A 57,671-nucleotide genomic window follows, 5' to 3' on the forward strand; every position below is an offset into this window, starting at 1 on the left:
TAACTATGGAACGATAGGTGCTACTTAGGTCCATACAAATGACTTTAACTCTTTCTTTTCCCGGGAGAGAAGACAGATAGCCTTTGAGCGTACTCTCGCTCCTGCCTTTTACAATATCGAATATTTTTCTTTTTTTTAAATCACACAAGGTTGTTGCAAATCCTTGCTTACGACTAAAGAAATGTTCGTCTATCCCAAGGACTGTAGGACATAATGCATTGCTTAGCTCTTTATGTTGCTCTTGGTATTGTTTTTGATACCAACGCTCAATTGTGGCCTTACCTTTTTTGAATTGCTCAGCCAAATCTTTTTGCGAAACACCCCGCGTATGCTCATGAAAGACAGCGGCTTGGAGCCGCCATGTTGAACGTTGATGCTTATTAATTCCAGGGAACTGTTGATTGCCATAACGCTTACAGGTGTGGCAATACAATTTATAAGCCTTAAAACTTAAGATACTTCTTCGATGCCCTATAAGTTCATGATGAACTTTTCTCATATAAGAAGCTTTTTTACGAACTACCTTACTTTTGCAATGACCACAACGAGGAAGTCGATTATAAGAAAGTTCTAACCACAATGGTTGATAACCTTTCACTTTCCTTATAGAAAATCCGGGTAAATTTAGGATAAGATCATACTTCGGCACTTTAATCTCCTTTTGATCGTCAAATCAAGGAGTTAGATTACTCTAACTTAGATTAAAGTGCCCCCTCAGATGAGAAAGAGCCAAAATTAAAGCTTAACCATAAAGACTAGGTTTTCATCCTAATTTCTGGTCTATATTTAGAATAATTCATATAAATGGATTTAATGTGAAGATCTATTTGTATTACTTATTTTCTATATATATCTGTCTCATATCCGCTGGAGAGGCCTCTCAAGTATATCAATGGACTGATAAGAATGGCATTGTTCATTTTTCGGACAATCCAGGCGAAACAAACAATCAAAATGTGAATAAGGACAATATTGATTCAGAAAAATTTAAACAACGTTTGAAAAAGAAATTACCTAACGGATTTTGCGAAATTATTTATAAGAATAATCAAAAAGAATTTCTTTTAATTTTTAATAATATGTCTGTTTGTGTTCAACAAATTACCGAGGTCTATGATGAATGTTTTGATAAAAGCTTGCGAGATAATGGAAATGTAATAAAGCATTCTCAAATTGACAATTTCTCTTCAAAATTATCAAATTGTTTTTATGACAAATATTTAGCGATTAATTTAAAATCGAAAAATATCTATCTTCAAAATGAGCAAGTTAATATAGGCTATTTTTCTTACAAGGTAACAGATTCTGTATGGACAAAAAGCTTAAGTAATAATCAATATTTAAATAAACCCCCTTACGGTATTTATGTTAAAATTAATATTTTAATTAGGAATAATGATAATAAAGCCAGAGAGATACCTGAATTCATTTTGATAGGTGAAGATAAGAAACATTATAGTATTTCAAGCGACTCTCTGTTGATAAATGAGTCTGTAAAACCCTTCGAATCTATAAACCCTGATCTAGTGAAAACCGCAATTCTTATTTTCGATGTACCAAAAAAACAGCAATACTATCTTCTAATTAATGACGTAGATAATCAAAATAAGTTGATCTTAATAGGTGACTTTTAAATTGTATCATTGTAAAAGTTCTTCTAGGTATTCGACATAAACGTAGTTTTGATGGCATTGTTAATAATTAAAAATCAATTGCCTTTCTATAATGAGAGCAGGCTTGATTCTGCCCTCATAATCTATTAGTTCGTTGAAGTAGTCGGCATAATTTCTTGATTAAAGAAATAATAATGGATAATTGGTGTTGAATTATTGTAAGCATTTTCAACAATATAATATTGCTCAACGCTAGCGCCTGTTCCAGAAGGAGAAAGCGGCATGCTAATACATAGGTAATCATTATTATCAAAAGTTATTTTAGACCATGTAGCTACTGGTGCTATGTCAGCACCGGGTGAAATAGAAGGATTAACAGAATGATTTTGTGCCGTCTTTAAATTGATTCTTGAGCCTTTGAGGATTAAATAATTTTCATCATTACAAATAATTGAACCATAGTTCAATGAGTTTTCAGTCGATTCAGCATGATTTAAACACTTAGGCTCATCATCCCCTAATCCCTCAGGTGGATCTATATTAATGAATGTTACTGATGAGTTAACGGGTTTATGTTGTTTACATGAGCCTATCACCTCCGGGGGTAAATCTGCAAAGACTAAATTGGTACAGATAGTTCCTAATATAACGATAGAAAATTTTTTTATCGACATTGCTTTACTCCTCGGGCATTCATAAATTCTTGTGTGGATTTCCAAATTACAGTATGGCCATAGCCCGCTGTGGATTCATAGTGTAAACCACAAATTGCCCCCAAGTTAGTCTCTGATCATATTTAAAAAACACATTATATTGTTATTTAATGTATTAATAATGCCATATGTTGTGTTTTTGTTATTTATATATATAAAGATAATATCAAACTTATATGGCTATTGTGACTGGAGGTATTACGATATGACTAAATGTACAGCGCCAGTACGCGGGCATAGCTCAGCGGCTGCGGCCTCGACCTGCCCTTTATGCCGTTACCGCACTAGCTACCGCTACGGCGGCTACAACAGCCCGTCCTACTCTTCACCAAACAGCAGCAGAGCTAACTATAGCAGCAGTGGTGGCAGATCAAGTAGTTCAAGACCGCGCTGGTCCAGAGCGGGTTCGTCCTTGTCATACACATCTGCCCAAGTACAGTCACTGACACCAATACGCCAAACAGTTGAAACGCGAGCAGCGGAGCAACCTGACCTTCGTGACGTCTTCCTGTGTCACGCCTGGGACGACCGTCATGGTCCAGCCAAAGAGCTGCACGACTTGCTCGTTGAGGCTGGTGTCAAAGTTTGGCTTAGTGAGAAGGATCTTGGCCTTGGGGTGCCGATGATGCGCGCCATCGACAAAGGGTTAGCGAATTCGCGGATCGGACTTGTACTGGTGACCCCTGTGCTGCTGGCCCGTCTCCCCAAAGAGAGCGTTGCCGACAAAGAGCTTTCGGTACTCCTGGCGGGCAACCAGCTCGTTCCTATTGTGCACAATACGACGTATGAAGCTCTCCGCAATGTCAGCCCTTTGCTTGCCTCTTGAACCGGCCTCGACACCACAGAAGATTCAATGGCGGTGGTCGCGGCAAAAATTTCTGAGCTGGTTGCTCTCTAGCCTTATTGCCCACATAGTCGCTTTATCTGGGCTTCAAAGTATAGGGCTTAGTCTACATTTTAAAAAATAATTTTGGAGAAGCATTTTGGTAAACAAAACTCCCGTTTTATTTTATCTATGGTTGTGTAAAATTTGATATGTACGGCAATTTGCCGTATAATGAATATAAATGTGATACTTTAAGGTATTGTTATGCAAACTACACACCAAGACTCTAAAAGTGATCGAATAGAAGCTCGTGTTAGTTCTGAGGATAAGGATCTTTTTAAGAGAGCAGCTGAACTCTCCGGTATGAATAATTTTACTGCTTTCGTAATTAAAGCATTGAAGGATGCTTCTGTTAAAGTGATCAAAGAACATGCATTAATAGAACTATCCTTAAGAGATCAGCAATTATTTATTGATAGTTTATTAAAGGATACTGCTCCTAACCAACGGTTACTCAAAGCGGTAAAAAGACATAAAAAATTGATATAAGAATAAATATCTTGAGTAAATATTGTATAGAGCAATTAAATAAATCACATGTTAAAGAGAGCTTTAATAGTGGTGAAGATTCATTAGATAAATATCTTCAAACACAAGCAACTCAAGACATAAAGCGTAATTTAAGCGCGGTCTATGTGTTGCTCGAAGGACAAGATTCTACGGTATTGGGTTATTATACTTTATGCTCTTCGAGCGTTTTAATAGATAGTATTCCTCGCGAAGTATCCAAGAAATTACCTCGTTATCCATTAATTCCTGTAACATTATTAGGGCGTTTGGCTATTGATATAAAGTTACAAGGGCAAGGCTTAGGTGAGTTATTATTAACAGATGCTTTATTAAGAGCAGGCAGACTAAGTAATGAACTCGGCTCAATGGCGGTAATTGTTGATTCTTTAAGTAGCAGGGCCTCGGATTTTTATGAGAAATTTGGTTTTCAAAAATTCATAGATAATACTAATAAATTGTTTTTACCTATGAGCATCATTAAACAACTATTATCAGAGAGCTAAAATTTTCCAGCTAAGTATTTGGTTCAATCTAGGTAGATTTTAAGTACACAGCTGACTTCGAAATAAACAATTACTTGAAAGACAAATATATTTATCTTCATAAACAGCAAAGTTCGTAAAACCCCCGTTTTATTATCCATCTAAGTAAACCTACTTTGAAAAATGTATTCTTAGTACAATAGATGCATATAAAAAAATCTATAGGCATCCTATGAGAATTAAACCACAGCCCCTGAAACCAGGAGACACCATAGGGGTGCTTTCCCCATCGAGTCCTTTAAGAGACAAACCACTTGATATCGCCATCCATTTTCTTCGGGAGGCTGGATTTAATGTTAAATTCGGGGAGCATTGCAATGATGAAAATAGATTTTTAGCGGGAACAGATGTAAATCGAGCAAAAGATGTAATGGCATTTTTTAAAGACCCAGATATAAGTGCCATCATAGCAAGCAGAGGAGGACAAGGTTCTCAACGCCTTTTGCCTTTGCTGGATTATGATACGATATTGAATAATCCTAAAATTCTTGTTGGATTTAGTGACACTACTGCATTGCAATTAGGTCTTCTAAAAAAGACGGGGTTAATTTCCTATACGGGATATACAATGACTGTCCCTATTAATCCCTTACTCGAGAGAACCCTATTCGCTTGTTTAGCGGATGAGCCCTTTTCAGTGCAGGGTGGGGAGTTTGTCCATCCAGGTAAGATTAAGGGCGAGTTGGTCGGGGGGAATTTGTCGCTTTTAACATCGTTGATGGGAACTCCGTATCAACCTGACTTCAAAGAGCGTATCTTACTCATCGAGGATGTAGGCGTTGAACCTTTTAATGTCGATAGAATGCTTTCCCATCTACATCTTGCTGGGGTCTTTACCCAGGTTTCTGGTGTGATATTGGGTCAATTTGAAAATTGTATTTCAAAGGATCCGAATGAAGGGACTATTGATGAAGTGATTGACGACTGGATTTCATATTTTAAAGTTCCGTGTATTAAAAATTTTCCCTATAGTCATGGCTTGGATAATTGTGTTTTACCCATTGGATCTCAGGTCATACTCGATGCATCGTCGGTGACTTTAATTTATTCATGTTGATAAATCCCTTCGAAACATACACCATAGCGCTAAAATCAGTGGAGTTAATTTTGGAAATAATAAAAGTTGAGATAAAAAATTCATTGAAGAAGGTTGCTTTTTGTCCTACAAAAAATTGAACCCTTTATTTTGAATTAGCTGAGAGATCAGCAATGCTGTGGCTATGGCCATAAATCTTTAGTATGGAGGTTTTCTTGAATAGAAAATTCATTAAAACGGTGGTAGGGATCGTCTTTTGTGTAACATGGGTTAACGCATGGGCTTTACGTTGCCAAACCACGATTATCAGTCCCGGGCTTTCTCTGGATGAAGTGAAATCGTTATGCGGTGAGCCATTTGAAGAATCTGAAAAAAAGGAGCATATAGTCTGTGCTCAAGGTCTCCAATATTCTTGTCAAAAAATATACACTCAAACCTTAATCTACAAAAGACCATCTACTTTTATCATCGAGTTTCAAGACGACAAAGTATTTAGTGTCGCTTTGAGTCCAAAATAGGTTGGGGCACAACATTGCTCCAGGCCAGACAGCGCGCAGAGTCAGTGTGACAATGGTTGCAATCAATAACAGCAAACATCATTTATACAGGAGTAGAGGGTTTGTAATGTAGAAAAAGGCAGATAGGCAGGGTTGGCATTCAAGCCCTGGAATCATTGGAAATACACTTTTTTCTTGGTTACTCCTACTCTGCTGTCAATGGCTTTATCCAGTTAGTCCTATGATTTGCGGAATGCCTTAATAAACACCCATGCGAGCGCTTCTGTGATTACTCAGAAATTACTCGCAGATCACACCATAAAAAATATTCTATACTCACTGTGATGCTCAAAAATGGATGCCTTGGGATGGGTTTTATTGCCGAGGGGAGACGGCGGTATTATCAGGCCGAATCATGACAGAGTATGACATTACTGATTTAGATTTTTATAATTTACTGTTAACGTTGGCATTTTTTGTGGTGATTTCCTCGCTCATCGCGTTGGAATACATTGCCAGATTACACCAGTTGGGCAAAGCCGGCTTTCGACGTCGGCGGCTTCTGAATTGGTCTATCGGATTGATTAATATTTTTTCTGCTTACCCCATAAGCAATTACTTTCTTGCTTATTATTGTGAAATCAATAACATAGGACTACTTAACTATTACAGTGCCCCATTCTGGCTGGTATTTATTGTCTGGTTTATCATATCGGATCTCATTTACTATACCCATCATCGTCTGGGTCATTCAGTTAATTTATTCTGGTATTTTCACCAGATCCATCACAGTGACAAATCACCCAACATTACAACCACATTTCGTTTGCATCCGCTTGATTTTTTAAGCCTCCTGATCACCCGCTCGATTTGTGTGATTATTTTTGGCCCTTGCCTTCTCGCTTTTGCGATCATTAATTTTTCTCATACGATAATTGCTTTCTTTTCCCACAGCAATATTAAAATTAACGACCAATTTGAAAGAATCTTATGTAAATTTATCGTTACACCCAGGTACCATCTGCAACATCATACGAAAGAGCATTGTAATAAGAATTTCGCCACCGTTTTAACGGTTTGGGATAAACTGGGCCGCAAACAGGTTCCGCCCCTTCTGGGTGATGTTGACAGGCATCAACTTAATATTGGTATCGACACCGAAATAGATTTCGAAAAATTTAAAAATCTTATGTTGATTAACGACCTGGTCAATTGGTTGAAGAGCCATTATTCCAGCTACTTTCCCTTCGTTCTTGGTGTTCTGCTTTTTGTATTTTTCTATTGGCTGCTTTGTTTGGTTTTACCGCCATTATCTCAAGGACTAATCGGCTTTAATATCTGGGCTTTCTTTATTGTTCTATTTTTTACTGTGCACTTATCCTTGCTGACGATTTCCATTTACCTGCATCGCGCCGAAACTCATCGGGCCTTAAAATTTCATCCTGTAATCACCCATTTTTTTCGATTTTGGCTCTGGTTGGCAACAGGAACCAATCGCAAGGAATGGGTAGCCATCCATCGCCTGCATCATCAGGATCCGGATGGCAAAAAGGATCCTCACAGCCCAGTCAACCTCAGCATTAAAGCGTTGTTTACATCCGGAATTGAAATTTATAATAGCGCCAAGAATGAGGACGTTGTCAAACAGTTGGGTGTTGTCCGTAATGATGACTTTTTGGAAAAACACCTCTATGGAAAATTTTCCATGGCAGGTCCCTTATTATTGATGTTGCTCTATATCGTCTTTATAGGCATCTGGGGAATTCCGTTGTGGTTTCTGCAAATGATTCTGCAAATTATCCTGCAAGCCAGTGTGATTAACGGCCTTGGTCATTATCACGGCTACCGTAATTTTGACACCCAGGATAATTCCCATAACCTGACCCGCTTTGGTCTGTTCATCGTGGGTGAAGAGTTGCACAATAACCACCATGGAGACTCTTCCAGCTGCAAATTTTCTGTCAAATCAAACGAATGGGATCTCGGATGGTTTTATATTCTGATTCTGCAGTATCTGGGGCTGGCTACATTGAAAAAGCGAACAAAACCCGATAGCAATCACCCGAACTCTGTTTTGCATCCTTGCATGAGTCAGGGGACTCAGGGTACCCGTCGTCAATCCATAAACACCATTGACAGGAAGAGCCAAGTTGATTGATATTCCTTTTGGAATAGGAGTAGAGGCTTAACCCCTTGTGAAACAACGAGAACCAAGCTCCTGCATCAGCTGTATGAATACATTAAATGATTGTAGATCGCGGTTAAGGTAGGGCTTTTTTCTTCGAAAAATAAAACGAAATAACGCAATTTTAGACGCGCAGGCGAATACTTCTTCCTGCACTTCCAGTGTATCCTGTCGTAAATAACTTAAAATGATATCAGCCTGCTCTTGAGGGCTCATGTCGAGCCGCAGAGAAGAGGACAACAGATACAATAACCAATCACGTGCCTGGGCTAAATGGATGGGCATTACTGCACCGGGGTCGTCTTCAAAATCAACAAAAGCAACAGAGCGATCGCCGGCAATCATATTACGAATAAAGGCCTGACTTAAGTAGGCCCCTTTGTGATGGACATCAAGAATCGCGTCCAGCGCTTGTTTCCAATAAAAAACGGCAGACTGCTGGCTGGGATTCTTCAAAAAAAACTCAACGCTAGAGTGCCCCAGACAAGACATAACAAAGTAGTTTTCCCCCACATAAACCACGCTCGGGACTGGGACGCCCGCCGCAGACAATGAAATCAATCGTTGTATTTCAATAGCCTGAGTGAGTTTGCCGCCAGGAACAGGAATACCCCGTAGAGCAGGGATGGAAAGTGCTTTTGTTACCAGGGTTAGAATAGAATATCCAATTTTACTGCGCTTCATGGCTTGCTTTTTAACAACGTAGCAACTCCCTTCAAAATCGAAATGAAATACTCGGTGTTTTGAGATGGCAGCGTGTTCCCCGGTTAAGGCAATGAATTGTTCCCGCCCAGTCAATCCTGTTCGGGCAATAAGGTTACAATTTGATACATTTGACATCAGAAACCCTGGGTTGAATGGTTAGTTAATTTTTTGAAATCGGATGCAAAAACAGAGTAGTGGCTAATCTGCTTTTCAACTGGATAAATAGTAAGCTGTATAAATAAGTCGGTTTTTGCATTATTTATGGATTGAGAGCTGGCAGTGATTCGCCATTCTACAACAACCACCCTGACTATCAAGGTGCAAAAAGGCAAAGGGAATTTGCCTGCGGACAGGATTAGACCAGTCTCGATAGGCTTGCCCTGGGTATAAGCATTGTTAACTCACCCGAGAGATGACGGCCTGCAATGTAGAGGGCTGCTATAGTGTATTTGTCATTGACCGTTTATAATTCGCTTTGCTCATCTTAACGCGTCCCCTTAAACCAACCAGGATAATCATGTCAAACTTGCCTCCATGCCCTCAATGCCACTCAACCTATACTTACGAGGACGGTACCCAATGCATTTGTCCCGAATGTGCGCACGAGTGGATCCCCGCAGTTGAACAACAAAGCACGCCATCCGAATCCGTTATAAAAGATGCCCATGGCAACCTGTTGCAAGATGGTGATACCGTGACTGTCATTAAGGATTTAAAAGTTAAAGGCTCATCTTTAACCTTGAAAGTAGGAACTAAAGTTAAAAACATTCGCCTGGTGTCGGGTGATCATGATATCGATTGCAAAATTGAGGGCATTGGTGCGATGAAACTAAAATCACAGTATGTAAAAAAATCATGACCCTCTTCTGTCTTGCCCCCGCAGGCGGACAAGATTAGGTTGATTACCGGTGAGGTTGCATTGCAAGTTGAATCCGCCGTTCCTATTACTTTTTATTGCGCTTGATAATTGTTCGCACGCTTTTGCCTGTTTAAAATCAATGGTTGATGCGAGCAAGGCACTCGATGCCCTTGATTTTTCAATGGGTGTAAAGGGCATCCGCTGCATTAGCCAGAACATCTTGTTAAATAGCCAGGGTTGTTGAGTACTTCAACGATTAATGATGCGGTGGTTTATTATGGAAGACTCTATCCCATTAACACGAACAGGCTGTCCTCATCATTCACCACTCTCTGCAAAACCCCGGGTCAGTGCACGCAATAATGACTTTTCGCTGGAAAAAGGCAGGTCCTGCTGCAGACTCCAGAATGAAACGCCGCCCAGTCGTACCGTTTCTTTTGCTTTGTCAGTCAAAGGATTATTCCCTTCGACATAATCAATTTTGGCCAGCACGGATTGGGGGCTGTCACAACTGAGAAAGCGGCTTTTCGACGTATTGTCGAGGGGAATCAAACCGTAAAAAGTGACCGCCTGTCTGCCGCTTTTACCCTCATGGATTACCTGGTTAAACAATTGGTCTCCATAACGCTGATAGGCCTCATCATAACTGATCTGACTGCTGATATTGGCATCGAGGACAGGGACATGCAGACCTGGATAGCGTGTATTGTCATTTATCTGCTCATTCTCAACATAATAGGAATGACAGTAAAAAGGCAATCCTAAAATCAGCTGATCAGCCGCCAATCCCTGAGAGTAATAATGCTTGATTGCTTTATTACCGGAAGTACTCGGATAGGGGTAGGTCGTGTCTTCCTGACGATCAGGTTCATAGAGTGCTGCCCCAAGCTCGGTACGTGGGCCGAATGTACCGTAATGATCATAGGCCATTATTGTCGTCCAGTTCACATAGGCTTGCCATTCCCGCGCATTGGGGTAATGACGCCAATACGCGCGGGTGGCGGGAACGGCATTGCTGACGCAGTAGCCGTCATCCTGAAGAGCCTCATGCAACTGTTTAAGCAGGGTTGTTACCCCAGCCATCTCGTTTTTACTGGCCAATAACTCGTTTTCCCAATCGACATCGATTCCATCAAGTTGATAGTGCTCAAGTACTTTTTTTACCGAATTTACAAAAACCCTGATTTGCTCGTCATTTTCTAAAAATCGGAAGCTTTCACGGTCGCCCCACCCGCCGATGGCAATCAGGATGGGTAAATCCGGCCTTAACTGGCGTAACTGTTGAATGGTTTTAATATCTTCGGCATGAAGTCTAACCACTGTATTGCCTGCTTCGTCTTTGGCAAAACGTGCAAAGGCATAATTCACCAGGGTGACTTTATCCAATTGCTCGTTTAATTTGGCGATGTCTTTGTCTTGCAATCCCCAGGACGAATCAGCGCCCAGGTAGGCGATGACCCGCTGATGGGTTTGTTGTTGCACAGCGCAGTAAGGTGTCCATGCCAGTGCAACCGGGGCCGCGAAGCCAAGTATCCATGCAGTCAGGGTCAGCCGGAAAATAGTCATCGGTCATTCTCAATCGTTTACATGGAGCCGATTTTAATTGCCTAGACCATGGAGGCGTTACTGTTATTTTTGACAGGGTTTAAAGCAGCGAGAGCAAATCGAATAGAATAACAGCCAGGTCAACACGCGTTAACCTGGCGTTACAGCGGTTCTTGTTTACCATTCAGGCTCCGTATTCGCCATTACTGGTTAACGGGTGAGTTACCGGGTTGCTTATCTACATTAGATGAAGATGTGGATTTTACTTCATTAAACAAGCCGACTTTGAGCAGAGAGCTTGACGTTTTTGCTTCAAGGGCAAGCACCTGAGTCACTACCTCCTTAAGTCGAAGGGTCATCTTTTGAATATCGCTAAACCCGATGTAGCCGTAATGGGCGGTGACACGGATATTGTTTGGGGGTCTGGTGTCCACTTCAAACCGCCCGAGTGAGCTTTCCTTTTTCAATTCTTCTTCCACAAGACTGACATTTTTAAGTCCCTTAATGCGAAATACAAGAGTAGCCCCGCGTTCCTCGGCTGCTTCAGGAGTAATCAGTTGCATCGTATCCCCCAAATGCTTCTTGAGAAGCGCCAGCAGGTAGAGGGTGAGGCATTCCGATTTGATCATTAATTTATCCCACCCGATGTCGGCCATGATTTCGACGTAGGTTTGAATGGGTGCCAGGGCAACAGGGGAGGCATTGCTTGTCCGAAAAGCCTTTGCCCCCTTCGTTGCCATGATGTCTGGTGTAAAGCCATTAATACAGCCAAACACTTTCCCGGAATCAGCGGCTTTCCAGCCCTGGATTGGGGGATACCTGTTGAGATCGGTGTTTTTGTTAACATAAATGCCAAAAGGACTGCCAGCCGTGCTGCTGCAATGCTTGTAACTGCATCCTACGGCATAAGTGACTACCTCAAGCTTTTTAAGGTCAATGGGACGATTGCCGACAGTGTGGGCCAAATCAAGCCCGACGATAATGTGGTTTTCCTCAATGGTCTTTTTCAGTTCCTGTAAAATAAAAGCAAGATTCAAACGCTGTCCCGTATTAAAGACCAGATCCGATAAGTGCAATACCTGGATCTCATGAGCATGCTGTTTTACAAAGTCAATAATCGCTTGTGAACTGTATAACCCCTTTTCATCGGCTGCCAATTTCAAGGTGAGCAAATCCGGAGTGGGTGCCTGATTATCCTCAAACAATTCAAAATGTTTGGCGGTTTGTAGTTGTCGCTTAATAACGGAATGAACAATCGCCTGATCAGAAAAAAATTCGGTGGCCAGATGGCATATTTTGGTTTTTCCCGTTTTCCAGTCTTTTAAGGTGGGTTTGTAAAACGTATCCAGCAGATTGCCTAAATTGGTGGATAGTCCTGCCTGGGTAAAAACAAACTCGCAGGGATCGTCAAAACCCAACAGCGCTTGCATGGCTAAAACAGATTGCGGGTCTATATCGCAATCAAACCAATTACCCCCAAGGGACGCGGTGTCAGGAAAATGGCCTGAGTGAAGTTGCTCACGTTGCAATTTTAAAATGGTTTCGATGGCATGGATAGCCGGTATAAATACTGGCCCTAAGGAGTGGCCGGCAAAAGGCGTGATTGGGCCTAAATCAAATAACACCTTTAAATTGAGAGGATCCGCCTTATCCAGCGCTGACGCAAATTCAGTGCTCAAGGCGTTTTCTTCCGTTTTAAGCAGGTCTGAAAACTCTTTCGGGTTAGAGGTTAACAATCGCTTTATTTCTTCACTGGATAACATCAACAACTCCCTGGTTAATTAGTCGTCTTTTTTACATTCATCCGTCTCTCCTGTGCTGAACGCCTGATAGGGTCAGGTACGAATCCTTGTTAAAGGGAACAAGCTCATGGGACTGGATTCATCAGCTCCTGATATTCATCATGCAATTCCCTCGTTCGTGTTTTGCCGGATTGAAAAAAAGCAGAGCGTTGCTTATCAATAGAGTCCAGCCCAATCGCCTGAGGATTTTCGCACGTCATGTTACTTAACATTGCATTTAAAATAGTTAGTTTGGCCTTAAGAAGTGACGTGTCCTCATCACCAAAAGTAAACAGGGAAACAAGCCTTAACCAGCTCAGCCGCGACTCTATTTTCGCTTGTAACGCAACCCTTTTTTTGTTGTGCGCTAAGGATTCCTTGCAATGCAGTGGTTTTTCATGGATAGCAGGGGATGAAAAAACCTCAACCAATACCAGGGGTTCCTTGTCTATTCCCTCCTTTTTTCTAAACTGCATGCAGGGGTCTCTGAATCCTCTGTTTACTTTAAAGTCCTCTTCAACCCTTTCAGTTCCGAACAACATCTTGACCGCCAGTCGAATGTCAGAGGCTGCATGAGCGGTTTTTTGATAACAGTGTTCCAGCGCCTTTTGTTTATCAGCAACCGTTGTATCGGAAACAAGGCCTTCCATGGCTTTTACCTGTGCATCAATTAAGTTCATCTTTTTTTCAAGATGATCACTGTCTTCAAACATAAAAAGAGTAAAAGCCAATGCCCATTGCGTGGCTTGATCCTTTGTTGGGTACCTCTTTAATGTTTGATAGATCCAAATGAAGGTTTTTACACTGTCGCTTTTTTCATAAATCGGTTTGATATGATCACTTTCATCGAGAAAAGAGGTTTTAATTAATCCACTAAAACAGCCGATTAATGACTGGGTGTCAATGTTAGAATACGCTGTCTTTAAGCCTGGATTTAAATGAATCGCGCAAAGGACTCGGAATAATTTAAAAATATAAGCGATGGGCACTGGCGAACCAGAGTGAGTAACGTGTTGAGTAAAACCAATAAACAAAGCGTTCCAATTGAACAAGCGTTTGTCATTATCGGTTTTTAATCGTTCATTTATTTTTTGTGCCGTAGCAGCGAGATCATTCGTTATATCCAGTGCGGACAGTATCGGCTTGAAAAAATCGGCTTGGGTACTGATAAACCCCGGTTCAAGCCATGATTCTTTTTTGTCTGTTGTCGGCATAATTCACTTAGGCATTCAAGTTTCGTAAGCGCTTACCTTGAAGGTATTTCGCTTGTAAAAGGGTTTTATTATAGAGTAAATCCTGATTACCAAAAGCCAACCGCACACATAAACCTATTTTTTGCAGGCTTTTTATACAAAAATATAATAAAATAGCTCATAATGACTAATTTTATCTCATAAGTGGGTGGGCAGAAATCACTATGGTCTATGTTTTAATTAAAAATTTACCTGAACTGTTAGCCGGTAATGATCCCCGGCAGGCAATCAATGAAGCCATTGCCAAAGTAAAACCAAAACTGGTTTTTGACAATTTTGAGGGCGCCCGCAACTACATGGATGGCGAATTGAAGTTAATGTCCCCTGATTACAGGGCAAAGTACAGTTATGGGTTTGTCGAATTAAATTTAAAGAACAAGGACGATTTTAAGGAAATACAATCCCAGCCTGAAAACCTTCAGAAAGCCACGATGGCCTTCATTGTTAAAGACAAAAGAATGAATGCTCAGTGGCTTGACATTAAAGAGCATGAAAAACAGCAATTAATGGATATGAAGTACCAGGATCTTAAGTCAGAGGGGTTGTTGCTTAAAGAACCTTACCTGCGTGTCTTATCCAACATGCCGGCTTCCCTGCGTTTCCTTTGTTTTATCGATTATGCACTGTTTCACCATTTTAATGAGACCTGGACGGCTTACCATGACCGGGAACCCGGATCCGTACTGGACTTGTTTAATGCCCAGGCTCAATTATGTCACCGGCTTTTTTTAGACGGCCAATCAGAGCCGCTCACCTTAAAATACATTCAGGCATTGCAATCGGCATTGAGTCAGAGTTTGTTTGCCAAGGAAGTAACGAGCCGAAGCGGCGCTCTGCGTGAAGGGCATAACTCATTTCCAATTCTTCGGGATGCCGTATCGCTCAATGGGTTGATTGAACTGTTAAAAAGAATAAGAAACGATAACAATGAAGATGGTTTTATGATTGGCGAGTTAAAACGTATTGGTGTCATGACCCAGTTTTACGCCGCGCTGTCCAATGCGTTACGTGTATTCTATTTACAAACCAAAACGCCCTTACCGTTTACGGAATACAGCAAAGTCTTTTTGGAATTAAAAGAACGCGCTGTGAAAGACACAGTCAGGGTCATTACTCAACAGCATCCGCACGTCTCTGAATCCATGATAAGCGAAGTGATTTTATCGGAGTTGCAAACCAACCGGATTGAGGACGAATGCCTTAATGAAGAGAAATACAAAAAGCATGGCCTGAGCCTGTTCGATTCCACGTCGTTTAGCCTGTTGCATCTGGCTTCACAGACCAAACTTAGACCGTCTCAGTCTGAGTTAAAAATGGAATTGGCGCTTGCCCGCCAACATTCTCTGGTCAATCCTGGCCGTTTGATGAAAAAATCGGATGAAGAATTAGAGGTTATAGCCAAAACCTTAATGGCTGATTTGAGCAGGCAACCGTTATCCATTTTAACGCCAGACGCTAAAACAGCAGTAACTCTGGCACAAAAAGCCATCGAGCAATATAACAAGGACATCATTCACGTAAAAACACCTGAAGAGGCCATTCGCTGTATAGTATCCCTGGTTCATGAATTGGAGCTGCTTCACCTGTTTCATGATGCCAATTGCCGTACGAATTATTTCTTGCTTAACGAGGCATTGCTCAAACTGGGCCTGAAAGCCACCATGCTTTACAACCCCAATCGTCTCGATTTATACAGTGTTGCAGAGCTTGAAGAACAGGTAAAGCAAGGCATGCATCGTTTTGATTATGTGATTGCTGAGGCCAGTGAATTGGGGAAAATGAATGCCGAATGGTTGGGAAAAAAATCCACTGCTGAATTGTATGAGAACCTGTCAGCCAAACTCAATAAAGTAATCGCTGAGTTTACGCAACGGTATGAAACGCATCTTAAAAAACTGGAAAAAATGCTGGAGCAGTCATCTTCTGATCAACGCCTGTTTTCAATGCATATAAATAACACGCTGCTTATTCAAATAAAGAAATTATTTGAACAATTCAAAGGCGATGGGCATTTACTGCAGTTGACTTCATCGCTTCAGGGAATGGATAAAAAAGAAATAGAACACACCTTGGGGAAAGAATTCTTAAGCGAACTGGACAGCCTGTTGGCTCTTACCCGTTTGGATACTGGTTTCTTCCAAAGATTGACCGCCTATTCTAACACTGACCTGATGGAGGCCTGCCTGCGCGGGCAAGACATCCATGGGCTGTCATAGCTGGCCTCGTCCATTCCCACGCTCTGTCTGCTGGTGAAGGTGGTCATCCCCCGGTTGTCCTGGCTGGCTTTTGCCAACCTCACCCTTACCTGTCTTGCCCGCGCAGGCGGGCAATGATTGGCCCAAAGGGGCTTGATAACGTGGAAATGCAGTCCTTACGCAAGGGCATAGGGATTTAGTGGTTGACCAAAAAAAGAGTAATTTGATCAATATTATTTCTGCATGCTACTGTTTTAATGGTTGGCCATTCAGGAGTAATGCAGGTGAACGAGTACATTGCGCGCTATGAACAGCATAAATACGAAGGCTATTCGACGATTGATTCCCTTCTTTTCACCTTAAGTACCCTAAAGCAGAACCGGGAAGACTGGATTAACCGGAATAAGCTCAAGTACTTTGGCATTGGATTGCGGTTTGATAAAAATCCTTTTTTTCAGCCCAAAGTCACACAAAAAAATATAGCCATTATCGGTACGGTGATTGAAAAATTAAATGCGCTCAAAGTCAGCCCAGATTACCAGCACGAAGGAGAGACAGCCACAACCCGTCTTGAAATGTTCAGGATATTGGGAGAGCAGTTTGGCGAATTATCAAAAAATGGTGAAACTCAGCAATTATTTAATCACGTAATAAAAGAAGAGGGTTCGATTGATTTTTCCATGCGGGAAAGCACGCTTATCACACCCTCTCCCGTGGATATCCTCACGGAGAACGGAGAGCCCTACGTCGATGAGCAAACGTGGGCACTTCCTTCTATTCAAGCGATGATTGAATCCAAAGGGATTCCTGTCAATTTGTTTGACCCTTCTGAAACGGATTTAACACTTGAACATGACCTTCAGGATCATGTGCAATGGGCCTACAGTCGTATTTATCAGTATGCCTATCCCTCCTCGTATGATGACACCCTCATTGCACGGTTCCATCATGGCATTCAGCATGTGACCCGGGCGGCTAACTATGCGCGCGTATTTGCTAATTTGTACCGGAAATACGGTGATGAGGAAGCACAGCATTTAACCGAAAATGACATCAAACTCATTCAAATTGCTCTGTTATTTCATGATTCGGCGCGCGAAGGGGATAACGAGGATTTATGGGATCACGAAAGTGCCATTCTGTTGTATTGGTATCTGACTCGCATTTTGCATGTGGACAGCCAGACGGCAAAATGGGTTGCAGAAGCTACTGCCAATAAGGATCCCAGTCCTGAGAAAGGCTATTTTGAGCTCAACGAAGACGAAGACGGGCAACTCTCCTGGCAGTTTTCCCAATTTGAAGAGGGATTTTTCCCCCCAAAAAACATTTATCAAAAAATAATTCATGATTGCGATTGCCTGGATATTATCAGGGCGAGAAACCAATACGATGCCAACTACCTTGATTTTTATAAGGATATCGCCAGCCAGAATGAGCTGGCTTTGGAAGAAATGGCTGAACTCATTATTGAAGCCAGGGGTCTTATTCATCACCAGGGCGATTCCTACATCACCAAAGACGAGGCACGTAAGCTGGAGTATGAACATGAGGAGGTTCATGCTCGAATCCAGACCGACATGCAATCCGGTGCTTACCCTATCCTCCAGGCTTTGCACGAACGATTATTATCCGTCGAAGAATTACAAACCCTAACCCTGGTTGATCTCACGCCTTTTGATGACACAGCGCCGATGACTGGAAAAAACCTGGCGGCGGCGCTCAGAGAAGGGCGGATTCTGGCTCGCGGCATTACAACGCCGAGCGCTTTGCCTAAACCCAAAGCCAATAAACCGATTCTGCCTGACGAAACCCTGGCTGAAAAAGAAATAAGGAAATCAATGCGAGCTGAGGGAATTAACACAAAAAGCAGAAAAGAGCCTCCAAACCCAAAAGACAAAAACCCCCTGCGCTCCACGTCCATTCTTGGGTACGGGAGCGGTGTTTATCCCGCGGCGGGCCTGTTAATTTTTAACCCCAATTTGAAACAGGTCCGGCGCGTTTCAACCGAAGATTTTGACAGTGGCCGAGGCCAGAAAGCACATTTGGCCCATTTGCAGGAGAAAGAATACAGCGAATCCCGAGAAATGCTGGGGCAGGAATTAACCGATCTTCATCACAAAATGAAATTGGGCTTATTTGGCAAAAAAAACCAGCAAGGTTCAAATTACGTTGAAATTTTATATGACATCGACCGGTATGACGCCATTTTCTATACCAACGATCCAACCATAGGCAATTCCATTGCTTATGACGATTTTAATCCTGCACACCGGTTCTCCCCATTATTGCAGGCTGTTTATTTACAGAAACAATACGAAAGGCAATACGAAGCCACACGGGCGGCCTATCGCGAACGCTACGGTGAAGAAGGTGAGGCATTGTTCCTCCAACGATTTGGCTCTGACCCACGGTTGCCCATTCATGAATATTCCGGCTTAAACAATAGCCTGGTTCCTTGTGATGCGGCGTTATTGACAAAGGAAAACATTGTGCACATGTGGGTGGACATGTGCTCTGATTTCATGAGGGATAGCCTGCTCCATTTGGATGAGGACACGAGCTATTATGTTCATGATTCATTTTTCTATTCGTTAAACGTCGAGGACATCAAGGTGTGCAGTATGTACAAGATCAAGGTAAACACCCTCGCACAAAAAAATCAACCGGCTGATTTAAGTTACGATGAGCCTCTAAGAAAACAGGTGTCGGATGCCATTGAAAAGGCTAGAGAGAACATAGTCGCTGAATACGAACACAGCCTGTTAGAAAAACTGGCGAACAATCAAGAGTCTGCTTTATCCACAACAGGCTTTTTAGTGCTCCAATACAGCCCGCACCTCAGGGAACAGGCTGCCGATAAAATCAAAGCGGATCTGCTTGACTTTGTTCATTCAGGAGAGTTGGATGCCTGCCAACTGGCCAGCATAAGCCTGCCTGATGTACCGATTTCGACCCTGGATATCCCTCACTGCAATGCAAAAGCAAGGAATGCCTTTTGTAAAAGTAAGCTGATAAAAGCCTTTATTTTGTGTCAACAATCAGGATTAGACAATGAAGCTCAACTGATTCGCAATAAACTGGGTGAGTGGGCCAAACAACTTCTGGAGGATAATGATTTAAGCAAATCAGGACTGAATGAACGGCTCAAGTTACGGCAGCTGATGATGTTAATGGACCCTGAAAACCCGTTATTACCGGCGGTAAATGCCAGCGTGAAAGAGATAATTGGCCAATTAACAACCCATTATGCGAGTAACAAATCCTATTTGCAATCCAGTTATCAGCTGATAAAAACCCTGGATGGGGCGGGCTTTCCCAGGTCCCAGTATCAGGACGAGTTTCGTGTTGTTTTTGATAAAATGAGTGAAGCCCTCCCGGCGTTGCGTCCGTCGGACTGGCTTTATTACGCCAAGGTAATCAAGTTATTAAAGGAAGAACCACATCCCGTGATTAACCGCTGGCTCGCCGAGTATGAAGACAAGATTTACAATGCAGAGGACCTGCTGGGCACTTTTAAAAACTTGAATTTCACGTTGAGCGACGAGAACCTGGAGTTGTTCAACCTGCTGGTGCAGAAACTTCATTTCAACGCAGAGCCCAGGCGGTATGTGCAACTTCCCTATTGGTTTAGGGTAATTAAACGATTGGAAGCTTTGACTGAGAATCACCAGTTTTCAGAATCCCAATTAAAAATCTTGAATGACCGATTGGGTGAAATCGCAGCAACACTGATTGAGGAGGGGCAACAGATGTCGCCTTTTTATTCCTACTATTCAAAAGAGCAGAAAGGCTATCTTCAATTAATTTCTTATGCGAAAGAAATAAACACCATTCTTAAAGCCAATTCGTTACCAGTTCCCGATTCCTTGATTAACGAATTCCACGCCGCATGCAATGCGCTCGATCAATTCGATTTAAACCAAATCCAATTCGCTAAAGCCGAAATTTATCTGGTCAAAGCGGTTCACAGCCAATTGCCAGGGCAAGAAGAAAGGGCGCACGTGCTGGAAAAGATGACTGATTTTATGAATACCAAAGCGCAAGCCGAAAAAGAGGCGCCTGGTGCCCGTACAGCGTCAGGTCTTTAGAATACTACCGGCAAGGCACTGGATACAGCGTCTGATTAAGAGGGATGTTAAATTGTACAAAAAATGCCATTTGGTTTAATTATTTGCACTTTTTTGCTACAATTTTAACAGGTTTACTTGCAGTAGAGTATTATGCCTCTGTCAGCGAAAGACATAGCCTCCGGAGTCGATATAACTTCTCATTACCTGGGAAGTGAGGATAAGTCGTTTAAGATTTTTCGTTACGATAAAAACGTTTATGCAGTTCGTTATAAGGACACGGACGCGGTTGATTTTGTTCACCTCTGGGGTAGCCAGAAAGGGGAGACGCACAGTAAAACTAAACTCCTGGGTGCGGGGAATTTTGGTAGGGTATTTAAGAAAACAGACACGAAAGCGTTTAAAGAATTAGAGGATAAACGCTACAACGGGAAGGAAATTCAAAAAAACCTGACTATCCTCGAGCATAAATTTTTGCTGAAGGAACAGGGCATTGAAGAGTATTTTGTCTTAGGCCTCTGGAACATTAAAGACAAAAACCACGTGGTTTTTAATATGCCGCAGCTATTAAGCAAGAATTTACCGAGAGACATCGCACCAGCACAATATGAGAAGTTTGTTGTTCTTGGTCTCAAAAAATTAAACGAGCTGGGTTATCATCATCCTGATTTGGCCGATCACAATTGGCATACCAGCCCGCAAAACCTGTTCTCCACAGCGGAGGGCATTAAGGCCATTGATTTGGATGAAGGATTTCGTCCTAATGATTACAGTGAAGAAAAGAAAGTGTATGGAAGAGATCAATGGTTATATGTTTATAACTATGTTCATAATCATTACTTTCCTTCTGAAAACACAGCATGGCGCCAGGAAGTTGAAAATTGGTACAAAAAACACCAGGGCGAGGCACTGTCTAATCATCCTCAAGCACTGCTAATGCTCCATCATCAGGGAAAGATTGCGCTACCTGACAGCATCGCCCATGAACTTCATCTTAAAAATTCGACCAGGGCAGTAGAGGAATACCGTTCTGGCAGCAGAAAAAACAGGCTCCATTTTTTCCATGAAGTCAGTGTGAACGATGCTTCTCATGATCGCTTTAAAAATCAATACAAGGGTATAAAGGGCGATGCCTTGAAAAGAGCTATTCTTAACGGACTTAAAGATGAACTGGCTGAGGCCGAGACAGAAGAGGCGCTTTTAGACATTATAACCCGCTTCTTAAAATCGCCCGAAATGGCCATTCTGGATAAGGCACAAGGCAAATTGACGCACAGCTTTAACCTTAAAACGGATTCCCATAAAGCCGCGGAGAAACTTTTTGAGGCAGCAAAGAAAAGAATTAATGATGCTGCTTCAGAAAAAGCAGCGGACAGTCCACTGGTGGGTAAACTTTAAAACAGTTCGTCGAGGAGATCATCCGGTTTCAATTGCTGCAACTCAATCACTGGCAATCCCTGGCAGGGACATCCATCTTTGGCAATCGTCCCGTTGCTCCAACCGGTTGCTGCAAAGATACAGATTAAACACCGTATTCCCAACAATTGAGAAAGGTTATTTTAAAGATTGCAGGCTGAATCTTAAGGTTTAGATCAATTTAAATTGACAATGGATAAGACGCTTCTTAAAGTTAAACGCTTAAACGCACGGTTTAAGTCAACCTCAAGCGGAATAGTGTATGACTAATGTATGGACAGGCATAGTCTTCCCGATTACCTACCTTTACCTGGTAAGGATTATGGGAGTGCTTTTGTTTACGCCTATTTTTTCTGCTTCGATTGAACACATTCCCCACGCCACGCCCTTTTTAGTGGGTGTTGCGATAGGAATATTCGGCTTAACACAAGCCCTCCTTCAAATCCCTTTTGGCCTGTGGTCGGATAAATTTGGCAGGAAAAAATTAATCAACATCGGTTTGTGCAGTTACCTGCTGGGGAGTGTGCTGGGTATCATGGCAGGATCCATCTACACGCTGATCCTTGCACGCATAGTTCAGGGGTTGGGAGCGATATCGGCTGTTTTAAGTGCTTTAATGGTGGATTTGACTCCTGAATCCGTGCGATTGAAAGCGTTTGTTTTCATCGGCATCATGATTGCTATCCTTTTCATGGTGTGTATGGTTATCTCCCCAGTCCTTGTGGATTATTTCGGTTTGCCGGTTTTATTTTACATTCTGGCAGGGTTTTCATTGACCGGGTTGATGATTAGTCAGTATGTCATACCCAATCCGGGTAGAAATCTCACGCCGAGTATTGAGCGCACCTCGATAAAGGGCTTGCTTAAAGATAAAAAATTAGTGGTTCTAAACCACAGTATTCTGATTCAGCACTTGCTGGTGTGCTCGACGTTTTATGCAGTTCCTATTGTATTAAAACAATTAGTTCAACGGGGCGAGCTAAGCAGTGCGCTTTATATTTATGCGCCGTCGCTAAGCCTGAGCTTTGTTTTGATCGTACCCCTTATCCGACTTTCTGAAAAATACCGATTGGCTAAACCGCTTTTTCTCTTAAGCATTGCCACTTACAGTGTCATCCAGTTCAGCATGGGCTTTAAGCCGGGTATTTTCACCCTCATTTTTCTGTTTACTTTGTATTTTACAGCCTTTAATTTTATTGAAGGCAATTTATACGCGTTCATTTCGAACCATTGCTCACCCGCCACCCGTGGAACAGTGCTTGGATTATTTACCACCTATCAGTTTTTTGGCTTTTTCCTTGGCGGGGTATGTGCCGGGGTAATTGATCAGTTTTTTTCGCTGCATACTCTCTTCATTGTTAACGGTCTGGTCACGATGGTGTGGTTTTTTTATTCTTTCCGTCTGGTTAAGCAGGAATAAACCGGTGGATTGTAAACCTTTACAGGAGAAACAGTTGAACATTAAAAAGGGGATCGAACTCCTTCTCTGGGTTATTGTCCTTCAAGGCGTCGGGTTTCTTTTTGGTCTGTTAACCAAAGCCAATATCTTCCCCTGGTATGAGCATCTGAATAAGTCCAGTTTAACGCCTCCGCCCTGGGTATTTTCAACAGTCTGGAGCCTGTTGTACCTGCTGCTTGCTTACGTCGGATGGGTCTTGTGGACGAATAGAAAAGAGCCGCGTGTCAGGCCGTTATTTTACCTTTACCTGTTACAACTGGTCATGAATTGGAGTTGGACGCCTTTCTTCTTCCAGCGGCATTGGACAGGGTTTAGTCTGCTGTGGATTATTCTCATTGCCAGTCTGACGGGGATAATGATTTATCGTCTGTATCCTGAAAAAAGAACCCTTGCTGTCTTGTTAATGCCTTATCTGGTCTGGCTCGTGTTTGCCGCTTACCTCAATGGCGTTATCTGGCTGTGGAATTAGCGGAAAAGGCATTTTCAGATAGCCTTGCAGGCGCCGCTGGATTTTAAGCGGCGTCCAACTCATTAAGAAATAACAAATACACGCCATTGGTCCAGCCAAAACCAACTTCATTGCTGGTGTAGCTGTAATGGATTTTTCCGGATGTATGGATGCTTTCATCCAACACGTCGTATTTTTCAAAAACGGCCTGCGTTTTTGCAAATCCCTTGTTCACCGTATTGACAAATCGTTGGGCTAAATCCAGCGCTTCTGAGCGGTACCCATACCGTTTTAATCCCTCCACGGCAAAATAGTGCATGGGAGCCCAGCCAAAGGGAGCATCCCACTGCACTCCCTGTTTATAAGGGCTGGCCAAGAGCCCGCCTTTACCCATTAAAAGAGGCAGGTTTCTTACCACTGCCTTGGCTTGTTCCTTGGTCGCCAGGCCTGCCCACAATGGATAAAGCGTGGTAGCAAACAGGTACGGCCGTAATTGTTTGGTTTTGTGATTGTAATCAAAGTAAAAACCGCGTTGATTATCCCATAAGTATTGATTGATGCGTGCGGCACGTTGGCTCGCCCGTTTCTGCCAGACTGAAGCGGATTTGGAACGGTTCAAAAGGGTATAAATTTCACCCGTTTCTTTTTCCATTTGATAAAGAAAAACATTTAAATCAACGGGGATATAATCAACGATGGCTGCGCCAAAAGGCCCATATTTATTCGAGATATCCAATCCTGACTCCCGTACTGTCCTATCGGCTAGATAAAAGGCCGGCGTTAATGTCCCACGGTTGGCGTCGTAATACAGGGACTTGTCATAATCACGAATGTTATGGGTTTTAAAATAGCGTAACACGTTCTGATAATAGGTCTCCGATTCTTCAGGAGCAGGCCCTTCACCCTGAGCGTAATAACGCGACAACCCGGTTTCGGCATTCAAATGCGGTGGACTTACCCAGAATTGATAAAAGGTATTGATCGCAGGAAGAGTGGTTTCTAACCATTGCTTATCGTGAGTTCGGCGGTAATAAGCCAGGATCATTCCTGTTAATAAAGGGGGTTGGGATCGTTGTAAATAATACGTGCGATTCGCATTGAGGATGGTACCGTAATGATTAATTTCATATATCAGGTTGTCCACCATGCATCTGGCCAATTGTAGTCTGCCGCTTTCAAGTAATCCCAGTTGAATAAAATAGCTGTCCCAGCCATACATTTCATTAAATCGACCGCCGGGTACAACATAAGGGTGGGGTAAATAAAGCAGTCCATGCTCCTGGATATGGCTTACATCTTCAGGCAGAGTCCGAATGATCACAGGCTTCTTCGCCGATTTGGATGTGCCGGCAACACGGTTTTTAATGTGTTGCAGGTTTTCCCGGCGTGAAATATAGAGGATAGTCTGAGTTGAGTTCAATTTGTCATCTGCATGTGACCAGTCCAATTGATTCGTATCCCTGACCAGGACATCCCAGGTCGACTCCACGTAGGCTTTGACCTGTTCAGTCATCCTGTCTTTAACGGCTGCTGCCCTGCTGCTGAACCCGCTGATTAGCAGCAGGATTATCCAATAGCTCATCCATTTCTGCATACTGTGACCCCATGATCTAATCCATGACCATCCAGAGTAGCTTTCTTTTAAGCAGGATAAAAGCGTTATGAATAACCCTCTTCCCGGGAAGAGGGCGGTTCAATGGGTGTGAAGCGGATGCGACTAATCTTTAAAATGGGCATTGTTGTAGTCATTTTCCTCTTTGCTTCGCTGATCTTCTCTCCAATCCCATTTTCCGGAGCCGCCAGAAATTTTTTGAAGATCTTTTTCAGCTATTTTTTTGGTTTTATTTAAGCGGTTTTTGGAGTGTTCGGGTGTCTTTTTCATACTGTTAATCCAAGTTGTCTGACTTATTTAAGCATAGTATAAAAAGATGAAAATTCACTGCCCGCACTTTTCCATTTTTTGCGCCAATACGCTGTGAAGAAGCGGATCAGCCTGCCGAATAAATGGTTCTTGCTCTTCAACTGTGTGGTTAAAGCGATAAAGGTATTGTACTTTAAATTTAGTGTTTACAAACAATGACGCATCAAGCGCCTTGTAATTTCCCTTTTCAAAGAATACTGACAATTTTTTATTGCAGCCGGCTGGAAAGAAAAAACCATTAATAGGGCGTGCGTCGCTGTGTTTTTTTTCACCCTCTGCACAACAGGGGGAATGCGAGAGAAAGATGGTGATGTTAATGATTTTTTGTCCGGGAAACGTGGATTTAAACTGGCTTAACACATCGGGAAAACGGCGAATCAGATTTTCTTCTGCGTGATTGGATTCCGGAAATACGGCTGGTACGTTATCTGCCAGCATGAACTGATAAAGGCGTTGTTTTTTTTCCTTATTCCCATGCTTTGGGGCACTCACCTGCAATTCATTGCTGATGGCTATTTTGGCCTGCGCCTGTTTGAGAGTGGCAATTTCCGGATGCGGATTACTGCGAAAAACAAAATAAGCCTGGCCGTTTAAACTGATGATGGCGATCACTTCTTTGGGTTTGCGTTGCAAAAAGGCCATTATTTCTGAAAGGGAGCGATACAGCTTCATTATTCTTCCTGTGCTATCGGTCCAGTCAACGTCCTATCACTATATTGTTCTCCTGGGGGATGGTCAATAGGAATGCAGTCAGGTTTTTTTGATGCAGATTGGCGAGGGTATGTCCCGGTGTTGACGCCGAGAGCACGCTTTAATTTGCAAAATGCCCGATCTCAACTAAATAATATACCAAGGGAATCCAATTAAGTACCGCATGAAAAAATGGACTGGTTTTCTTATCGTGCTGACGATAATGGTTTTGGGGGCTTATTACGTGATGGGGTGGATGGCCATGCGTACGTTAAGCCAGAATATCGATGCCTTACCTGACAGCCCTGTCTTTAACATTTCACTGGAAAAGTACCATCGCGGCTGGTTTTCATCGCATGCCCTGCTGCACTTTAAGCTCCATGTTCCACCCCAGCCCATCACCGGGGCGGATGGGCAGGCGACCATGGGGCCGCCGGTGACGATTCGGGTTGGATTCCCTTTGCTGATTCAGCATGGACCTGTCATCGCAACCGAGACGGGCCTTCGTTTTGGAACAGCGCAGGTAACGACTCGCCCCGCAACCCATTATGGCGCATTCATCAGTTACCTGAACAAAACCATCATGACCTATACCCTGCCAGCGATGACGTTGTACACGGAAATCAATCCCTCCTTGGGCGGTTTTCAGTTCGATTGGCAAGGGCTTCGTCTCTGGCTGGGTTTGTCGCCGCATTTAAACGGGTTTGAAAGCCATCTTAAGGCGGGTGGTTTAACCATCAGTTCTAAGGATTTTAAATTAAAACTTCAGAAAATCGTCAGTGAGACGGAATCAACACGCTATCAGGAGTGGTTGTGGGTGGGGAAAACCCGGCTTTTCCTGCCTTCCCTGACGTTTACTACACCCGGACAGACGTGGTTTGATCTGACGCGCTTTAATTTGACCGTCACCAATCAGATTGAGGATGACAACCTGCGGTTTGATTGGCAATTGTCCCTGCAGAAGCTGTTTGCGAACAACCAGACCTATGGTCCGGCCACGATGAAATTGAGCATTCGCAGGGTGGATAGGGCCGCTTTTGCGAAAATCAATCAGCAGCTGTGGAATTCCACGGCGCAGAGCAACCCGGACAGGGCAATGATGGCGGTCATGATGGCATTGCCTGACTTGCTCGCCAAAGGACCGGTTATCGAACTCTCGGAATTTGATTTAACCCTGCCTGAGGGCAAGGTGATTGGCCATTTTAAAGTGATTTTCCCTGAGGTTCATCCCAAAGACGATGCAAAATTCATGGAAAAAGTGCACGGTGAAGGGCAATTCCGGGCGCCGGTGAAGGTTGTCAAAGCCTTGTTGATGGAATCACTGAAACGGCATGCGCCACCGTCTGCGCCTGCGGCTTCAAGGGAGCAGGCCCTGACGTTGGAGGCGGCCAACCCGGTCCCTGCCAATCAAAACCCGGATGTCGAACAACAGGCCGATCAACTGCTTAAGGATTACGTCAGCAGGGGTATTTTAAAACGTGAAGGGGAGGATTACGTGGTAAGCTTTAAGTTGGAAAATCAGCAATTGATTGTCAATGGGCAACCATTCAAGCCCTAGCGTGTGGGCGTGAAAATGAGTCACGCCCCAGCGTCATTAAGTCATCAACTGTTGGGTAGCAATGGCACCCAACGCCACCGTGATGTGAGTGATTGTGGCATTGCTCGGCAGGTAGTTTTTAAAAAAACCATAATAACCTGGTTCATTCTCAATGGAACTGGTATGCGATTCGATGAGGTCCTCTTCATCGCTTGTCTCTGATGTTTCCTCCACGAGAAGTTGTCTGGTATCTGCTGTTTCCTCTTGTATCCGCGCAGTTTGAGTCGCCTGTTGAGCCAGCAGTTTGTGGTATTGATCCTTAAGGAGTTGCTTTTCCTCCTGTAAATCGCGCAATTGCTGGAGCAGTGCCTGATTTTTTTGTTCCTGTTGGGTTAATTTAACCTTTTGAAGTCGCTCGTGGGTTTGTTCATAATTTTTCTGTACCTCCTGAAGATGGTATTGCAATTGATGGCGGTATCGTTCCCAATCCTTGGCCGAGGACAATTCCTCGTTTTGGCTGATGGTAATTTGTTTGAGCTCATCGTCATTGATTTCATGATGCAGGGCTTTTTCGGCGCTTTCGTATTGAAGCGCGGTAGTCTGGAGGGATTCGATGAGTTCAACCGAAAAAAAACAGGATTTTATCCAGTAATAGCATTGTGTAAACCAGGACAGTTGTTCCCAGCGGCTTCGGCAGGTGTAATAATTTTGACTGGCTGCATTGAAATGATTTAATTTTTGTTCGAATGAGGCCAGCTTTGCCTTAAGCTCAGAACGCTGGGACGCAAAAACAGTCAGCTTTTTTTCAAGCTTTTTGCAGACTTCAAGTCCTGAGATTTCTTCAGAAGGAATCAATAAGGGCTTGGGCTCAATGGGTTCAATGGGTATTTCTTTTTTTTGTTCCTGCGGGGCGGGCACGGAAGCGAACAGCTTGACCAGCCGGGTAATGTAATCCTTGGGGCTTTCCGTTTCTCCCCGGTCTAACTGATCATGCATGAGAGGAATGCCATTCTCTACGCAATAGGGTTTAATCTGGTCCAGAAGGGCTAAGGCTTGACAGGCAGTCGATTTTTTCTTGTCCTCAACGGATTTAACGACAAAGGACCGAAGCATCCAAATCGTGCCTTCATACTGCACGTTGCGATAATTTTTCAGATGCTGGTAGTAGACTATGGCAAAAATCAAGCTTTCCCGGCTGGTGATCTTCGGTAAATGAAATTCGTAATCCTCTTCTTCTGTTTTGAATGCAACGTTGTTATTAAATTTCACCGCCTCATGATGCAGGTGATTAGCCACTTCCTTAATTTCGGTAATCCCCTGGGTCTCGATCTGCAGCCCGATGCGAATTAAATTTCTGGCGATTTGAATTTGCCGTGCATATTCTGGATTTGTTTTGACCTGAGGAAGTTGGTTGATTAAGTCTTTAAAGCATTGCCAGTAAGCGGTCATCGAAATCATCATAAGTCCTTTAAGATCATCCCTTGTTTTAATGTAAAGGGGTTAGGTAAAAAAATCTACACTTCTTTTCGAAAGGGATGTCTTCATGGTCGCTAATTTATTGAATTTAATAATGTTTTAAGGCGAAAGGCGTCATTGGGGGCGCAACACTTTTCATCATTATCAAAATAACAGAAGACCGGTTTTCCCTCATCGTGCCAGGCGGTGATCTTGCTGGCGTACCGTTTGAGCGTCTCGTCTCCGTAAGAACCCTGATACGCCGAAGGGTTAGGGCCGTGCATGCGAATGTAGATAAAGGAGCCGGTCACCACCTCCGGGGACTGGTAGGTTTTAAAGTCATAAAAACACAGGCTCATGTCATGCTGGTGCAGTAATTCATAAAGTGCATCGCAAAACCAGCTTTGATGACGAAACTCAAAGGTGTACAGGTATTGTTTCGGCAGGCTTTCAACAAACGCCTTGAGTACCAGGATATTGAGAGGCCAATAGGGCGGAAACTGGAAAAGAATAGCGCCCAATTTGTCCTCAAAATGACTGAATGCCTGGAGCAGGTTGACGGTAGTTTCAGTCACGTCACGCAAACGTTTGATGTGGGTGATGTAACGGTTAGCTTTGCAGGAAAAAACAAAATCCGCTGGGGTCATGGCCACCCATTTCCTGACATTTTTTTCTTTGGGAACCTGATAAAAGCTGTTGTTGAGTTCAACGGAAGCAAACGTCTGGGTATAACACGGCAAAACCTGATCGGGCTTGATTTTTTCAGGATAGAAAATCCCTATCCAGCCAGGATAGCTCCAGCCTGACGTACCGATATGGACACCCTTTTTTTCCATGATGAGCCTGCAAAAGTCCTTTTTATAACTATAGACGCTGTCGCGGCCCTGCGGGCGTCTGCGCGATTTTGTTCTGTTAATAATCACATAATAATTTTTAATTACAATTAGATTATGTTTTGATTATTTTGTTGCAAAAATGAAAACAATTGCTATTGTAGGCGGCGGTCCCATCGGTTTGTATCTGGCCATCCGGTTGAGCCAGGTCTTAGGCAGTCAATTGAGTGAATTTAAAATCATCATTATTGAACCGAAACTCAATGATTACAATCGGCCGGGCATTGTTGCAAAGAATGTGCTGGACTTGATTGAACGGCACATCAAACTCGGTAATGAGGTACTGAAAGCCAGTGATGACAGTGACAGTTCCATCTTCATCGGCCGGCTTGAAGCGGCTTTGCTCAAGGAGGCAAAGCATTACCCCATCCAGTTTGTCAAAGCCGCTCTGACCGGCATGAGCCCGCAGGGGGATTTACTGCTTGATAATGGCCAGCGCCTGACGTGTGATTACGCGTTTGATTGCACGGGAGCAAGACGCAAACTGATTTCTGCGGTCAATAGCCAGCTGCCGCCTGGGACCAAATTCACGGTTTCAACGGTGGGTGATAATCCCAGGAAAAATCATTTTGTTGCCTATGTGACCATGGATACCACCAATGCTGCACGAATGATTGAAGACACCCAAAGGGATCCTTTGCAGCGTGCATTGGGGTTGCAGCGTTTGCGCAGTGAATTTAAATGGCCTGAATTTGTTGAGCCGGAACTCAGTCAACGCCGCTACACCACTGACGAGTCGGTGCTTTTTTATCTTTATTATGAAACCCCGCCGCAGTTTAATTCGATTTCCCAATCCAAACAGAAGGAGTGGTTGTCGGCGTTAATCGAATTCAAGACAGGCCATGCGCTTAAGTTCCACGTCGAAGACGATCCTCTGAAATTCAGCGCTTTTGTTGTCGATCCGGACAAGGTGAATGAAGTCTATCTGCAAACCAGTGCCTTGCCCTTCATTGCGTTACCTATGGGTGATGCGCACATCAAACCGGATTTTCGCCTGGGAATAGGAATTCGCAGCGGCGTTTTAAGAGCAGAATCGTTTATTACGGCATTGGTTAAAAGCGGCGGAAATATACCTGGGGCATTAAAACCCTATGAGGTGTTGGTGCAAAATCCCATGGGATGGCATGAGCAGACCCTGCAATCGGAGTACCGCCTGGAGAAAGAAAAAATAAAAAATGCCCTGCCCCAGACGAAAAAAATGTACATGGCGGCTTTATCCCAGGTCGAGACCGATATCGACCGGTTAACGCTTGAGGCTGGCCTGGATGACATCAATACACAACTCGCACTGGAACAGCTGGCTCTGGCCAGAGAGCATTTTGCGATTGCCGCACATGAAAAAAGCGACCAACAGCCTATCCGACGAATTCGTCTATCCAAAACCAGTGTCGTTCTTCAGGAGGAAGCCTTGCGCGATTGCGAGAAAGCCTTATTTAGTGCCCTGGAATTGATGCCAGCCCATAAACAGAACGTTGTTAAAGACGAATTGCTTGATTTGGCGAGGAGTTACAAGGAGGTTGCCGGCCGGCTTTTTCTAAATGACCAGAAAGCGACTGCGAAGATTTATTACAAGGCCGCGGCTAACCTGTTAGACACCTTTTTTTCAGCGGAATACTCCTTGGAGTTAGTGAAAATATATTCCAATTTATTAATCATTGCCAAACAACAACAGCAATATAACTTGGTGGAAAATTACAATAATCTGGCTTTACAATGGTTAAAGCGTCAGGATGAGTCCTTACCTGAGGTTAAAAAACTAAAGGACAAAATCCGGTATAATCATTGTAAGGGCATACTGACGCAAATAGCGAATGAAGCGAAAAAAGAAACGCCGGACAAACAGGTGATGGCCAAACTGGAAGAAGCAGAAATCAATTATAGCCAATTACAGAGTCAGGATCTGTTATCCGAGACGGAAGATAAGAAACTGGCGGCGCTTATGGGCAAAATAAAGGAAAGCAGCTTAAAAAACACCCAGACAATTGATAAAACCACCTAAAGGTTTGGGATAGCCGCTACGGGCCTTAGAGCGAATCCAGCGATTCATTGAAGGCAACAACCTGATTTCTGCCATTGTGTTTGGCGATGTACAAGGCTTTATCCGCGGCATTAATCAAGGGTTGAACGTCCCTGACCGGCGGGCAGCAGGCAATGCCCACGCTGAGCGTGACCACGAAATGGTGATTGTTGGCTTCAAATTGCAACTGGGATACCTGGTGACGAAAATTGTCGCAGATGCGAATGGCATGCGCCTGCTGCACTTCAGGCAGGACGACAGCAAACTCCTCACCGCCATAACGGCCGATGATGTCTGAACGTCGAAAGGAATTCTGCAGCAGAATGGCAATTTTACGGATGACCTGATCGCCGACCGGGTGGCCAAAATTATCGTTGATTAATTTAAAATGATCGATATCCAGCATGGCAAACGACAGGGGCTTTTTATTACGCTGCGCACGCGACACTTCATTTTCAAGACGCTGGATAATGTTGGTGTGGTTATAAAGCCCGGTAAAGCTGTCTTTGACCATGAGTGATCCAAGTACTCGGGCCCGTTTGGCACGGGACGTCAGAACATGAATCAAATCCTGAGGCTCCACGGGTTTTAACAGGAAATCATCACCGCCCAAGTTTAAAGCGGACAATTGTTTGACGCGATCGCCTTCGCTGGAGAGAAAAACAATGGGGATGCCTGTGTATTGCGGTTCCTGACGCAGCAGGACGGCCAGTTCAAGGCCCGTGCATTCCGGCATATAGATATCCATAAGCAGCAAATCCGGTTGAAAATCTTCAATGGATTCAATCAGTGCCAGCGGGTTGGTAATAAAGCGCGCCTCCATGCCGGCTTCTTTTAAAATCAGGGCATAGTATTCTGCAACCGAGATCGAGTCATCAATGATGAGGATGCGGTAAGGCTCCCGCGGCTGGCCGATGGTGATTTGAATTAATTTTTTAGCCAGCAGAAAAGGATCAAGGGGTTTTTGATAAAAATCCGTGCTGCCAAGACGGATGGCTTTAAGCCGGGTTAGGATATCCCCTTGACCCGCTAAGCAAAACAAGGGAATAGACCGTTTAAATTGGCTTAAGAAGTCGGTTAGGAATTCGGTCTCTTTCTCTTTCAGTGAATCCAGATCAATGAGGATGGCTGCGGGGATCTTTTTTTCAATCATGTCTTTGAGCGACGCTGCCTGAGTGATTTTGAGTAATTTTAAATCGGATTCCTCCAGATTTTTTTTTAATTCTTGAGCGAGAGAATCGCTATTGCCTAATAAATACACCAGCAATTCCTGAGGCTTTTTTGCAACCTTCACCGGACCCGGGGAAGGGGCTTCAGCGATACAGTCAGTCAGGATCAATTCCAGGTATTTCAGTAATTGTTCTATCTCGCGTTGTTCGTTCAACGAAAGAGGATCATGGCGCTCCAGCAGAGATTTTAAATACACCTCCAGCGAACGGGCGGCTTTTCCCAATTCGGTGTAGCCATAGGTGCCTGCCGAGCCGCACAGGCTGTGAACATTGCGATGAAAATCAATCAGACGTGCTTTATCCCAGTCTTTCAGCAAAGCGGTCCATTCCTCCCGCAGTTTCTCAATTTTACCGGGCAGGCTCTGGCGATACATTGCAAATAACGCGTTTAACTTATGCTGTACATCCTCTTTCATGCCTGTCTTTCCCACGCCGATTTAATCTTATCGGCCAATGTCATCGGATCAAAGGGTTTGGAGATTACTTCCAGCGCGCCCATGGCCATGTAGTGTTGTATTTCTTCGCTTTGTATTTTTGCGGTCATGAAGATCGCTGGAATTTGCACATAACCTGGCATTTTACGCAGTTCGCTTAAAGCCGTTGGGCCATCCATGCCAGGCATCATCACGTCGAGAAGCAATAAATCAGGCTCGGTCTCTTTGGCCGCTTTAAGGACATCAAAGCCGTTGGTGCAATAAATCACCTCAAAGCCACCTAAATCTTCCAGCGCGATTTGCGCGATTTCCCGGATATCTGACTCGTCCTCGGCATAAAGAATGGTATTAAGAGTTTTGCTGGACATAGTGATCTTCCTTTAAGGGTTCAGGAAACAGATTCTTAATTTTGGTCAACAATTCATTATTGGTGATTTTTGATTTCACCAGCGCATCGATGACATAGCGCGAGAAATCCTTATCCAGTTCGGTCGCCGAGTAGACAATGACTGGTATCTGGCGCTGGGCAAGCAAAGGCAGCAACGAACTGCCATTGCCATCAGGCAGGAGGAGATCAAGAATCACGGCATCCACCTTGGTTTGCAGCAATTGGGCCTTGGCTTTTTTAAGGGTATCCACTGCAATAAGATTGACTGTTTTACTTAAGACCTCGTGAATGATTTTCTGGGTATCGGCATCATCTTCAATGTGTAAAACCACCGGCAGACTGCTTGATTGCGGATGGTGAATGCGCGAAATGGCCTGCGTTAACTTGCCAAAATTGATGGGTTTCTCCAGCCAGTCAATGACGGAGAGAGCATCGCCATTAATGATTGCCTGGCCTGTTTCGGCGATGATGGAGAGGACAATAATGGGTAGATCATGGGTTTTCGGCGAATTGCGCAATTCACGGATAAACGTAATGCCATCCTGGTCTGGCAGGATTAAATCAAGCAGAATGGCCTCATAATTGTGTTTTTCGAGCAGCACTTTGGCCTCACCCACAGAACCGGCGATGTCGCATTGCCAACCGGAAGCCTCCATAAGCAGGCTTAGATACTTCGCCTGATCCAGGTCATCTTCGCAGATTAAAAACCGTTTCTCATCGGTGGCAGGCGTACTGCTTTCTCGCACCGGCACGTAAGCGCTGCTTGGCAAATCGAAGTAGAAGGTCGTGCCCTCACCCGGCTGGCTGCTGAAATTGATGCTGCCCCCAAGCTTCTCAATAATGATTTTACTGATACTCAAACCTAAGCCGGTACCGCTTTTTCCGCGTGTGGAGGAGGAATCAGCCTGAGAAAATTTCTGAAAAATCCGGGGCTGAAATTCAAGTGGAATGCCTGAACCCTGATCGGCCACAGAAACCCGGACCTGCTGATCGTGGGTTGAGAGTGAAATCGAGACTTTACCGCCCTGATTGGAAAATTTGACGGCATTGGAAATTAAATTGGCCAGAACCTGCATGAGGCGGTGCGGGTCGGCCTGGACATAGGTATCAGGCAGGCTGTCTTTCAGTTCGATGTCGATGCCGTATTTTTCCCCATAGGTTTTGTTGGCAATGATGGCTTCGTTGACCAGTTTGTTTAATTCCACGGACTGGATGTCAAACTCCATCTTGCCGCTTTCGATTTTCTCCATGTCGAGGATGTCGTTAATCAGCAACAACAGGCGTTCACAGTTTTTGTTGGCGATGTCCAGCAGTTTTTTGGCCTTATCGGAAAAATCCCCCACGGTGCCGCCCATGATTAAACCCAGTGAGCCTAAAATGGACGTCAGCGGTGTTCTTAATTCATGGCTGACCACGGAGACAAATTCGCTTTTGATTTTTTCAGTCTGTTTCAGTTCGGTGATGTCATGAATGGCGATCACCGCGCCTAAGGTATAGCCGTCTTCGCGGATAATGGGTTGCCCGTCGATAACCACGTTGCGCGAGATGCCGTTTCTGAATCGAAGCAGAAGTTCCTTGCCATGGATGCGTTGGCCTCGCAGGGCCTGATAAAGCGGCGTGTCTTCCACTGCAAGGGGGGTATCCTTGTTCAATTCATACAGTTCAAAATAATCGGTCTGCTCCATCGCCTGCGAGTTGGGTTTCATGTCGCCGACAAATTTGTGCAGGGCCTGGTTAAACACCGTAATTCTGCCCTGAGCGTCGCAGGCGATGATGCCGTCATCCAGGTTATTGAGCATGACATTGAGGAATTCTTTTTCATTTTGTATAACATTGAGCATTTTTCGATAGTAGGTCGACACGGTGAGTGCAAGGACAATAATCAAGCTGGTGACCCCGGCAATAAAGAGGGCCATCCAGGTAGGATGGATGGTGGTGGTGTGCTCCATGTTCATGCCGGCTAAGGGTGTAAACAGCGCCGCGGCCATGCCGGTGTAATGCATGCCGCATATGGCGATACCCATGACCAGGGCGCTGCCTGTTTTAAAGAGCACTTGCTGCTTCCCAGAGCGTTTTGTGCTCTCAATGGTCAACCACAGGGCCGCTTCCGAGGCAAAAAGGGCAATCAGAATGGAAAGAATAAATAAGCCGGGAAGGTATTGAATATTGACATGGGTTTTCATCCCCTCCATGCCCATGTAATGCATGGTGGCAATGGCCAATCCAATGAGAACGCCACCTTTGGCCACCTCGGCAAAGGGGCGTTTCTGATCCTTTAAGATATACAGGGCAAAGGCTGAGGCAGCGATGGCAACCAGCATGGATGAAATAGTCCATATCAGTTCGTAACTCATGGGCATCGCCATGATGAAGGCGAGCATGCCGATAAAATGCATGGACCAGATGCCAGCGCCCATGGCAAAGGCGCCGCCTGTGATCCAGTAAACTTTATATTGCGGCGATTTTTCCGCGCGAAGCCGGCCCACAAAGTCAAGGGCAACATAAGACGCTAAAACGGCAATGACATAGGATAAAACAACGAGTTTCAGATCATAGCGGCCCGTTAATAGATTGTCAGGCAGAGGGCCTGTGTGGAACCAGTTCAAGTCCGTTTTCATAGTCATCTCTACTGTGGCTGGCCTCATCATGAAACCATTCTGCTTTTTTTAGTATAGCTATTTTCCAAGTGGATGAATAATTGCTCGTTATTCTTTCACCTGCCCTTATTGTATGGCTTGAATGAGATAAATAATACCATTGTAGTCATCTGACAAATAAAGTTCCCCTGTTTTGCCTTCCACCACGTGTACCGGCCTGCCCATGACTTTTCCATCCTTTAAAAAACCGGTTATGAAATCTTCTTCAGTCATGTGCCCTCCTTCCAGGGTGAGCATCACCACTTTATAACCGACTTTCACGGAGCTGTTCCAGGAGCCATGCAAGGCCACTAAGGCTTTGCCGTACCAGGGGGATTGCCGGTTTTTAATGAAAGTCAGGCCCAACGGCGCCTGGTGTGCGCCAAATTCAAACACGGGGGGGAGGGACTGTTTAATCTGTTGCTCATGCCCCTGACCGTAGGTGGGATCGGGGACGCGGTTGCCGTTGGCATAGGGCCAGCCATAAAACTGATCTTCTAAAATGGCATTGAGTTCCTCAGGGGGAAAATGATCGCCTAATAAATCGCGTCCATTTTCAGTGGCGTAGAGTTTACCATCCTCAGGCGACCAGTCAAAACCCACGGAATTACGCAGACCCCGCGCATAAATGCTCAGTTGCGACTCGCCGGGCTTAAAACGGCTGATGGTGGCACGCAGCGGATTTTTTTCAAGACAGGCATTGCAGGAGGAGCCGATAGCGACATAAGCGTAGCCGTCAGGTCCAAATCGAATCGTGCGCGTCCAGTGCCCGCTGCCGGAAGGTATGCCGGTAATGAGTCGCTTATAATTCCCGACGGTAGTTCCTTTGTCTTCCTGAAAGGCAATACGCCCAATCGCGTTTTCCTCAGCCACGTACAGATAACCGTCATGAACGTCCATGCTGTGCGGTTTTTGCAGGCCTGAAACCAATACCCGGCGCTGTAGTGGTTGTTGATAGGGGATTAGAAGCACACGGCCTTTAAAGGGTTCGCTGACCAGTAAATCGCCTGCGCTGGTGATGTGCATAAAGCGCGGATTTTCAAGACCCTTGATGTAGGGTTTAATTGTAACCTGGGCTTTTGAGGCAAGTGCTGTGGGGCTTGTTTTTAAAAAAGAAAAAGAACTGCCAAATAATTCCCCCAGGGCAATATTAAATCCCAGCCATGGCATGCTTAAATAAATCAGGCCGCAAAGGCTGAGCGCGACCAGTGAAACGACCAGCAGTTTCTTCATCAATGCCCTCTTTATAATCGGTTAGAACCGGGGCTGTTAAATCCTTATCCTTTAGAGGATCGCGGATCGTGCCCGTGGCTGTCTTTAGCGGCTATTTGCCCGTTTTTGTTATGAATCACCAGTTCAGACTGTGCGCTTCGGCTCATGATTCTTGCCTGATTTACCGCTTCTTTTTTAGTCGAATAATGGCCAAGAGTTGACTGAACATTGGGTTTTTTAATATCCCAACCGCCTTTGGCATTGGGTACGACATGGTGCTCATTTCGCATGAGAGTCTCCCTGCTTAATCATGGATTGGACTTTTCATGAACAGTATAGTCAAGCCCGTTTAAAACGTCAGAAAACCTTACTGATCATCACAACGACGTTTTGACCAAGGTGGTCATTAATAATTCAGCTATACTATGCAAAGGATTATTGAATTCGAAGAATCAGGGATGAACCAGAATTCAAGCACATATTCGTCTTTTGCCGTTTCGTTTTTAAAAAATACGCGGCTGAATCGAGGTGTTCTGAATGCCATCTTCATTATGGCGGTCGCTGTGTTGTTGTTTATCAGCATCACGTCCTACAGGCAGGTTAATAACTTAATCACCGACAGTCAATGGGTGAATCACACCCATCGAGTCATTCAAAATGTGGAATCCACCCTGTACGGCATGGTGGATGCGGAATCACGCCAGAGAGCTTATCTGTTAACCGGATCATCCCTGCTTTTAGCTGACATCGATGTTATCAAAACGACGCTGACTGCCGAATTAAACAGACTGGACAGGTTAACAAAGGATAACCCGGAGCAAAATCAGCGGGTGAAGCAGTATATCCATTTAATTGACGAGCGATTGAATCTGTTGAATCAGGTCATGCAGCTCAAAGCCGGGGAAGGCATGACCACGCCTTCAGCGGTCAGCCTCATGAATCAAAGCCAGGATTTTTCCAACCGGGTGAAAAGCATGGGCCAGGAAATTAAGGCGGTGGAATTGATTTTGCTGCGGGAAAGAAATGCCACCGTCTTGGAAAATGCCAACATCACCAGTTTCATTCTTATCTGCGGCAGTTTATTGAGCATGTTGTTTTTAATTGTGGCCTTTATTCTGGCTAATATTGAGCTTCTGACCCGCAAGCAGACGGAAGATCACAACCACCACATTCGCCTGCGTCTGAAAAAAATCATTGAAAGCGCAAGCGACATGATTGCCGCGTTTGATAAAGACGGGCGTTTAATCATTTTCAATGAAGCTTATCAACGTGAATTTAAACGTCTTTTTGACAAATCACTAACCCTGCACATGTCGTTGGATGAGGCATTGAGTGACGTGCCTGAACCAAAATCGATCATGGCTGAGCAGTGGAAGCAATCACTCCATGGCAATGACGGCCTGACGAATGCGGAATTTATGAATGGCGCGGAAAAAAACATTTATGAAATGAGCTCCAGTTTAATTCAGGACGAGGACAATGAAATTAATGGGGTAGTGCACAGTATCCGAAACATCACCAAACGGGTGCAGGAGCATACGGAATTGCAGCGCTCGTATGAGCAATTGGCTGAAGGAATGAAGGAATTGCAGGATAAAAACCAGCAGATTACCCTTCTGGTGGAAATGAGCGACATCATGCTTGCCTGCAATACACAGGAAGAATTGAGCGTGGTAATGGCCAAATACGCCGAGCGACTGTTGACCTTTTCAGGCGGTTACCTTTTCATTATGCACCCGTCGAAAAACTACCTTGAGAAAGCCTGCGATTGGGGCAATCCCGCCACCCATGAAGTCACGTTTACGCCGGATCAATGCTGGGCCATTCGTCTGGGACGTATCCATCAGGGCAGTTCATCCCTGCATGATTTGATGTGTACCCACATTAAGGCCATGGACAATCCTTCCCGCGTGCTCTGTGTGCCGCTGATGGCACAGAACGACATTTACGGCCTGCTGTACATGGAGGTGTCCCCCGGTATTGCTCCATTGGCCGATGAAAATCAACGGCTGCTGATTACCGCGTTTGCTGAACTTACTGCGCTCGCTTTGGCCAATGTCCGCCTGAGGGAAAATTTACGCTATCAATCCATTCGCGACCCGCTTACCGGTTTGTACAACCGCCGATACCTCGAAGACTTTTTATTCAAACAGTTGCATCAGGCTGAACGCAGTAAATTGTCGTTTGCCGTGTTGATGCTTGACCTTGATCACTTTAAAAAAATTAATGATACCTACGGTCATGATGCCGGCGATTCGGTTTTAAAAGAATTAGGTCAAATTTTATACGAAGACATTCGTTTGGGCGATATTGCCGCGCGCTTTGGAGGAGAGGAATTCATTGTCATGCTGTATGACATCGAGAAAGAGGCCGCACTGACGCGTGCTGAAGCGCTGCGTAATCATGTGGCTACCGTAAGGCCTAAATACGGGGCGCAGCAGGTGGGGCATATCACGGTATCGATTGGCGTGGCCATGTACCCTGAAGATGGCAAAACCCCGTCGCAATTAATTGAAGCGGCTGATAAAGCCTTGTACCTTGCGAAAAGCCGCGGTAGAAATCGGGTGGTGATGTATTCCGACAGGGAGGAGGAGACAGAGCATACCCGGAAAACCTGAACCTGCCGGTTAATAATCATTTATTTTTAACGACAGACTCTGAATGAGGAATGGCGATTTTGATTTTACCATGGTGCTCGCAGGTACCACCAGGAGTGAAAAATCGATAATAATTGACAGCTCCGGTATTTGATACGATTGATTGATTCGCCAGCATTGGGATGTACCACAGGGTCCGGAGGCTGTGATGCGGGCATGGGTGAGGGGTTTGGGGTGAAGAATGAGTTTTTTAGCTTTAATGAGTTCAAGTCTGTCCCTGAAAAAATGGTTCATTGGCCACCAGGCGGCAGGGTAGTAATTTCGTTTCACCTTGTCGATGTCGGCCGGGGTGTCGCCATAACTGGCAGACAGGGTGTCCATCAGGGTTTGCTGTACCCAGGCCGTGACATTGTGGGGACCTGTTTTGGCATGGGCGCAAAAAAGGAGGAACAGCACAATAAAGGCCATTAACTTGTGGTTCACAATTCAAATCCTTTTGTTTTGTGATAATTACAAGAATAGCCTATTTTGCACAAGGTTGGTCATGCCGCGCGAGGCCAGCCATCAGCAGCAGGAGAATGTATGCAGCCTTATGTGATTAAAACGCAAAAGTTAGGGTTACGTCCCATCCGCGAAGAGGATGTGAGGTACCTGGAAGAAATTGACAAGGATCCCGTGGTTAAAGAATATTTTCCTGAAGGGACGTTAAGCCGGCGTGAAATCAGGGAATTCATTCAGGAAAGCCTTGAAAATCATGAAAATAAAAATTTGCCCTGCTTTGTGATTTTTCGTTTGAAGGACAGGCGTTTTGTAGGCGAAGCTTATTTTGATCAGCTCGAAAGCGGTGAAATTAAAGTCGGTTACCTGTTCCATCGGCAATTCTGGAATCGCGGCTATGCCACCGAGGTGTTAAAGGCACTGCTCAATTGGGCGAAAAAAAACATCAAGGCGGATTACATTATTGCCTATGCGGATAAAGAAAACGTGGCCTCATTCCGCGTCATGCAAAAATGCGGCATGCGGTTTTATAAAGAAGCGCATTTTCTAGGCATGGATTGCAAGTTTTATCGCATTCGCAATCGCTAGAAGACACCCTGCCCGCAAAAAAACTGGATGACGTTTTTTAAGACATGCTCGCAGATGGTCAGCTGATCGCGTGTGACAAATTCATTGGGGCGGTGTGCCTCGGCGATGTCGCCCGGGCCGCAGATGATGGTGGGAATTCCCATGTCCTGAAAAGCGCTGGCTTCGGTTGCATAAGAGACTTTAAGCCGCTCTTTCACGCCGGTAACTGTCCTTAACAAATGGGTAATGGGTGCGTCTTCGCGTGCTGTAAAGCCTGAAGCGTCAGAAACCTGATCAAAATAAATCGCGGCATCCTTATAAGTCTTTTGCATCTCCGGCAACAATTGCTCATTGATGTAGTTCTCCACCTGGCTTCGGAAATGCTCTAAAGGGAATTCGGGGATGTAGCGAATTTCCAGCATGAATTCACAGATCCCGGGAATGATGTTGGAGGCATTGCCGCCACTGATTAAATTGGTGGAGATGGTGGAATAGGGGATATTAAATGCATCATCGAAAGGCCCCAGGGTTTTTAAATGGTTAAACAAATCATTGATGTAGGTAATCAGGCGGCTTGCATACACGATGGCATTACAGCCTTCGGTGACCATGGAGGAATGCGCGGCTTTGCCCTGGACCTGACAATGGTAAACACGCCGCGATTTTTCTCCGACAATCGGTTTCATGCTGGACGGTTCGCCAATGATGCAGCCTTCAGGCTGAAGCTTCATCTGTTTCAGGTAGTCCGCCACAAAATCAACGCCAAGGCAGCCGATTTCTTCATCGCAGGTGAACGCGAAATGCACAGGTTTTTGCAGGATGTAACCTTTGATTTCAGGCACCATGGCCAACATGACGGCTAAAAACCCTTTCATGTCGCACGCCCCTCGCCCGTAAATTCGACCGTCTTTTTCAACCGCATGGAAAGGATCCGTTTCCCAGAGTTGGCCGACCACCGGCACCACATCGGTATGACCGGATAATAACAGCCCGCCCTGGCGGTTGCCGTCGCTGGCAGGTAAGGTGGCGAGCAGGTTGGCTTTGTCATCCGCCGTGCCAGGAATGATCGTCGCCTCGATTTGATGCGATTCAAACCAGCCTGCTATTTCATGAATCAAGTCCAGGTTGCTGTTGCTGGATACGGTGTTAAAACTTATCAGGCGGTGGAGCCATTCAAATTTATTCATTTTTGATCAAGGTGGTTGTTTATAAACATAAAAAATGGTATCAAGTGTGTCTACATTATCGGTATTTCCAGGGATTGTAAAAAAAAAGTAATCATCCATCCCGTAACCAAACCTTGAGGTTGAGCCATGCCAGAGATTATATCCACCCCATCAAAGGGGGTGGTTGAGGGTGAAGACAGGGAACATCATTTTGCTTACTTTGAAACCCAAAACAAGCGATCCACTCAGGAAGATGCGCTGGCCTGGCATACTTTGGGTGAAAAACAACTGCGATCGTTAAGTCCCCAAAAAATAGGGCAACGCCTGTGGACGACCTGCAAGCAGCTCGATGAGCGGGCCAAACACTTTACGGTGGAAGCAGGGACAACGGCGTGCATGACCGTTTTTGACGGCAGGGACAGTGTGATTACCGCCTCCGTTGGCGACAGTGTTGCCTTTTTGGTCGCCTATGGAAAAAAAGGGGAAGTCATCAGTGCCACCCGATTAAATTCCACGCTTCATCATCCGATGGTCCTGTCGGAGAAAGAACGCATCCTTAAAGCCGGCGGGAGTATTGATGCGTCGAACAGAATCAATGGCATTCTCTCGGTTTCCCGCGCAATTGGCGACTACGATACCCTCGATACCCAGGGGAATAAATTAGCGATATCCGACGCGGCGGTGGAAATTGCCAGTATCAGTCAGCTATTGGAAGAGGAGGAAGAGCCCGTCAGCAAAATCCAGTTGATTTCAACCTGCGATGGCTTCACCGATGGTGCTGAGGACAGCCGCATTGAAAGTCAGGTGATGTATTTATTGACCTGCCTTGCGCACATGGACAAACCGGGCTTTAAGACAGAAGCCGAAATTGCGGCATTCCTTGCAGCCTGTGCCATAGAGTCTAAATCAGAGGATAACATTTCCATTGCGGTTCAAACGCTGGTTTATGGTATGCCGATCTTTCTCGGACTGTATGATGGCCATGGCGGTAATCGAGTCGCTCATGATGCGGCGATGTCGAGCGGCGAGATTTTTTTAGAACAATGTGCGCTTTCACAACAGGACTATGAGTTACAATCGCTAAGTACCGTCAATAACAAAAAACGATTTGAAAAAGACAATGCGAAAACAAATGACTTTATTGAGAGGAAATCCCCTTGTTTTTTGGAAGAATTAGCGGGTACCGTGAATGAGGCCGTGCTTAATGAAGGAATAAAAACCTTGTCTTTGAAAGAAGAGGTGGTGTTGAAAAATGAAGCGTCACTGCCATGCCAAAAATCCAGTACCCTTTCTCCTGGTTTTTTCAGTCATAATTACCAGAATAAAGAGGGAGAAAAAGTGGTGATGAATACCAGTACTTTTGCCAGTTAATGCATTAAATTTCAAAGAAAATCTCTGCAATGATTGCTAATTCCCTAATACGAAATTATGCTTACCTGCTGAGTTGCTGATATTCAAAGAGAAGTTCCAGGCAAGGGAGCGGGTAAAGCATGGAAAATTATGTTGTGGTCATCGGTACATCAGCTGGCGGATTAACTGCTTTAAAAGCCCTTTTAGGCGGGCTTCCCATGAACCCAATCTGACATTGATTATTGAGCAACTACTGCTTAAAAAGCATACCCCGCCCTGTGTGGTTATCGATGACAAGGGAAGCATTGTTTATGTCTATGGCCGGACAGGCCGCTTTCTCGAATTCGCAGCCGGCGAAGCCAGATTTCATTTTTTAGAGATGGTGCGCCCTGAGCTTAAAGCCAAAGTGTCTCTGGCCATACGCAATGCGACGATGCAGCAAAAGGAAATTATTTTTAGTGGTCTGCAATTTAAAGAAGACGGGGAAATCAAATACATTAACCTGAAAGTCAGGCCAGTCTTTGAAGCCCAGGCGCTGCACAAAAAATTGCTGCTGATTGTGTTTGAAGAAATGGCTACTTTTGGCCAAAGGCATGAGAAAGGACGTCGGTTGGAAACTAAGGATGAATTGGAAAAAAAGATTACTCAATTGGATCAGGAATTGAAATACACTAAAGAAAGTCTGCAGACGACAATTGAAGAATTGGAAACTTCCAATGAAGAATTGAAATCCAGCAATGAGGAACTGCAGAGTACTAATGAAGAACTGCAAAGTACCAATGAAGAAATTGAAACGTCAAAAGAGGAGTTGCAATCGCTCAATGAAGAATTGACAACAGTTAATGCCGAACTCGAAAGCCGCATCGAACAATTATCGAGCGCCAATGACGACATTAAAAACCTGCTGGACAATACCGAAATCGCCACGGTCTTTTTAGATAAGGATTTATGCATTAAGCGGTTTACTCCCAAAGCCACTGAAATTATTAATTTGATCCCATCGGATGTGGGGAGGCCTATCAGCCACATTGTTTCCAATCTTTATTATGACACTCTGATTGATGATGCAAGAGGGGTATTGCAAACCCTGGAGCCCACTGTCCGAGAGATAATTGATAAAAGCGAACACTGGTATGTTGTGCGTATTATCCCCTATCGCACGGTGACCAATGTGATTGATGGGGTAGTGATTACTTTTCTTAATATTCATGCTCAAAAAAGAGCAGAAAACAATTCCGTTGAATTGCAAAAGGAATTACAAAAATACAACGAAATTAACAAAGTCCTGCTCAACAACATGAAACAGGCTGCTGTGTTGGTGAACTCAGGCTATAAAATTGTTTTTGCTAATAAGCTGTTTGAACAGTTAGTGGGTTTGGAAATGAAGGAGCTTGTGGGCTGCATTTTATGCAAATTAAAATTGAATTGGGATAAAGACAAATTGCAACAGGTATTAAATGAGGCTGCGATGTCTATTGAGCCCGTTTTAAACACGACCCTGGACGTATTCAATAACAACATGGCGTTGAGTACTTATCAGTACCCTGAAAACATGCTGCTTATTTGTTTTTCTCAAAAAAAATGACGGTGATACCATCATTTTTACTACTGACGTAATGAATTTATTTAGATGTTAGGGATGTTGTTATGCCAGTTAATTCTTTGGAAAAAAATAAGTTAAGGGAACTGAGTGTAAAACTGGCTCGTTACGAAAACATAATAGAAAAGCAATCTCAACAACTTCGCTTATTGTCGTCTGAATTGCAGGAAGTGAAATGCTGGCATAAAGAAATTCAGACATTTAATCCCTGCGGGTACATCGTGTTTGATTCTTCGTTTGTGATTCATCATGTGAATGTACAAACCGCTTTACTGATAGGCAGGGAGGCGAGTTGTCTGGTAGGGAAATCATTTCTGGAATTTTTAAGCGAGAGCTCGGCTGCTAAACTGGTGAAGTGTGTTGCTCTTTTTTTAGAGGAAAAATACAGCCGTAAATACGAAATGGAATTGTTTTCTGTAAGAAATGGCATGAAACATGTGCAGTTACAGTTTTTTCTTTGCAGAAAGAAACTAATTCATTGTTATTTATTTGATTTAACCCGCGAGAAATCAGATGCATTAAGGCTCGTGGAGTTGGAAAAAACGGTTGATTCCTTCAATAATATTTTTCAGAATATCAGCAGCGCGATTGCTCTTCTCGATGAGAGTTTTTATCTGCGAATGCTTAACCAACCATTTGTGCTGGCATTTTCGAGAATTTTTTCCTGTAAGGTGAAAGCGAATGATAACCTGATACGCATTTTAGCTGATTTCCCTGAATTAAAGGGCAAAGTCATGACGGCTTGCAATCAGGCTGTTCGCGGTCACAGGAATTTTATTCTGGTTGAGAATAAAATTCCTAAAGTGGATACCTATTACTGTTATGAATTTCATTTTTTTCTCCCGGATAAGGCAACCCAGAAAAATGAAATCATTTTTAAAATAAGAGATTTAAGCCAGACACGACTTAAAGATTATCAGGATGGCAAACAGCGTGCCGAAATTGAACGCGTGAGCCGTTCCAACATCGTGGGGGAGTTAACATCGGCCCTGGCCCATGAGATTAACCAACCCCTGACTGCCATCAAGGCTTATACTCGCAGTTGCTTAAAAAAAATCAGAGACAGTGCAGCAGAACATCCCCTTGAGTTTCCACTAAAGCAAATTGAGCGGCAGGCAGAGCATGCCGGAGAAGTCATTCATAAAATGAGAAATTTTAACGAGGGGACGCTTTATCTTGAACAAACCAACATCAATTACTTAATCCGTAAAACCATTGGCTTTTTATACCATGATTTAGCCAGGTTAAAATTTAATTTTAGTTTTTTAAGCAATATACCCAGCACGATGGTGGATCGGGTTAAAATCATGCAGGTGATTTTAAACCTTGGGCGTAACAGCATTGAAGCACTGAATGGCGCGGCGGTGGAAAACCCAGAAATCAGGTTGTCTACGCAATTAAGCAATGATCACATTGTGGTGCATTTTCAGGACAATGGCCCGGGCATTCCAGCTGAAATCCAGGATAAAATTCTCCATTCCTACTTCACCACCAAGCCGCAAGGCACAGGGCTTGGCCTGTCCATTTGCCGGTCGATCATCATGGCGCATGGCGGCGTTTTAGCCGTGCACAAAGTCGCTCGGGGTGCGTGTTTTGTATTCACGTTGCCAGTGACTCAAACCATTAAAAAAATAGATTCCAAATAAAGCGTCCATATGATTCAATATGGTAAATAAATCGCCATATTTCGCTCGCCATGAAATACAACCAGACACATAAAAATCGTGGGGCGTTCAGTAATCCCGAAGGCCGTTTTGAAAAGACGGTTTCCGAGCGCTTTGATGATGGCTGGGATGGTGAAGAGGAGCGGTTGCCGCCGCTTGAAACCCTGTTGCTGCCTGAGACATCCAAAAGCATCATTACCCGCAATGACTCACCCGATCTCGGGTTTAATCAATCGATTAATCCTTATCGTGGATGTGAGCACGGCTGTATTTATTGTTATGCCCGTCCCAGCCATGCGTACATGAACCTATCACCCGGGATCGATTTTGAAACCAAAATCTTTTACAAAAAGGACGCAGCCACGGTGCTTGGAAATGCCCTCAATGCACCACGTTACCAGTGTGAGCCCATTGTCTTGGGTGCCAATACTGACCCTTACCAGCCGGCGGAGTCGAAATTAACCATTACCCGGCGTATTCTTGAAGTCCTGCTTCTGCACCGTCATCCCGTGGCGATTATCACTAAAAATGCCATGATTGAGCGCGATTTGGATCTCTTATCGGAAATGGCGCGCCTTAATCTGGTGAAAGTCGCTGTCAGCGTCACCTCCTTATCACCGCAATTAAAACACATCATGGAACCGCGTACGTCAGCCCCGTCGGGACGGTTGCGCGCGATTCGCCAATTGACTGAGCACGGTATTCCCGTGCGGGCCATGGTGGCCCCGGTCATTCCCATGATCAATGACATGGAACTGGAACAGATCCTTAAGGCGGTAAAAGACGCCGGCGCCCTACATGCCAGTTACGTGCTCGTGCGTCTTCCCTATGAGGTGAAAACCCTGTTTCGTGAATGGTTGACTAAACACTTTCCTGACAGGGCAGGGCACGTCATGAGCCTGATTAATCAGATGCGAGGCGGCAAAGATTACGATGCCACGTTTGGTAAACGCATGCGGGGAGAAGGGGAATATGCCAATTTGCTCGAAACCCGTTTTCGTCTGGCCTGTAAGCGTTATCAGTTAAATGCAGAGCCTGCGCCGCAATTGGCCCTGCATCACTTTAGAAAACGGCCTGAAAAGGAAGGCGCACACCAGTTGAGTTGGTGGGATGAGCAATGGGAAAAAGAATAGCATTCATTTTTATCTGGTAATTTCATAAGATAGGGTATCGATGATGAAAAGGAACGGTGATGGCTCAACAAGCCAAGCGCAGAAAAAAGAAGGGGAGCACTGATTTTGCCACTTTTGCAGAAAAAGTATCCGTGGCGGTGGGTACCTCCTGGTGTTTTTTACTGGCGTTAAGCTTTGTGCTGATCTGGGTGGTGACCGGCCCTCTGTTTCATTTTTCCGAAGGATGGCAATTAGTCATCAATACCGGCACAACCATTGTGACTTTCCTGATGGTTTTTTTAATTCAGAACACCCAGAACCGCGAAACCAAAATAATCAATTTAAAACTTGATGAATTAATCAAATCCCATAAGGGAGCCAGCAATACCTCGATTGATCTCAATAAACTCAGCGATGAGGAATTAAAGTCGCTCGAAAAGCATTACCATACTTTGTGTAATAAACGAACCGGGCAATAGCTCGGTAAAAGCCTGATGTACATCAGATTTTTACCGAATAAAAAATCATTGCTTGGGCCCTGAGGAGTAATGGAAACCGGTCCTGTCAGCCGTCAGTGGTGTGGTGGAAGGTTTGTTTGAAAAGAAGAGGCTGGACGAAATGGTTTCGACCATGATGCCGCCATTCGCATCCGGTTGCGTCGTGTTTGCCATGGTTTTAACTTCAGGGTAGATGGCTGAGGAGATGGGTTGTACAAAATCAGCCAGCCCCTCGGAAAACAAGCTCAGCCGCTCAAGATTCGTGTCCATGATGGCGGCTAAATGGAGGTAGTCGGGCAGGGCAGTTATCACGTTATTGCTCTCCAATATTATTTTCATATCATGCAATTTACCCTCATACAGTACACCATCATACAGTCTGATACGCAGTTGAATGCCAGATGGAATAAAATTGGGATGATCTGTAAAAACTTTTTCAATTTGATCGATGTCTTCGCGACTCCCTGTCCATACTTCAAAGACAATCGTCTCATCCGGATTATCCTGTGCTGCTTTGTAGAGTTGTGCAAAAAGCAGGGGGATAATGGAATGACCTGCCGTTCCGTCGGCGGGATGCGGGATGCTCGTGTTGTCAATCAGGCTTTTGATGGTGCGATGAAACGATTCTCCCGGCTGACGTTTCTTGAGGATATCCTCCATTAAAAAAAGGTCTGGCTTAGCCCCCAGGGCCTTGCTGATAGCCAGGGCGGCAGGGCAGTGGCTGGGATGAAAATCAAGTCGGGTTGAACCAATGAATACGTGAGTTTTGGTAAACGCTTCGCCTTCTTTCTTTAATTGCTTAAGAAGGACTTGATTGGCTGATCGAACCGCTTTGCCGATGCCTTGTTCAGAAACACGCTCTAAATACGTTGTATTGAATAAACAGCCATTAAAAGCAAAAGATAAATACCGTATCGTCATTTTTGCACCTTAAAATTTAAAATGAAGTCAGACTGGATTTGATTGTGAGAATAAGGCGGACACAGTCACATTGACTGGTAATGATTGGCATTAAGAAGGTCTTAAAACCGGATAACTTAAAATCTCTCAATACAATCCAGCGTAGATAAGAAATTTTTAATAAGTTACCAGTCCTCCGTTCGTTTATGCCCTTAAGGGTTGTTTAACGAATAGTTCATTTCAGGATGAATAGATTACCTGACTTGGATTAAGAAATTATTAAATTGTAAAAAAAATGTTAAATTCAAGGACGATCATGACGCGGTTCGATAAGTGACTATAAGTCCTCTACCCCCGCGGTGAGCATGATGGATGCGCTAACCAGAGCTAGGATAGAGGAGTATAAATTAAGCGATAAGGCGCGCCAAGGTATTGATTGGGAAACGAATTTTATTCCTGGAGTTGCTCCAGATGTTAAACGCACAGTGATACGTCCATTTATTTTTTGCCTATGCCACACAGCGCGCTTTAATCAGGCAAAGAAGACAGCCGCGGGGTTGTTCGCCTGAATGGGAGCACATGATGGTAACGAGTATTTCGGCCCATTTTCCTGTTGGCGCGAACCGCTATGTCATGACAGCGTAGTAAGTCGTTTAGGCCGGCGCTGAACAAATCTCTCGTTTGTTTGCTTGGATTAACACCATATAAAATATAATCATATAAGACAATAATAAGGTAACCAGGGCAAGAGGTGGGTGGTTGGAAAAATACAACGGCTCTCTCAAGCCGTTCACGCTCCTGTCAAATCACCTTTCAATTAGGGTCAGGTTATGAAAAAATTAGTTTTCCCGGGGTAATAGGAAATGGTCTTTAACTCAGCGGCCGAGACAGGGACACTGGGCTTCTGACAGCAGGGCATTCAATGCAAGGACGAGTCAATGGATAAGGAATTTCTGGAAAACATTACCTTTGAGGAGCTCATGCCTGGCCAGCAGGCCAGTTTGAGCAAAACGCTGAATCCGAATGACATTGCCCTGTTTGCGGTGATGTCCGGAGATGTCAACCCGGCTCACCTCGACGCTGATTTCGCCAAAAGCGATATTTTTCGCGGCATCGTCGGCCACGGCATGTGGTCTGGCTCACTCATTTCCGCTTTGCTTGGCACAACCTTGCCGGGGCCTGGAACCATTTACCTCGAGCAGGATATTAAATTCCGCAAGCCAGTCCGCCTGGGCGACACCGTCACCATTACCCTGACGGTACGGGATAAATTCCCCGCGAAATCCATTGTGACGCTGAATTGCCGAGGGGTGAATCAACGCGGGGAGACGGTGATTGAAGGATTGGCCACCGTGCTTGCGCCGACGAAAAAAATCCGCGTGGCCAAAGCGGATTTGCCGCATGTTGAAATTCATAACCATGACCGTTTTCAGGCCATCATCCAATCCTGTCAGTCGATGGAGTCTGTTCGCACGGCAGTGGTTCATCCTGTCAAGGACAATGTGCTGGCGGCGGTGGCGGATGCAGTGAAAGCCGCGTTGATTACGCCTGTCCTGATTGGCCCACGGGTTAAAATTCAGGACGCCGCTAGGCAGGCGGGCATTGACATCCGTCAATGGGAGCTGATTGATACACCGCACAGTGACGCCGCAGCCGTCAAAGCGGTGGCGTTGGCTGCGGCAGGACATGCCGATGCCATCATGAAAGGGTCTTTGAGTACACACGAGTTATTAACCGCCGTTGTCCCTGCCAGCGCCAACCTGCGAACCAAATACCGCATCAGTCATGCCTATGTCATGGATGTCCCCTCCTACCATAAACCGCTCATTATCACCGACGCGGCTATCAATATCGCACCGAATGCGCTCGAGAAGGCGGACATCTGTCAAAATGCAATCAATCTTTGGCGGGTGTTATTTGGCGAGGAGGAAAAGCCTAAAGTGGCCATTTTAGCCGCCATCGAATCGGTTAATCCGATCATGCAGGCGACCGTCGACGCGGCCATCCTGTGCAAAATGGCGGATCGCGGCCAAATCATGGATGGCATTCTGGATGGGCCGCTGGCCTTTGATAATGCCATTAACCGGCAGGCGGCCGAAGAGAAGGGCATCGTCTCGCTGGTGGCTGGGGATGCGGATATTCTGCTCGCTCCCGACATTGACTCAGGAAACATTCTGGCTAAACAGTTAACCTTTTTAGGCAATGCCGATGCGGGCGGCATTGTTTTGGGTGCGCGGGTTCCCATTATTTTAACCAGCCGTGCCGACTCCCTGCGCACCCGGCTTTTATCCTGCGCGCTGGCGGTTAAAATGTCTGCCGCCCGCAAAGCAGGGAAGATTAAATGAGCGACTTGATTTTAGTGATCAATACGGGTTCATCGAGCATTAAATTTCAGGTATTCAACACCCGGCCCGTGTTAAAATGCCTGCTCAAGGGTAAGATTGTTGATTTAGGTTTAAGCCCTTCCTTTATTGCCATGGATAGCGCAAATCAGGCACAGACGCTTGCCCTTCCTGCCCATTGCAATCACGAAGAGGCCCTGCATTTTCTCTTTCGCTGGCTTCAGGATGAGAATCAGGGGATGCCGATTAACACGGTGACGCACCGCATCGTCCACGGCGGTGACCGCTACACGTCCAGTGTGGTGGTGACGCCAGAGGTCATGGCTTATTTGCGGCAATTATGTCCCTTAGCCCCCTTACACCAGCCGCACAACCTGATGGCGGTTGATATTTTCAGTGCGTTTAAGCCGGAATTAGTTCAAATCGCCTGTTTTGATACCGCCTTTCATGCCGGGCACAATCCTTTATTGACGGCTTATGCCCTGCCGCAAAACCTCCGTGATCAGGGCATTCGCCGCTATGGTTTTCATGGCCTTTCCTATGAGTGGCTGGCTCATTCGCTGCACCAGAATGAACCGGCGTTGGCCAAAAAACGCCTGGTCGCAGCCCATCTGGGGAATGGCGCCAGCCTGTGCGCCATGAACAATGGCTGCAGCGTGGATACCACCATGGGCATGACTGCGCTTGACGGCCTGCCCATGGGCACCCGCTGTGGAAGCCTGGATCCTGGTGCTGTGATTTACATGACACGAGAGCTTCAACTCTCCCCGGATGAAGCGGAGTCCATTCTTTACCATGAGTCAGGGTTGCGGGGCTTATCGCAATGGACGCAGGATGTTCGTCTCCTGCAAAACAGCCGGGACCCAAAGGCCCAATTTGCCCTCGACTTTTTTTGCCTGCGGGCTGCGCAATTTGCCGGCATGATGGCGGTATCCTTGGGCGGCATCGATGGCCTGGTGTTTACTGGGGGAATTGGGGAAAACGCAAGGCCTGTTCGTGAGAGTATTGTTCATTACCTTGATTTTTTAAGGCCCTTTGAAGTCCGCGTCATCGAGGCCAATGAGGAACACATGATGGCACTGCACACGCTGGCAGTGCTTGAACATCATAAGGAGGAACCCACATGACCCATTTAAAAGGGCTGATTGTCGGTATAGCCAACAAAGACTCCATTGCCTGGGGGTGTGCGAAAGTCCTGCATGAGGCAGGCTGTGAACTGGCAATAACCTATCAGAATGAAAAAACCAAAGGTTATATCGAACCGTTGGTAAACCAGGTTTCCTGCCCCCTAGTCATGCCGCTGGATGTGAGGGAGGATTGCCAGATGGATGCCTTGTTTCAACGTATCAAAACGCATTGGGGCAAGCTGGATTTCCTAATCCATGCCATTGCGTTTGCACCTAAAAGCGATTTGCAGGGGCGTGTGGTTGATTGTTCACGCGAGGGTTTTCTAACGGCCATGGACATTTCCTGTCATTCGTTTATTCGTTTGGCCCAGGCAGCGGAACCCTTGATGAGTCATGGCGGCAGCCTTATCACCATGAGTTATTATGGGTCAGAAAAAGTTGTGCAGAATTACAATCTCATGGGACCGGTGAAGGCGGCATTGGAAACCGTCGTACGCTATCTGGCCATCGAGCTGGGCAGTAAAAAAATCAGGGTCAATGCCATTTCGCCAGGCCCTATCAGTACCCGTGCAGCCTCAGGTCTTACTGACTTTGATCACCTGATGGAAAAGGCCGCGCAAAAAGCCCCTTTGCATCAACGCGTGACCATCGATGCCATTGGTGAGATGGCGGCTTTTCTGGTTTCAGAAAAAGCACAATCCATTACAGGACAAATCCTCTATGTGGATGGTGGGTATAATGTTCGGGACTAAGGCTGGAACCTGCTTATTTTCTATTCAGTGGCTTGGCTTGACGGAAAAAATGGTTAAACAGGAAATAGAGTATCCCCATGCGGCTCAACGGCATGTTCTTCAAGCTTTTATTTTTTAAAAATTTAGCCAGAAGGTGGCCAATCAGTTTGGCTTGGAAATAGCGGAATAAGAAACGGTATAACATCGGTCGATTTTCTCCATAAAAGTTAACATCAGTAAGTATAGTTGCTTATTGATAAAATGGTACTAATTTTGTACTATTTTGCAGACGATTTCCTGGCTTTTTTGGCCGTTTTACTGGACTCCTGTTTGTCGGTTTTTTCTTTGCCCTTTTTTTCCATGCTTTGCTTAAGCAGTTCCATGAAATCAATGACATCATCACTGGATGTTTTCTTCACTTTTTTAGACGGTTTGATGCTGGTAATGCCCTGCATTTTTTTGTCTATCCAGGCCATGAGCGCTTCGCGGTACTCGTCATGGTATTTTTCAGGTTCCCAGGGCGTGCTCATTTCAGAAATCAGGTCCTGAGCCATTTTGATTTCTTTGTCATTGATTTTATAGGCTTTCAAGTCATTCGTCGGAAAATGAAATTCCTCTTCCTCGCGGATTTCCTGTTGAAACCGAATGATGTATAAAATCAGGGCATTGTCATGCGGAAGAATCAGGCTTAAATATTCACGGGTACGAATAATGACTTTGGCCACGCCGACTTTATTGGACTTTTTCAACGCTTCCCGCAATAACACATAAGCTTTTTTATTCTTGCTTTCAGGGAGAATATAGTAAGGTTTATCGAAAAAAAGGTAATCAATGTCCTTTAGATTGACGAATTCCTCGATATCAATGGATTTATAAGCTTCAGGACTTGCTTTTTTGAAGTCTTCTTCGTCCAGGATGATATAACTGTCCTTGTCGTATTCATAGGCTTTGACAATCTCATTCCATGGCACTTCCTTGCCCGTCTCGGAATTAACGCGCTCATAGCGAATGCGGGAATGGTCATGTGAATCCACCAGGTGAAAGTGAATATCCTGTTTTTCTTCAACTTGCACAAGACTGACAGGGATTGCAACCAGACCGAAGGAAATGTCGCCTTTCCATACAGGCCTTGGCATGGTTTTCTCCTTGTTTTTCTCTTTCCTTAAGTATAGGTAAAAATACGTAGCTGTTCTTTTATTGAACTACAATTAAAGAGTTAAGAGGACAAGCCAAGGATTGCCATGGGCCTTGAAACCTATCATAAAAAAAGAAATTTTAAAAAAACGCCCGAACCGCGGGGTCGTGTGCATCGGCAGAAGCATTTTCTTTATGTCATTCAAAAACATGCCGCGAGCCACCTGCATTATGATTTCCGCCTGGAGCTGGATGGTGTACTAAAAAGCTGGGCGGTGCCTAAGGGACCCTGTCTTGACAATACCGTCAAACGCCTGGCGGTGCATGTGGAAGATCACCCCATCGAGTACGGGACCTTTGAAGGCATTATCCCCAAGGGCGAATACGGCGGTGGTACAGTGATGCTTTGGGATCAGGGCGAATGGATTCCACTGGATAAAGAACCGCGGGCCGGTTATGAAAAAGGCCACTTACGTTTTGAATTAAAAGGAAAAAAGCTTAAAGGGCGATGGGATCTCATCCGGTTTAAAGACGATAAAAACTGGTTTTTAATTAAGTTCAAAGACGACTATGCCGAGCCGGCTGACTATGACATAACCACCGATAAGCCCTTGAGTGTATTAAGCGGGCAGTCCATGGAAGGCATTGCCGATCACTACGAGCGGGTCTGGAGCAGTAAGGAAAAAAAAAACCAGGGACGTAAAAAATCAGTGACGGCGGCGCAACGATTGCAACTGAACCTCCCCGAATCGCCTTTTCCTGAGACGGTGTCCGTCCAGCTGGCGACGCTGGTGAACAAACCGCCGCGAGGGGATGATTGGCTGCAGGAGTTAAAGTTTGACGGCTACCGTATTTTAGCGTTAAAAAACAATAAAAAAGTCCAGCTGTTAACCCGAAACCACAATGACTGGACCTCTGTTTTCCCGGCGGTGGTTGACGCCATTGCTGAATTACCGGTGAAAAAGGCCATTTTTGACGGCGAGGTGGTGGTTTTAAACGAGGAAGGGCGGCCTGACTTTCAGCGCTTGCAGAATTCCATTAAAGAAGGCTTAAAGGCCCCCTTTATCTATTATCTGTTTGATTTACTGTACCTTGCGCCATACGATTTACGGCCCCTGCCGCTGATTGAGCGCAAAAGCCTGCTTGCGCCATTAATCGCAGCGTCCGCTTCATCCATTCTGCGCTACAGCGATCACATCATTGGTCAGGGCAATGACGTCTTTAAACAGGCCTGTGACATGGCGTTGGAAGGCATCATTGCCAAGCAGATTCACAGCCCCTACGAGGGTAAGCGCACCTTATCCTGGCTTAAAATCAAATGCTGCCAACGGCAGGAATTCGTTATTGGCGGTTTTTCCCAACCCAAAGGCTCACGCACCTGCTTTGGATCCCTGTTTATCGGCGTATTCAATGAGCAGGGCGAATTCGTGCATACCGGCAATGTCGGCACCGGCTTTACTGACAAATCCATCAAATCCCTGTATGAGAAAATGAAACCCCTCATCATTGACAAAAGCCCTTTTAAAAAAAGACCGCCGGATGCCAAAACAGCGACTTGGGTGAAGCCTGAACTGGTCATTGAAGTGGAATTTTCACAATGGACAGAAGAGGGGCGATTAAGGCACCCAAGTTTCAAGGGCCTGCGGTTGGATAAACCAGCGACTGAAGTGGTTAAGGAAAACGTCAAACCGGTGGAACCCATTGAGAAAAAGGAGTCCAAGATCAAAAACACAGCCATTATTCTGTCCAATCCGGACAAGATTCTTTACCCTGAAGACAAAATCACCAAACAGGATCTTTTTGATTATTATGACGAAATCAGCGATCATATCCTGCCCTATATCCGCAACCGGTTTTTATCCCTGGTGCGCTGTCCTTCAAGCTACACGCAATGTTTTTATCAGAAACACCTAAACCAGAAGTCCGATCACTTGCTCTCCCTGCCTGTTCAGGATAAAAACGGCGACACTGAGCAATACCTTTATCTCAATGACAAGGAAGGGCTCTTGAGTCTGGTGCAGATGGGGGTGCTTGAAATTCATCCCTGGGGCAGTACGGTGAAACAGTACGAGTACCCGGATATCCTCATTTTTGATTTGGATCCCGGTACCGGGGTCGCATGGAGTCAGGTGGTCGATGCCGCCTTCGATATCCGCGATCGTCTGGCAAGTTATTCGTTGCGCTGTTTTGTAAAAACAACCGGAGGGAAGGGGCTGCATCTGGTGATTCCCATTAAGCCGGATCACGATTGGGATATGCTTAAA

The 57,671-nt window shown here is 44.9% G+C and carries 46 protein-coding genes (1 of these 46 cut by a window edge); 26 read left to right on the forward strand and 20 right to left on the reverse strand.

Annotation, left to right across the window (positions count from 1 at the left end):
* A partial coding sequence (locus Lrub_RS15130; protein ID WP_237760789.1) for a transposase occupies positions 1-649 on the reverse strand: 649 nt, incomplete at its 3' end.
* 166 nt (positions 650-815) lie between these two features.
* Between Lrub_RS15130 and Lrub_RS09395 the strand changes: the two genes are divergently transcribed.
* Complete coding sequence (locus Lrub_RS09395) at positions 816-1,634, forward strand: DUF4352 domain-containing protein (RefSeq protein WP_058531854.1); 819 nt, start codon at positions 816-818, stop codon at positions 1,632-1,634.
* Positions 1,635-1,759: 125 nt separating this feature from the next.
* On the opposite strand, the gene Lrub_RS14625 is transcribed toward Lrub_RS09395, so the two are convergent.
* Positions 1,760-2,287, reverse strand: coding sequence for a hypothetical protein (locus Lrub_RS14625; RefSeq protein WP_082651481.1), 528 nt, complete (start codon positions 2,285-2,287; stop codon positions 1,760-1,762).
* Positions 2,288-2,531: 244 nt separating this feature from the next.
* Here Lrub_RS14625 and Lrub_RS15005 point away from each other — a divergent pair, with 244 nt between their 5' ends.
* The 6 genes from Lrub_RS15005 (at position 2,532) to Lrub_RS09425 (ending at position 7,955) form a co-directional block, all read left to right on the forward strand.
* Positions 2,532-3,152, forward strand: a complete 621-nt coding sequence (locus Lrub_RS15005; RefSeq protein ID WP_237760790.1) for a toll/interleukin-1 receptor domain-containing protein — start codon at positions 2,532-2,534, stop codon at positions 3,150-3,152.
* A gap of 264 nt (positions 3,153-3,416) precedes the next feature.
* A complete protein-coding gene (locus Lrub_RS09405) occupies positions 3,417-3,701 on the forward strand; it encodes a type II toxin-antitoxin system TacA family antitoxin (protein ID WP_058531855.1) in 285 nt (94 codons plus the stop codon).
* Positions 3,702-3,712: 11 nt separating this feature from the next.
* A complete protein-coding gene (locus Lrub_RS09410; RefSeq protein ID WP_058531856.1) occupies positions 3,713-4,225 on the forward strand; it encodes a GNAT family N-acetyltransferase in 513 nt (170 codons plus the stop codon).
* A 211-nt stretch (positions 4,226-4,436) separates the two neighbouring features.
* Complete coding sequence (locus Lrub_RS09415) at positions 4,437-5,321, forward strand: S66 peptidase family protein (RefSeq protein WP_058531857.1); 885 nt, start codon at positions 4,437-4,439, stop codon at positions 5,319-5,321.
* Between the two features lie 194 nt (positions 5,322-5,515).
* Positions 5,516-5,818, forward strand: coding sequence for a DUF2845 domain-containing protein (locus Lrub_RS09420; protein ID WP_162263137.1), 303 nt, complete (start codon positions 5,516-5,518; stop codon positions 5,816-5,818).
* Positions 5,819-6,212: 394 nt separating this feature from the next.
* Positions 6,213-7,955 (forward strand): sterol desaturase family protein, encoded by a 1,743-nt coding sequence (locus Lrub_RS09425; protein WP_058531859.1) that lies wholly within the window; start codon positions 6,213-6,215, stop codon positions 7,953-7,955.
* 27 nt (positions 7,956-7,982) lie between these two features.
* Here the strand turns inward: Lrub_RS09425 and Lrub_RS09430 are convergent, their stop codons facing one another.
* Positions 7,983-8,822, reverse strand: coding sequence for a BUD32 family EKC/KEOPS complex subunit (locus tag Lrub_RS09430; RefSeq protein ID WP_058531860.1), 840 nt, complete (start codon positions 8,820-8,822; stop codon positions 7,983-7,985).
* A 382-nt stretch (positions 8,823-9,204) separates the two neighbouring features.
* On the opposite strand from Lrub_RS09430, the gene Lrub_RS09435 reads away from it, so the two are divergent.
* The gene (locus Lrub_RS09435; RefSeq protein WP_058531861.1) at positions 9,205-9,546 is read left to right on the forward strand and encodes a zinc ribbon domain-containing protein YjdM; all 342 of its coding nucleotides are present in this window, start codon (positions 9,205-9,207) and stop codon (positions 9,544-9,546) included.
* A gap of 318 nt (positions 9,547-9,864) precedes the next feature.
* Here Lrub_RS09435 and Lrub_RS09440 read toward each other — a convergent pair whose 3' ends face one another.
* The 3 genes from Lrub_RS09440 to Lrub_RS09450 form a co-directional block, all read right to left on the reverse strand.
* Positions 9,865-11,112 carry a glycoside hydrolase family 18 protein gene (locus tag Lrub_RS09440; protein WP_058531862.1) on the reverse strand — a complete coding sequence of 416 codons (1,248 nt, stop codon included), beginning with the start codon at positions 11,110-11,112 and terminating at the stop codon, positions 9,865-9,867.
* A gap of 182 nt (positions 11,113-11,294) precedes the next feature.
* Complete coding sequence (locus tag Lrub_RS09445) at positions 11,295-12,854, reverse strand: kynureninase/PvdN C-terminal domain-containing protein (protein WP_058531863.1); 1,560 nt, start codon at positions 12,852-12,854, stop codon at positions 11,295-11,297.
* 104 nt (positions 12,855-12,958) lie between these two features.
* Positions 12,959-13,906, reverse strand: a complete 948-nt coding sequence (locus tag Lrub_RS09450) for a hypothetical protein (RefSeq protein ID WP_133134051.1) — start codon at positions 13,904-13,906, stop codon at positions 12,959-12,961.
* Positions 13,907-14,289: 383 nt separating this feature from the next.
* On the opposite strand from Lrub_RS09450, the gene Lrub_RS09455 reads away from it, so the two are divergent.
* The 5 genes from Lrub_RS09455 (at position 14,290) to Lrub_RS09475 (ending at position 23,731) form a co-directional block, all read left to right on the forward strand.
* Entirely contained in the window at positions 14,290-16,341 is a 2,052-nt protein-coding gene (locus Lrub_RS09455; protein ID WP_058531865.1) for a hypothetical protein, read from the forward strand.
* Between the two features lie 257 nt (positions 16,342-16,598).
* Positions 16,599-20,408 carry a SidE phosphodiesterase domain-containing protein gene (locus Lrub_RS09460; protein WP_058531866.1) on the forward strand — a complete coding sequence of 1,270 codons (3,810 nt, stop codon included), beginning with the start codon at positions 16,599-16,601 and terminating at the stop codon, positions 20,406-20,408.
* A gap of 132 nt (positions 20,409-20,540) precedes the next feature.
* Entirely contained in the window at positions 20,541-21,785 is a 1,245-nt protein-coding gene (locus tag Lrub_RS09465) for a hypothetical protein (RefSeq protein ID WP_058531867.1), read from the forward strand.
* Positions 21,786-22,065: 280 nt separating this feature from the next.
* The gene (locus tag Lrub_RS09470) at positions 22,066-23,223 is read left to right on the forward strand and encodes an MFS transporter (protein WP_082651483.1); all 1,158 of its coding nucleotides are present in this window, start codon (positions 22,066-22,068) and stop codon (positions 23,221-23,223) included.
* Positions 23,224-23,257: 34 nt separating this feature from the next.
* Entirely contained in the window at positions 23,258-23,731 is a 474-nt protein-coding gene (locus Lrub_RS09475) for a TspO/MBR family protein (protein WP_058532268.1), read from the forward strand.
* Between the two features lie 43 nt (positions 23,732-23,774).
* Here the strand turns inward: Lrub_RS09475 and Lrub_RS09480 are convergent, their stop codons facing one another.
* The 3 genes from Lrub_RS09480 to Lrub_RS09485 form a co-directional block, all read right to left on the reverse strand.
* Positions 23,775-25,304, reverse strand: coding sequence for a trehalase family glycosidase (locus Lrub_RS09480; protein ID WP_058531869.1), 1,530 nt, complete (start codon positions 25,302-25,304; stop codon positions 23,775-23,777).
* A gap of 123 nt (positions 25,305-25,427) precedes the next feature.
* A complete protein-coding gene (locus Lrub_RS14800; RefSeq protein WP_156413037.1) occupies positions 25,428-25,592 on the reverse strand; it encodes a hypothetical protein in 165 nt (54 codons plus the stop codon).
* A gap of 54 nt (positions 25,593-25,646) precedes the next feature.
* On the reverse strand, positions 25,647-26,303 hold the full coding sequence (locus Lrub_RS09485) for a hypothetical protein (RefSeq protein ID WP_058531870.1): 657 nt from the start codon (positions 26,301-26,303) through the stop codon (positions 25,647-25,649).
* Positions 26,304-26,505: 202 nt separating this feature from the next.
* Between Lrub_RS09485 and Lrub_RS09490 the strand changes: the two genes are divergently transcribed.
* A complete protein-coding gene (locus Lrub_RS09490; protein WP_058531871.1) occupies positions 26,506-27,879 on the forward strand; it encodes a YdgA family protein in 1,374 nt (457 codons plus the stop codon).
* A 36-nt stretch (positions 27,880-27,915) separates the two neighbouring features.
* Here Lrub_RS09490 and Lrub_RS09495 read toward each other — a convergent pair whose 3' ends face one another.
* Positions 27,916-29,319, reverse strand: a complete 1,404-nt coding sequence (locus tag Lrub_RS09495) for a hypothetical protein (protein WP_133134050.1) — start codon at positions 29,317-29,319, stop codon at positions 27,916-27,918.
* 89 nt (positions 29,320-29,408) lie between these two features.
* Positions 29,409-30,149 carry a DUF72 domain-containing protein gene (locus Lrub_RS09500; RefSeq protein ID WP_058531873.1) on the reverse strand — a complete coding sequence of 247 codons (741 nt, stop codon included), beginning with the start codon at positions 30,147-30,149 and terminating at the stop codon, positions 29,409-29,411.
* 139 nt (positions 30,150-30,288) lie between these two features.
* On the opposite strand from Lrub_RS09500, the gene Lrub_RS09505 reads away from it, so the two are divergent.
* Positions 30,289-32,205: an FAD-dependent oxidoreductase gene (locus tag Lrub_RS09505; RefSeq protein ID WP_058531874.1), complete on the forward strand. Its 1,917-nt coding sequence runs from the start codon at positions 30,289-30,291 to the stop codon at positions 32,203-32,205.
* A 25-nt stretch (positions 32,206-32,230) separates the two neighbouring features.
* Here the strand turns inward: Lrub_RS09505 and Lrub_RS09510 are convergent, their stop codons facing one another.
* The 5 genes from Lrub_RS09510 to Lrub_RS09530 form a co-directional block, all read right to left on the reverse strand.
* A complete protein-coding gene (locus Lrub_RS09510) occupies positions 32,231-33,868 on the reverse strand; it encodes a diguanylate cyclase (RefSeq protein WP_058531875.1) in 1,638 nt (545 codons plus the stop codon).
* On the reverse strand, positions 33,865-34,254 hold the full coding sequence (locus Lrub_RS09515) for a response regulator (protein ID WP_058531876.1): 390 nt from the start codon (positions 34,252-34,254) through the stop codon (positions 33,865-33,867). Before Lrub_RS09515 ends, Lrub_RS09510 begins: the two co-directional genes overlap by 4 nt.
* Positions 34,235-36,898, reverse strand: coding sequence for a hybrid sensor histidine kinase/response regulator (locus Lrub_RS09520; RefSeq protein ID WP_237760791.1), 2,664 nt, complete (start codon positions 36,896-36,898; stop codon positions 34,235-34,237). Before Lrub_RS09520 ends, Lrub_RS09515 begins: the two co-directional genes overlap by 20 nt.
* Positions 36,899-36,997: 99 nt before the next feature.
* Positions 36,998-38,143 carry a PQQ-dependent sugar dehydrogenase gene (locus tag Lrub_RS09525; RefSeq protein ID WP_058531878.1) on the reverse strand — a complete coding sequence of 382 codons (1,146 nt, stop codon included), beginning with the start codon at positions 38,141-38,143 and terminating at the stop codon, positions 36,998-37,000.
* Between the two features lie 44 nt (positions 38,144-38,187).
* A complete protein-coding gene (locus tag Lrub_RS09530) occupies positions 38,188-38,412 on the reverse strand; it encodes a DUF2188 domain-containing protein (RefSeq protein ID WP_058531879.1) in 225 nt (74 codons plus the stop codon).
* A 168-nt stretch (positions 38,413-38,580) separates the two neighbouring features.
* Between Lrub_RS09530 and Lrub_RS09535 the strand changes: the two genes are divergently transcribed.
* Positions 38,581-40,740, forward strand: coding sequence for a sensor domain-containing diguanylate cyclase (locus tag Lrub_RS09535; protein WP_058531880.1), 2,160 nt, complete (start codon positions 38,581-38,583; stop codon positions 40,738-40,740).
* Positions 40,741-40,749: 9 nt separating this feature from the next.
* On the opposite strand, the gene Lrub_RS09540 is transcribed toward Lrub_RS09535, so the two are convergent.
* On the reverse strand, positions 40,750-41,202 hold the full coding sequence (locus tag Lrub_RS09540) for a hypothetical protein (protein ID WP_237760792.1): 453 nt from the start codon (positions 41,200-41,202) through the stop codon (positions 40,750-40,752).
* Between the two features lie 99 nt (positions 41,203-41,301).
* Between Lrub_RS09540 and Lrub_RS09545 the strand changes: the two genes are divergently transcribed.
* Positions 41,302-41,805: a GNAT family N-acetyltransferase gene (locus Lrub_RS09545; protein WP_058531882.1), complete on the forward strand. Its 504-nt coding sequence runs from the start codon at positions 41,302-41,304 to the stop codon at positions 41,803-41,805.
* On the opposite strand, the gene argE is transcribed toward Lrub_RS09545, so the two are convergent.
* Positions 41,802-42,971: an acetylornithine deacetylase gene (gene argE, locus Lrub_RS09550; RefSeq protein ID WP_058531883.1), complete on the reverse strand. Its 1,170-nt coding sequence runs from the start codon at positions 42,969-42,971 to the stop codon at positions 41,802-41,804. The genes Lrub_RS09545 and argE overlap by 4 nt on opposite strands.
* 126 nt (positions 42,972-43,097) lie before the next feature.
* On the opposite strand from argE, the gene Lrub_RS09555 reads away from it, so the two are divergent.
* The 5 genes from Lrub_RS09555 to Lrub_RS09575 all read left to right on the forward strand — a co-directional run bounded on the left by Lrub_RS09555 (position 43,098) and on the right by Lrub_RS09575 (position 49,155).
* Positions 43,098-44,321 carry a PP2C family serine/threonine-protein phosphatase gene (locus Lrub_RS09555; protein ID WP_058531884.1) on the forward strand — a complete coding sequence of 408 codons (1,224 nt, stop codon included), beginning with the start codon at positions 43,098-43,100 and terminating at the stop codon, positions 44,319-44,321.
* Between the two features lie 73 nt (positions 44,322-44,394).
* Complete coding sequence (locus Lrub_RS09560) at positions 44,395-45,885, forward strand: PAS domain-containing protein (RefSeq protein WP_082651484.1); 1,491 nt, start codon at positions 44,395-44,397, stop codon at positions 45,883-45,885.
* Between the two features lie 62 nt (positions 45,886-45,947).
* Positions 45,948-47,546 (forward strand): PAS domain-containing sensor histidine kinase, encoded by a 1,599-nt coding sequence (locus tag Lrub_RS09565; RefSeq protein WP_058531886.1) that lies wholly within the window; start codon positions 45,948-45,950, stop codon positions 47,544-47,546.
* Between the two features lie 50 nt (positions 47,547-47,596).
* The gene (locus tag Lrub_RS09570; protein ID WP_058531887.1) at positions 47,597-48,697 is read left to right on the forward strand and encodes a PA0069 family radical SAM protein; all 1,101 of its coding nucleotides are present in this window, start codon (positions 47,597-47,599) and stop codon (positions 48,695-48,697) included.
* A 59-nt stretch (positions 48,698-48,756) separates the two neighbouring features.
* The gene (locus tag Lrub_RS09575; RefSeq protein ID WP_058531888.1) at positions 48,757-49,155 is read left to right on the forward strand and encodes a low affinity iron permease family protein; all 399 of its coding nucleotides are present in this window, start codon (positions 48,757-48,759) and stop codon (positions 49,153-49,155) included.
* 45 nt (positions 49,156-49,200) lie between these two features.
* Here the strand turns inward: Lrub_RS09575 and Lrub_RS09580 are convergent, their stop codons facing one another.
* Positions 49,201-50,094 carry a hypothetical protein gene (locus tag Lrub_RS09580; RefSeq protein ID WP_058531889.1) on the reverse strand — a complete coding sequence of 298 codons (894 nt, stop codon included), beginning with the start codon at positions 50,092-50,094 and terminating at the stop codon, positions 49,201-49,203.
* 917 nt (positions 50,095-51,011) lie between these two features.
* Between Lrub_RS09580 and Lrub_RS09585 the strand changes: the two genes are divergently transcribed.
* From Lrub_RS09585 to fabI, 3 genes are read left to right on the forward strand one after another with little or no spacing between them, the layout of a single operon-like run.
* A complete protein-coding gene (locus tag Lrub_RS09585) occupies positions 51,012-52,418 on the forward strand; it encodes a bifunctional enoyl-CoA hydratase/phosphate acetyltransferase (protein ID WP_058531890.1) in 1,407 nt (468 codons plus the stop codon).
* A complete protein-coding gene (locus tag Lrub_RS09590) occupies positions 52,415-53,542 on the forward strand; it encodes an acetate/propionate family kinase (RefSeq protein WP_058531891.1) in 1,128 nt (375 codons plus the stop codon). Before Lrub_RS09585 ends, Lrub_RS09590 begins: the two co-directional genes overlap by 4 nt.
* Positions 53,539-54,294, forward strand: a complete 756-nt coding sequence (gene fabI / locus Lrub_RS09595; RefSeq protein ID WP_058531892.1) for an enoyl-ACP reductase FabI — start codon at positions 53,539-53,541, stop codon at positions 54,292-54,294. The genes Lrub_RS09590 and fabI overlap by 4 nt, the downstream gene beginning before the upstream one ends.
* Before the next feature lie 257 nt (positions 54,295-54,551).
* Here fabI and ku read toward each other — a convergent pair whose 3' ends face one another.
* On the reverse strand, positions 54,552-55,409 hold the full coding sequence (ku, locus tag Lrub_RS09600; RefSeq protein ID WP_058531893.1) for a non-homologous end joining protein Ku: 858 nt from the start codon (positions 55,407-55,409) through the stop codon (positions 54,552-54,554).
* A 105-nt stretch (positions 55,410-55,514) separates the two neighbouring features.
* Here ku and ligD point away from each other — a divergent pair, with 105 nt between their 5' ends.
* Positions 55,515-57,671: the 5' portion of a DNA ligase D gene (gene ligD, locus Lrub_RS09605; protein WP_058531894.1), read on the forward strand. Its footprint extends 324 nt past the window's final position; the window shows 2,157 of its 2,481 coding nt (coding positions 1-2,157); its start codon is at positions 55,515-55,517; the stop codon falls past the right edge of the window.

The sequence above is a fragment of the Legionella rubrilucens genome (assembly GCF_001468125.1).
Taxonomy (GTDB): domain Bacteria; phylum Pseudomonadota; class Gammaproteobacteria; order Legionellales; family Legionellaceae; genus Legionella_C; species Legionella_C rubrilucens.

Coding starts and splice junctions, on each gene's coding strand:
- Lrub_RS14625 (WP_082651481.1), bottom strand. CDS start 2,287: ATGTCGATAAAAAAATTTTCTATCGTTATATTAGGAACTATCTGTACC.
- Lrub_RS15005 (WP_237760790.1), top strand. CDS start 2,532: ATGACTAAATGTACAGCGCCAGTACGCGGGCATAGCTCAGCGGCTGCG.
- Lrub_RS09405 (WP_058531855.1), top strand. CDS start 3,417: ATGCAAACTACACACCAAGACTCTAAAAGTGATCGAATAGAAGCTCGT.
- Lrub_RS09415 (WP_058531857.1), top strand. CDS start 4,437: ATGAGAATTAAACCACAGCCCCTGAAACCAGGAGACACCATAGGGGTG.
- Lrub_RS09425 (WP_058531859.1), top strand. CDS start 6,213: ATGACAGAGTATGACATTACTGATTTAGATTTTTATAATTTACTGTTA.
- Lrub_RS09430 (WP_058531860.1), bottom strand. CDS start 8,822: ATGTCAAATGTATCAAATTGTAACCTTATTGCCCGAACAGGATTGACT.
- Lrub_RS09435 (WP_058531861.1), top strand. CDS start 9,205: ATGTCAAACTTGCCTCCATGCCCTCAATGCCACTCAACCTATACTTAC.
- Lrub_RS09440 (WP_058531862.1), bottom strand. CDS start 11,112: ATGACTATTTTCCGGCTGACCCTGACTGCATGGATACTTGGCTTCGCG.
- Lrub_RS09445 (WP_058531863.1), bottom strand. CDS start 12,854: ATGTTATCCAGTGAAGAAATAAAGCGATTGTTAACCTCTAACCCGAAA.
- Lrub_RS09455 (WP_058531865.1), top strand. CDS start 14,290: ATGGTCTATGTTTTAATTAAAAATTTACCTGAACTGTTAGCCGGTAAT.
- Lrub_RS09460 (WP_058531866.1), top strand. CDS start 16,599: ATGCAGGTGAACGAGTACATTGCGCGCTATGAACAGCATAAATACGAA.
- Lrub_RS09465 (WP_058531867.1), top strand. CDS start 20,541: ATGCCTCTGTCAGCGAAAGACATAGCCTCCGGAGTCGATATAACTTCT.
- Lrub_RS09470 (WP_082651483.1), top strand. CDS start 22,066: ATGACTAATGTATGGACAGGCATAGTCTTCCCGATTACCTACCTTTAC.
- Lrub_RS09480 (WP_058531869.1), bottom strand. CDS start 25,304: ATGCAGAAATGGATGAGCTATTGGATAATCCTGCTGCTAATCAGCGGG.
- Lrub_RS14800 (WP_156413037.1), bottom strand. CDS start 25,592: ATGAAAAAGACACCCGAACACTCCAAAAACCGCTTAAATAAAACCAAA.
- Lrub_RS09485 (WP_058531870.1), bottom strand. CDS start 26,303: ATGAAGCTGTATCGCTCCCTTTCAGAAATAATGGCCTTTTTGCAACGC.
- Lrub_RS09490 (WP_058531871.1), top strand. CDS start 26,506: ATGAAAAAATGGACTGGTTTTCTTATCGTGCTGACGATAATGGTTTTG.
- Lrub_RS09495 (WP_133134050.1), bottom strand. CDS start 29,319: ATGATGATTTCGATGACCGCTTACTGGCAATGCTTTAAAGACTTAATC.
- Lrub_RS09500 (WP_058531873.1), bottom strand. CDS start 30,149: ATGGAAAAAAAGGGTGTCCATATCGGTACGTCAGGCTGGAGCTATCCT.
- Lrub_RS09505 (WP_058531874.1), top strand. CDS start 30,289: ATGAAAACAATTGCTATTGTAGGCGGCGGTCCCATCGGTTTGTATCTG.
- Lrub_RS09510 (WP_058531875.1), bottom strand. CDS start 33,868: ATGAAAGAGGATGTACAGCATAAGTTAAACGCGTTATTTGCAATGTAT.
- Lrub_RS09515 (WP_058531876.1), bottom strand. CDS start 34,254: ATGTCCAGCAAAACTCTTAATACCATTCTTTATGCCGAGGACGAGTCA.
- Lrub_RS09520 (WP_237760791.1), bottom strand. CDS start 36,898: ATGACTATGAAAACGGACTTGAACTGGTTCCACACAGGCCCTCTGCCT.
- Lrub_RS09525 (WP_058531878.1), bottom strand. CDS start 38,143: ATGAAGAAACTGCTGGTCGTTTCACTGGTCGCGCTCAGCCTTTGCGGC.
- Lrub_RS09530 (WP_058531879.1), bottom strand. CDS start 38,412: ATGCGAAATGAGCACCATGTCGTACCCAATGCCAAAGGCGGTTGGGAT.
- Lrub_RS09535 (WP_058531880.1), top strand. CDS start 38,581: ATGAACCAGAATTCAAGCACATATTCGTCTTTTGCCGTTTCGTTTTTA.
- Lrub_RS09545 (WP_058531882.1), top strand. CDS start 41,302: ATGCAGCCTTATGTGATTAAAACGCAAAAGTTAGGGTTACGTCCCATC.
- argE (WP_058531883.1), bottom strand. CDS start 42,971: ATGAATAAATTTGAATGGCTCCACCGCCTGATAAGTTTTAACACCGTA.
- Lrub_RS09555 (WP_058531884.1), top strand. CDS start 43,098: ATGCCAGAGATTATATCCACCCCATCAAAGGGGGTGGTTGAGGGTGAA.
- Lrub_RS09565 (WP_058531886.1), top strand. CDS start 45,948: ATGCCAGTTAATTCTTTGGAAAAAAATAAGTTAAGGGAACTGAGTGTA.
- Lrub_RS09570 (WP_058531887.1), top strand. CDS start 47,597: ATGAAATACAACCAGACACATAAAAATCGTGGGGCGTTCAGTAATCCC.
- Lrub_RS09575 (WP_058531888.1), top strand. CDS start 48,757: ATGGCTCAACAAGCCAAGCGCAGAAAAAAGAAGGGGAGCACTGATTTT.
- Lrub_RS09580 (WP_058531889.1), bottom strand. CDS start 50,094: ATGACGATACGGTATTTATCTTTTGCTTTTAATGGCTGTTTATTCAAT.
- Lrub_RS09585 (WP_058531890.1), top strand. CDS start 51,012: ATGGATAAGGAATTTCTGGAAAACATTACCTTTGAGGAGCTCATGCCT.
- Lrub_RS09590 (WP_058531891.1), top strand. CDS start 52,415: ATGAGCGACTTGATTTTAGTGATCAATACGGGTTCATCGAGCATTAAA.
- fabI (WP_058531892.1), top strand. CDS start 53,539: ATGACCCATTTAAAAGGGCTGATTGTCGGTATAGCCAACAAAGACTCC.
- ku (WP_058531893.1), bottom strand. CDS start 55,409: ATGCCAAGGCCTGTATGGAAAGGCGACATTTCCTTCGGTCTGGTTGCA.